52 protein-coding genes, 1 tRNA gene and 1 other RNA gene (1 of these 54 running past the window's edge) are annotated in these 56,852 nt (G+C 67.1%); 26 read left to right on the top strand and 28 right to left on the bottom strand.

The features are described 5' to 3' along the window. On the top strand, nucleotides 1-177 hold the end of the coding sequence (locus ABZ789_RS20705; protein WP_358427851.1) for a YceI family protein. It extends 510 nt beyond the left edge of the window; only the last 177 of its 687 coding nucleotides appear in the window; its start codon lies off the left edge, out of view; the stop codon is at nucleotides 175-177. Here the strand turns inward: ABZ789_RS20705 and ABZ789_RS20700 are convergent. Continuing rightward, complete coding sequence (locus ABZ789_RS20700; protein ID WP_358427848.1) at nucleotides 158-1,129, bottom strand: sterol desaturase family protein; 972 nt, start codon at nucleotides 1,127-1,129, stop codon at nucleotides 158-160. The two genes, ABZ789_RS20705 and ABZ789_RS20700, sit on opposite strands and share 20 nt — an antisense overlap. A gap of 159 nt (nucleotides 1,130-1,288) precedes the next feature. Between ABZ789_RS20700 and ABZ789_RS20695 the strand changes: the two genes are divergently transcribed. From ABZ789_RS20695 to ABZ789_RS20675, 5 genes are all read left to right on the top strand, one after another. After that, on the top strand, nucleotides 1,289-1,753 hold the full coding sequence (locus ABZ789_RS20695) for an Rrf2 family transcriptional regulator (RefSeq protein ID WP_358427845.1): 465 nt from the start codon (nucleotides 1,289-1,291) through the stop codon (nucleotides 1,751-1,753). Nucleotides 1,754-1,849: 96 nt separating this feature from the next. Further along, nucleotides 1,850-2,443 (top strand): TetR/AcrR family transcriptional regulator, encoded by a 594-nt coding sequence (locus tag ABZ789_RS20690; protein WP_358427842.1) that lies wholly within the window; start codon nucleotides 1,850-1,852, stop codon nucleotides 2,441-2,443. Nucleotides 2,444-2,510: 67 nt separating this feature from the next. Beyond that, nucleotides 2,511-4,847: an MMPL family transporter gene (locus tag ABZ789_RS20685; protein WP_358427839.1), complete on the top strand. Its 2,337-nt coding sequence runs from the start codon at nucleotides 2,511-2,513 to the stop codon at nucleotides 4,845-4,847. Between the two features lie 93 nt (nucleotides 4,848-4,940). Next, on the top strand, nucleotides 4,941-6,668 hold the full coding sequence (locus tag ABZ789_RS20680) for an ABC transporter ATP-binding protein (protein WP_358427836.1): 1,728 nt from the start codon (nucleotides 4,941-4,943) through the stop codon (nucleotides 6,666-6,668). Beyond that, nucleotides 6,665-8,551, top strand: coding sequence for an ABC transporter ATP-binding protein (locus tag ABZ789_RS20675; RefSeq protein WP_358427833.1), 1,887 nt, complete (start codon nucleotides 6,665-6,667; stop codon nucleotides 8,549-8,551). Before ABZ789_RS20680 ends, ABZ789_RS20675 begins: the two co-directional genes overlap by 4 nt. A 40-nt stretch (nucleotides 8,552-8,591) precedes the next feature. On the opposite strand, the gene ABZ789_RS20670 is transcribed toward ABZ789_RS20675, so the two are convergent. Beyond that, nucleotides 8,592-9,473 (bottom strand): LysR family transcriptional regulator ArgP, encoded by an 882-nt coding sequence (locus ABZ789_RS20670; RefSeq protein WP_358427830.1) that lies wholly within the window; start codon nucleotides 9,471-9,473, stop codon nucleotides 8,592-8,594. A 72-nt stretch (nucleotides 9,474-9,545) separates the two neighbouring features. Here ABZ789_RS20670 and ABZ789_RS20665 point away from each other — a divergent pair, with 72 nt between their 5' ends. Beyond that, complete coding sequence (locus ABZ789_RS20665) at nucleotides 9,546-10,148, top strand: LysE/ArgO family amino acid transporter (protein WP_358427827.1); 603 nt, start codon at nucleotides 9,546-9,548, stop codon at nucleotides 10,146-10,148. Here the strand turns inward: ABZ789_RS20665 and ABZ789_RS20660 are convergent. Together ABZ789_RS20660 and ABZ789_RS20655 are read right to left on the bottom strand one after the other, a co-directional pair. Beyond that, entirely contained in the window at nucleotides 10,135-11,031 is an 897-nt protein-coding gene (locus tag ABZ789_RS20660; RefSeq protein ID WP_358427896.1) for a cation diffusion facilitator family transporter, read from the bottom strand. The two genes, ABZ789_RS20665 and ABZ789_RS20660, sit on opposite strands and share 14 nt — an antisense overlap. Nucleotides 11,032-11,067: 36 nt before the next feature. Beyond that, the gene (locus tag ABZ789_RS20655) at nucleotides 11,068-11,487 is read right to left on the bottom strand and encodes a pyridoxamine 5'-phosphate oxidase family protein (RefSeq protein ID WP_358427824.1); all 420 of its coding nucleotides are present in this window, start codon (nucleotides 11,485-11,487) and stop codon (nucleotides 11,068-11,070) included. Between the two features lie 116 nt (nucleotides 11,488-11,603). Between ABZ789_RS20655 and ABZ789_RS20650 the strand changes: the two genes are divergently transcribed. Continuing rightward, nucleotides 11,604-14,345 carry a calcium-translocating P-type ATPase, PMCA-type gene (locus ABZ789_RS20650; RefSeq protein ID WP_358427821.1) on the top strand — a complete coding sequence of 914 codons (2,742 nt, stop codon included), beginning with the start codon at nucleotides 11,604-11,606 and terminating at the stop codon, nucleotides 14,343-14,345. Nucleotides 14,346-14,420: 75 nt separating this feature from the next. After that, a complete protein-coding gene (gene tgt / locus ABZ789_RS20645) occupies nucleotides 14,421-15,680 on the top strand; it encodes a tRNA guanosine(34) transglycosylase Tgt (protein WP_358427818.1) in 1,260 nt (419 codons plus the stop codon). On the opposite strand, the gene ABZ789_RS20640 is transcribed toward tgt, so the two are convergent. The 5 genes from ABZ789_RS20640 to ABZ789_RS20620 form a co-directional block, all read right to left on the bottom strand. Then, a complete protein-coding gene (locus ABZ789_RS20640; protein ID WP_358427816.1) occupies nucleotides 15,671-16,402 on the bottom strand; it encodes a queuosine precursor transporter in 732 nt (243 codons plus the stop codon). The two genes, tgt and ABZ789_RS20640, sit on opposite strands and share 10 nt — an antisense overlap. 123 nt (nucleotides 16,403-16,525) lie before the next feature. After that, nucleotides 16,526-17,251, bottom strand: coding sequence for an RDD family protein (locus ABZ789_RS20635; RefSeq protein ID WP_358427813.1), 726 nt, complete (start codon nucleotides 17,249-17,251; stop codon nucleotides 16,526-16,528). Nucleotides 17,252-17,345: 94 nt separating this feature from the next. Further along, nucleotides 17,346-18,266 carry a hypothetical protein gene (locus ABZ789_RS20630; RefSeq protein ID WP_358427810.1) on the bottom strand — a complete coding sequence of 307 codons (921 nt, stop codon included), beginning with the start codon at nucleotides 18,264-18,266 and terminating at the stop codon, nucleotides 17,346-17,348. 88 nt (nucleotides 18,267-18,354) lie between these two features. Then, complete coding sequence (gene gluQRS / locus ABZ789_RS20625) at nucleotides 18,355-19,287, bottom strand: tRNA glutamyl-Q(34) synthetase GluQRS (protein WP_358427807.1); 933 nt, start codon at nucleotides 19,285-19,287, stop codon at nucleotides 18,355-18,357. A 9-nt stretch (nucleotides 19,288-19,296) separates the two neighbouring features. Continuing rightward, the gene (locus tag ABZ789_RS20620) at nucleotides 19,297-20,196 is read right to left on the bottom strand and encodes a LysR family transcriptional regulator (protein WP_358427804.1); all 900 of its coding nucleotides are present in this window, start codon (nucleotides 20,194-20,196) and stop codon (nucleotides 19,297-19,299) included. Nucleotides 20,197-20,320: 124 nt separating this feature from the next. Between ABZ789_RS20620 and ABZ789_RS20615 the strand changes: the two genes are divergently transcribed. Together ABZ789_RS20615 and ABZ789_RS20610 are read left to right on the top strand one after the other, a co-directional pair. Next, the gene (locus ABZ789_RS20615; RefSeq protein WP_358427801.1) at nucleotides 20,321-21,712 is read left to right on the top strand and encodes an MFS transporter; all 1,392 of its coding nucleotides are present in this window, start codon (nucleotides 20,321-20,323) and stop codon (nucleotides 21,710-21,712) included. Then, a complete protein-coding gene (locus ABZ789_RS20610) occupies nucleotides 21,709-22,446 on the top strand; it encodes a 3-hydroxybutyrate dehydrogenase (protein WP_358427798.1) in 738 nt (245 codons plus the stop codon). Before ABZ789_RS20615 ends, ABZ789_RS20610 begins: the two co-directional genes overlap by 4 nt. Nucleotides 22,447-22,495: 49 nt before the next feature. On the opposite strand, the gene ABZ789_RS20605 is transcribed toward ABZ789_RS20610, so the two are convergent. Then, entirely contained in the window at nucleotides 22,496-23,080 is a 585-nt protein-coding gene (locus ABZ789_RS20605; RefSeq protein ID WP_358427795.1) for a TetR/AcrR family transcriptional regulator, read from the bottom strand. Between the two features lie 57 nt (nucleotides 23,081-23,137). Beyond that, entirely contained in the window at nucleotides 23,138-23,797 is a 660-nt protein-coding gene (locus ABZ789_RS20600) for a YoaK family protein (protein WP_358427792.1), read from the bottom strand. Nucleotides 23,798-23,938: 141 nt separating this feature from the next. Here ABZ789_RS20600 and ABZ789_RS20595 point away from each other — a divergent pair, with 141 nt between their 5' ends. After that, nucleotides 23,939-24,982 (top strand): DUF1524 domain-containing protein, encoded by a 1,044-nt coding sequence (locus ABZ789_RS20595; protein ID WP_358427789.1) that lies wholly within the window; start codon nucleotides 23,939-23,941, stop codon nucleotides 24,980-24,982. Nucleotides 24,983-25,003: 21 nt separating this feature from the next. On the opposite strand, the gene ABZ789_RS20590 is transcribed toward ABZ789_RS20595, so the two are convergent. Both ABZ789_RS20590 and ABZ789_RS20585 read right to left on the bottom strand, forming a co-directional pair. Continuing rightward, nucleotides 25,004-25,258 carry a hypothetical protein gene (locus ABZ789_RS20590; RefSeq protein WP_358427786.1) on the bottom strand — a complete coding sequence of 85 codons (255 nt, stop codon included), beginning with the start codon at nucleotides 25,256-25,258 and terminating at the stop codon, nucleotides 25,004-25,006. Between the two features lie 103 nt (nucleotides 25,259-25,361). Next, nucleotides 25,362-25,449 (bottom strand) — tRNA-Ser (locus ABZ789_RS20585). Between the two features lie 117 nt (nucleotides 25,450-25,566). Between ABZ789_RS20585 and ffs the strand changes: the two genes are divergently transcribed. The 4 genes from ffs (at nucleotide 25,567) to ABZ789_RS20565 (ending at nucleotide 28,576) form a co-directional block, all read left to right on the top strand. Then, an RNA gene (gene ffs / locus ABZ789_RS20580) (signal recognition particle sRNA small type) lies at nucleotides 25,567-25,661 on the top strand. Nucleotides 25,662-25,708: 47 nt separating this feature from the next. Beyond that, on the top strand, nucleotides 25,709-27,001 hold the full coding sequence (locus ABZ789_RS20575; RefSeq protein ID WP_358427783.1) for an aminotransferase class I/II-fold pyridoxal phosphate-dependent enzyme: 1,293 nt from the start codon (nucleotides 25,709-25,711) through the stop codon (nucleotides 26,999-27,001). A gap of 202 nt (nucleotides 27,002-27,203) precedes the next feature. Beyond that, nucleotides 27,204-27,785: an HhH-GPD-type base excision DNA repair protein gene (locus ABZ789_RS20570; RefSeq protein ID WP_358427780.1), complete on the top strand. Its 582-nt coding sequence runs from the start codon at nucleotides 27,204-27,206 to the stop codon at nucleotides 27,783-27,785. A 2-nt stretch (nucleotides 27,786-27,787) separates the two neighbouring features. Then, entirely contained in the window at nucleotides 27,788-28,576 is a 789-nt protein-coding gene (locus ABZ789_RS20565) for a trypsin-like peptidase domain-containing protein (protein ID WP_358427778.1), read from the top strand. A 21-nt stretch (nucleotides 28,577-28,597) separates the two neighbouring features. Here ABZ789_RS20565 and ABZ789_RS20560 read toward each other — a convergent pair whose 3' ends face one another. From ABZ789_RS20560 to ABZ789_RS20550, 3 genes are read right to left on the bottom strand one after another with little or no spacing between them, the layout of a single operon-like run. Beyond that, nucleotides 28,598-29,704 (bottom strand): LLM class flavin-dependent oxidoreductase, encoded by a 1,107-nt coding sequence (locus tag ABZ789_RS20560; protein WP_358427775.1) that lies wholly within the window; start codon nucleotides 29,702-29,704, stop codon nucleotides 28,598-28,600. Further along, a complete protein-coding gene (gene thiM / locus ABZ789_RS20555; RefSeq protein WP_358427772.1) occupies nucleotides 29,704-30,549 on the bottom strand; it encodes a hydroxyethylthiazole kinase in 846 nt (281 codons plus the stop codon). The genes ABZ789_RS20560 and thiM overlap by 1 nt, the downstream gene beginning before the upstream one ends. Nucleotides 30,550-30,607: 58 nt before the next feature. Beyond that, nucleotides 30,608-31,504 carry a rhodanese-like domain-containing protein gene (locus tag ABZ789_RS20550; RefSeq protein ID WP_358427769.1) on the bottom strand — a complete coding sequence of 299 codons (897 nt, stop codon included), beginning with the start codon at nucleotides 31,502-31,504 and terminating at the stop codon, nucleotides 30,608-30,610. Nucleotides 31,505-31,630: 126 nt separating this feature from the next. Here ABZ789_RS20550 and ABZ789_RS20545 point away from each other — a divergent pair, with 126 nt between their 5' ends. Further along, nucleotides 31,631-32,320 (top strand): GntR family transcriptional regulator, encoded by a 690-nt coding sequence (locus ABZ789_RS20545; protein WP_358427767.1) that lies wholly within the window; start codon nucleotides 31,631-31,633, stop codon nucleotides 32,318-32,320. Between the two features lie 3 nt (nucleotides 32,321-32,323). Here ABZ789_RS20545 and ABZ789_RS20540 read toward each other — a convergent pair whose 3' ends face one another. Next, a complete protein-coding gene (locus tag ABZ789_RS20540) occupies nucleotides 32,324-32,989 on the bottom strand; it encodes a PadR family transcriptional regulator (RefSeq protein ID WP_358427764.1) in 666 nt (221 codons plus the stop codon). 175 nt (nucleotides 32,990-33,164) lie between these two features. Between ABZ789_RS20540 and ABZ789_RS20535 the strand changes: the two genes are divergently transcribed. After that, entirely contained in the window at nucleotides 33,165-35,369 is a 2,205-nt protein-coding gene (locus tag ABZ789_RS20535; RefSeq protein WP_358427761.1) for a DNA polymerase III subunit gamma and tau, read from the top strand. A 244-nt stretch (nucleotides 35,370-35,613) separates the two neighbouring features. Beyond that, a complete protein-coding gene (locus ABZ789_RS20530) occupies nucleotides 35,614-36,189 on the top strand; it encodes a DUF2231 domain-containing protein (protein WP_358427758.1) in 576 nt (191 codons plus the stop codon). Nucleotides 36,190-36,208: 19 nt separating this feature from the next. On the opposite strand, the gene ABZ789_RS20525 is transcribed toward ABZ789_RS20530, so the two are convergent. The 8 genes from ABZ789_RS20525 to ABZ789_RS20490 form a co-directional block, all read right to left on the bottom strand. Beyond that, entirely contained in the window at nucleotides 36,209-36,646 is a 438-nt protein-coding gene (locus ABZ789_RS20525) for a RidA family protein (RefSeq protein WP_358427755.1), read from the bottom strand. Then, nucleotides 36,636-38,234, bottom strand: a complete 1,599-nt coding sequence (locus ABZ789_RS20520) for a gamma-glutamyltransferase (RefSeq protein WP_358427752.1) — start codon at nucleotides 38,232-38,234, stop codon at nucleotides 36,636-36,638. Before ABZ789_RS20520 ends, ABZ789_RS20525 begins: the two co-directional genes overlap by 11 nt. Then, complete coding sequence (locus ABZ789_RS20515; protein WP_241387279.1) at nucleotides 38,231-38,587, bottom strand: non-heme iron oxygenase ferredoxin subunit; 357 nt, start codon at nucleotides 38,585-38,587, stop codon at nucleotides 38,231-38,233. The genes ABZ789_RS20520 and ABZ789_RS20515 overlap by 4 nt, the downstream gene beginning before the upstream one ends. 36 nt (nucleotides 38,588-38,623) lie before the next feature. Further along, on the bottom strand, nucleotides 38,624-40,078 hold the full coding sequence (locus ABZ789_RS20510) for an aldehyde dehydrogenase family protein (RefSeq protein WP_358427749.1): 1,455 nt from the start codon (nucleotides 40,076-40,078) through the stop codon (nucleotides 38,624-38,626). Continuing rightward, nucleotides 40,075-41,298: an FAD-dependent oxidoreductase gene (locus ABZ789_RS20505; RefSeq protein ID WP_358427746.1), complete on the bottom strand. Its 1,224-nt coding sequence runs from the start codon at nucleotides 41,296-41,298 to the stop codon at nucleotides 40,075-40,077. The genes ABZ789_RS20510 and ABZ789_RS20505 overlap by 4 nt, the downstream gene beginning before the upstream one ends. Beyond that, nucleotides 41,295-41,696, bottom strand: coding sequence for a Rieske 2Fe-2S domain-containing protein (locus ABZ789_RS20500; protein WP_358427743.1), 402 nt, complete (start codon nucleotides 41,694-41,696; stop codon nucleotides 41,295-41,297). The genes ABZ789_RS20505 and ABZ789_RS20500 overlap by 4 nt, the downstream gene beginning before the upstream one ends. 67 nt (nucleotides 41,697-41,763) lie before the next feature. Next, a complete protein-coding gene (locus ABZ789_RS20495) occupies nucleotides 41,764-42,483 on the bottom strand; it encodes an iron-containing redox enzyme family protein (protein ID WP_358427740.1) in 720 nt (239 codons plus the stop codon). Between the two features lie 39 nt (nucleotides 42,484-42,522). Continuing rightward, nucleotides 42,523-42,972: a heme-binding protein gene (locus ABZ789_RS20490; protein ID WP_358427737.1), complete on the bottom strand. Its 450-nt coding sequence runs from the start codon at nucleotides 42,970-42,972 to the stop codon at nucleotides 42,523-42,525. A 328-nt stretch (nucleotides 42,973-43,300) separates the two neighbouring features. On the opposite strand from ABZ789_RS20490, the gene ABZ789_RS20485 reads away from it, so the two are divergent. Continuing rightward, complete coding sequence (locus tag ABZ789_RS20485) at nucleotides 43,301-44,953, top strand: helix-turn-helix domain-containing protein (RefSeq protein WP_358427734.1); 1,653 nt, start codon at nucleotides 43,301-43,303, stop codon at nucleotides 44,951-44,953. Here the strand turns inward: ABZ789_RS20485 and ABZ789_RS20480 are convergent. Further along, nucleotides 44,940-46,412, bottom strand: a complete 1,473-nt coding sequence (locus ABZ789_RS20480; RefSeq protein ID WP_358427731.1) for an MFS transporter — start codon at nucleotides 46,410-46,412, stop codon at nucleotides 44,940-44,942. The two genes, ABZ789_RS20485 and ABZ789_RS20480, sit on opposite strands and share 14 nt — an antisense overlap. 324 nt (nucleotides 46,413-46,736) lie before the next feature. Here ABZ789_RS20480 and ABZ789_RS20475 point away from each other — a divergent pair, with 324 nt between their 5' ends. Next, entirely contained in the window at nucleotides 46,737-48,320 is a 1,584-nt protein-coding gene (locus ABZ789_RS20475; RefSeq protein WP_358427728.1) for a hypothetical protein, read from the top strand. A 40-nt stretch (nucleotides 48,321-48,360) separates the two neighbouring features. Here the strand turns inward: ABZ789_RS20475 and ABZ789_RS20470 are convergent, their stop codons facing one another. Then, a complete protein-coding gene (locus ABZ789_RS20470) occupies nucleotides 48,361-48,495 on the bottom strand; it encodes a hypothetical protein (RefSeq protein ID WP_358427725.1) in 135 nt (44 codons plus the stop codon). Between the two features lie 172 nt (nucleotides 48,496-48,667). Between ABZ789_RS20470 and ABZ789_RS20465 the strand changes: the two genes are divergently transcribed. From ABZ789_RS20465 to ABZ789_RS20455, 3 genes are read left to right on the top strand one after another with little or no spacing between them, the layout of a single operon-like run. Then, on the top strand, nucleotides 48,668-49,363 hold the full coding sequence (locus ABZ789_RS20465; RefSeq protein ID WP_358427722.1) for a hypothetical protein: 696 nt from the start codon (nucleotides 48,668-48,670) through the stop codon (nucleotides 49,361-49,363). A 40-nt stretch (nucleotides 49,364-49,403) separates the two neighbouring features. Continuing rightward, nucleotides 49,404-51,335, top strand: a complete 1,932-nt coding sequence (locus ABZ789_RS20460; protein ID WP_358427721.1) for a histidine kinase — start codon at nucleotides 49,404-49,406, stop codon at nucleotides 51,333-51,335. Next, nucleotides 51,332-51,982 carry a response regulator transcription factor gene (locus tag ABZ789_RS20455; protein WP_358427719.1) on the top strand — a complete coding sequence of 217 codons (651 nt, stop codon included), beginning with the start codon at nucleotides 51,332-51,334 and terminating at the stop codon, nucleotides 51,980-51,982. Before ABZ789_RS20460 ends, ABZ789_RS20455 begins: the two co-directional genes overlap by 4 nt. Before the next feature lie 8 nt (nucleotides 51,983-51,990). On the opposite strand, the gene ABZ789_RS20450 is transcribed toward ABZ789_RS20455, so the two are convergent. Beyond that, the gene (locus ABZ789_RS20450; protein ID WP_358427717.1) at nucleotides 51,991-52,707 is read right to left on the bottom strand and encodes a GntR family transcriptional regulator; all 717 of its coding nucleotides are present in this window, start codon (nucleotides 52,705-52,707) and stop codon (nucleotides 51,991-51,993) included. A gap of 586 nt (nucleotides 52,708-53,293) precedes the next feature. On the opposite strand from ABZ789_RS20450, the gene ABZ789_RS20445 reads away from it, so the two are divergent. Both ABZ789_RS20445 and ABZ789_RS20440 read left to right on the top strand, forming a co-directional pair. Beyond that, entirely contained in the window at nucleotides 53,294-54,508 is a 1,215-nt protein-coding gene (locus ABZ789_RS20445; protein WP_358427715.1) for an acetyl-CoA C-acetyltransferase, read from the top strand. A 23-nt stretch (nucleotides 54,509-54,531) separates the two neighbouring features. After that, nucleotides 54,532-56,679, top strand: a complete 2,148-nt coding sequence (locus ABZ789_RS20440; protein ID WP_358427713.1) for a 3-hydroxyacyl-CoA dehydrogenase NAD-binding domain-containing protein — start codon at nucleotides 54,532-54,534, stop codon at nucleotides 56,677-56,679. The last annotated feature ends 173 nt before the right edge of the window (nucleotides 56,680-56,852 follow it).

Here is a 56,852-nt window from a genome sequence, read left to right as displayed (position 1 = left end):
CAAGAACGACCCGTGACCGTCGACGTCGAGGTACTCCGCACCGGGGAGCGTCTCGTCGCCTCGGGCAACATCCCCGCGACATGGTCGGACTACGGCGTCGAGCCGCCGAACCTCGGATTCGTGACGGTCGACGAGGCGGGCAGCGTCGACTTCCTCGTCACCCTCGAGCAGAGCTGACGGTTTCGGGACCGGTTTCCTCCGCAGCGCCGGTCTCTTGCGCAGCAGCCGGTCGCGGCGACCAGCCGGGCGGACCGAAGGCGTAGCCGAGCTTGTCGCGGAGTCGGTCCGCCGTGCGCCAGTCCCGGGCGATCGCGCGATACTCGTGCGTCTGCAGATCCCAGATGTTGTACGTACCGACCGGCTTGGTCAGTCCGTAGGTCGGGCGGTGTTCCTCGGCCTTGAACGTGCCGAACATTCGGTCCCAGACGATCAGGATGCCGGCATAGTTGCGGTCGAGATAATCGGCGTCGGAACCGTGGTGAACCCGATGATGCGACGGGGTGTTGAACACGAATTCGATCGGTCGAGGCAGCCTTCCGACCCGTTCGGTGTGGACGAAGAACTGATAGACGAGGCTGACGGAGAACCCGACGAAGACCATCCACGGTGGGATCCCGATCAGGGGAAGCGGGAGCCACATGATGATCTCGCCGCTGTTGTTCCACTTCTGGCGCAGTGCCGTCGCGTAGTTGAAGTATTCGCTCGAATGGTGCGCTTGATGGGTCGCCCACACCAGCCGGACCCGGTGGGCCATCCGGTGGTACCAGTACCAGAGGAAGTCGATGCCGAGCAGCAGGATCACCCAGGTGTACCAGGCGTCGGCCGGAAGATGCCATGGTGCGACATAGACCCACAGCGCCGAATACCCGACGAGCGCGAGCACCTTCCAGGCGGCACTCGTGGCGATCGAGATCAGACCCATCGAGATGCTTGCGCGTGCGTCCCTCTTCTCGTAGCCCCCGCGCGGGGGGCGAGTACGTCCGTCCGGTCCCGGTTCGACGTGTTCGAGGGTGCGTGCCGCGACCCATTCGAGGATCAGGAAGGTAAGGAAGGCCGGAATCGCCAGAGTCACCGGATCGTGTAGGGGTTCGAGCAGCGACCCCCAGGACTCCTGCAGGGTTTCCCACATCGCAACGACCTCCGATATCTGTGAACAATCGTCACGTTACCTGCGGTGTGGCATGCATCACCAGGGGCGCCCGGGTCCGGTCCGCTGCACGATTCCGGACGAGTCGGTGTTGCTGGTAGGAATTGAGCGTTCCGTCGGCAGCGTCGCGAGAGGCATGACATGCACATCACCGCGAGGGTCGATTATGCGGTGCGGACCCTACTCGAACTCGCGGCGATCGACGACGGTCGCCTGACGAAGGCGGAGACTCTCGCTACGGCGCAGGCCATCCCGCACAAGTTCCTGGAAGCCGTGCTCGCCGACCTCCGACGTGGCGGGCTGGTGCACAGCAGGCGAGGGCCCGAGGGGGGATACTGGCTTGCACGACCGGCGGCGGAGATCTCGATCGCCGACATCATCCGCACGGTGGAAGGCCCGCTGGCGTCGGTGCGTGGTGAACGACCCGAGGATGTCGTCTACAGCGGAGTGGCCGAGCAGTTGCAGACCGTGTGGATCGCGGTGCGCGTGAACCTGCGAGCGGTGCTCGAAGAGGTCTCGCTCGCGGACGTCGTCTCGGGAGAGCTTCCGGGTTTCGTGGAGCAACTCACAAAGGATCCCGGGGCCTGGGAGCGTCGGAGGGCGTGAAGCCTGCAATCGGGACCCGTCGATTGTGGGCCTTGTCATAATTTTGCACGACTCTGCAAAGTTACAGAGGTCTGCAATTTCGGTACTTTGGGTGAAGTGACGACTCTTCCTGGCCTGCGCGACCGCAAGAAGGCAGCCACCCGTGCGGCCCTTGCGGCCGCTACCGCCGAGTTGGCACGCGAGCACGGTCTGCACGGTGTGACCGCGGATGCGATCGCCTCACGTGCCGGCGTTTCGACCCGCACCTTCCACAACTACTTCGCGAGCAAGGAAGACGCACTCCTCGCATATCTGGAGACCAGGGTCGGCGAGTGGATCGATCTGCTGCGCAATCGTCCCGCCGGCGAAGACATCATGGATTCGCTGCTCGCGGTGGCTCTGGAGATCGTGCGCAATGCCGATTGGCCGTTCGACGAGATCGTCGCATGCATCACCTTGCTCGAAGAGGGCAACGTGCTGTTGTCCCGGCACATCGAGGTCGAGCGACGCTCGTCGCAGTTGCTCATCGAGATCATCGCCGAGCGCACCGGCACCGATCCGGCCTCGGACATCTACCCGTCGGTGCTCAACTACGCGGCCATGGGCGCCGTACGCGCGGCGATGGAGGCCCGCATGTGCGGCACGACCGGACGATCGGCGGAGGACCTCATCCGTGACGCCTTCGACCGGTTGCGGCGTGGCTTCCCGTAGCGCCTCGTGATCCGGCCTCTCCCGATTCGTTCCCCGAAGACAGTTTCCGAAAGAGAAAGGGTGCCTCGTGGCGACCTACCTGTACCGGTTGGGCAAGTTCGCCCACAGACGCAAGGGCGCGGTGCTGTCCTTCTGGATCGCGCTGCTCGTCCTCTTCGGGGTCGGTGCGGCGACGCTCTCCGGTCCCACCACGGACGCCTTCACGCTTCCGGGCACCCCCGCGCAGCAGACCCAGGACCTGATGGCCGAGCGCTTCCCGTCGGCCGAGGATCCGATGAACGGGCTCAGCGCGCGCTACGTCTTCGCGGCGCCCGAAGGACAGACACTCGACGAACCAGCCAATCTGGCCGCCGTCGACGAGGTCCTCGCCGCGATCCGCGGCATCGACCGTGTCTCACCGCCCGCCAAGGTCGACCCCGCCACCGCGGCGCCGGAGGAACAGGCCGGTGCGCTGGTCAACCCGGTCCTCGCCGATGCCGGACTCGTCGAACAGATGAAGGCCGTCGCTTCGCAGCAGGGCACGCCCGAAGAGACCGCACTTGCGGATGCCCAGGCTCTGTCACCGTTGAGCGAAGACCGCACCGTCGGTTTCGTCACCGTCCCGTTCGAGGGTGAGATCACCGACGTCGACCAGGCGCTCCGGGACCAGATCCGCGCCGCAGCCGAGATCGGCCGCGACGCCGGCCTGACCGTGGAGATCAGCGGCACGGCAGCAGCCGAGATGACCATGCCCGGCGGTACCGCCGAACTCATCGGCATCGGTATCGCAGCGATCGTGCTCACCCTGACATTCGGGTCGCTCGTCGCCGCCGGACTTCCGCTGATCACCGCGCTCGTCGGCGTCGGGATCGGCAGCCTCGGCATCACCATCGCCACCGGTTTCGCCGACCTCAGTTCGATGACTCCGACGCTGGCGATCATGATCGGTCTGGCCGTGGCCATCGACTACTCGCTCTTCATCGTCTCCCGCTTCCGGCACGAACTCACCGTCACCTCGGACCGCGCCGAAGCCGCCGCGCGGGCCGTGGGCACCGCTGGTTCCGCGGTCGTGTTCGCGGGCCTGACGGTCATCATCGCCCTTCTGGCATTGAGCGTCGTCGGCATCCCGTTCCTGTCGGTGATGGGTTATGCCGCCGCCTTCACCGTGCTCATGGCTGTGCTCATCGCCGTGTCGCTGCTGCCGGCCGTGCTCGGTCTGTTCGGCGAGAAGGTGTTCGCCGGCCGTATCCCGTTCCTGACCAAGCGTGATTCGGGTGAGGACACTCCCAAGGCCGGTGCCAAGTTCGTCGGCCTGATCACCCGCCGTCCGGCCATCCCGCTGGTCGCCGGTGTCGTTCTGCTCGGAGCTCTCGCGCTGCCCGCGACCGGGCTGCAACTCGCCCTGCCGTCGGAGGCCACGTCGGATCCGGCCACCAGTGCCCGCAAGGCCTACGAGCTCGTCGACGACGGGTTCGGGCCGGGACGTAACGGTCCGCTGGTCGTCGTCGTGGATGCCCGGGGTGCCGAGGCAGAGGCACCGGCTGCCTTCGGTGCCGTCGTGAGCTCACTGTACGAGCACGACGAGGTCGTCAACGCCCAGGTCGTCGCTGTGAACGAGGAGGGTGACACCGCCCAGATCCTTGTCACACCGCGCAGCGGCCCGACCGATTCCGCGACGATGGATCTGGTCCAGAACATCCGCGACGACGAAGAGCGGTTGAACGAGGAATACGGTCTGTCCTACGGCGTGACGGGTCAGACCGCGCTCGAAGGGGATGTCTCGGACAGCCTCCAGAGTGCTCTCGCTCCGTACCTCGCGGTCGTCGTCGGCCTGGCCTTCATCCTGCTGATGCTTGTATTCCGCTCGATTCTGGTTCCGCTCACCGCGACGCTCGGCTTCCTGCTCAGCGTCCTGGCGACCTTCGGCGCGACCGTGGCCGTGTTCCAGGAAGGCTGGGGCGGTCTGATCTCCAATCCGCAGCCCATCGTGAGTTTCATGCCGATCATCCTTATCGGTGTCGTCTTCGGTCTGGCGATGGACTACCAGGTCTTCCTCGTGACCCGGATGCGCGAGGACTACGTGCACGGCGCAAGCGCGCTGGACGCTGTCCGCAGTGGCTTCGCGCACGGCGCCCGCGTGGTGAGTGCAGCCGCCGTCATCATGATCTCGGTCTTCGCGGCCTTCATCGCCGAACCGGACTCGTTGATCAAGTCGATCGGTTTCGCGCTCGCCGCCGCGGTCTTCTTCGATGCCTTCATCGTCCGCATGGTCATCATTCCGTCGGTGATGGCGCTGCTCGGCGACAAGGCGTGGTGGCTGCCCAAGTGGCTCGACAAGATCCTTCCGAATGTCGATGTGGAGGGGGAGAAGCTCACCCGGGAGCTCGGCACGGACGAGAGCACCCACGCGTCGGTGCGAGTGTGACGATCCGTCCGGCGGCCACGGGCCCGAGAGGGCACGTGGCCGCCCGCCCGTCCTCGAACGTCGCATTTCGGAGGCGCAGGTAGCGTTATGCCCATGTTGCTACGGCTGTTGCGCCGCTTCCTGGCGCCCTACCGGGGTGCCCTCGCGGGGGTCGTGCTCCTGCAGCTGGTCGCGACCGGGGGCATGCTCCTGCTTCCGAGCCTCAACGCCGACATCATCGACAACGGTGTGGCGACCGGCGACATCGACTACATCGTGCGAACCGGCCTGTTGATGCTCGCCATCACCGCTGTCGAGGTCGCCGCGGCGGTCGGCGCGGTCTATTTCGCGGCGCGCGCCGCGATGGGCTTCGGCCGCGACGTGCGGCTGGCGCTGGTCCGCAATGTCGGTCGATTCTCGGCGCGTGAGTTCGGAACCTTCGGTGCCCCCTCCCTGATCACCCGTAACACCAACGACGTGCAGCAGGTCCAGATGCTCGTACTGGTGACCTGCACCATCGTGGTGACTTCCCCGATCATGGGAATCGGTGGCGTGATCATGGCGCTGAGGGAGGACCCCGGAACGTCACTCGTGCTGGTCGTCGCAGTTCCGGTGCTGATCCTGACGATGGTCGCCCTGATCGCCCTGATGCTCCCGGGCTTCCGGGTCATGCAGAAGCGCATCGACTCGGTCAACCGGGTGCTGCGTGAGCAGATCACGGGTATTCGGGTGATCAGGGCCTTCGTTCGAGACGAGACGGAGAAGGCCCGCTTCGATCAGGCCAACGACGACCTCACCGCGACCGCCCTGCGAGTCGGGCGCGTGAACTCCGTGCTCTACCCCGCGGTGCTCCTGATCTCGAACGTGAGCACTGTGGCGGTGCTGTGGGTGGGCGGCCACCGCATCGACGCGGGAGCCATGCAGGTCGGCTCCATCACCGCGATGATCACCTACATCGCTCAGATCCTCATGGCGGTGCTCATGACGTCGTTCGTCGCCATCATGGCGCCGCGTGCCGCAGTGTGCGCCGAACGTATCCTCGCCGTCCTCGACACCGAACCGACGGTGGCTACACCCGCCCGAGCCGTACGCGACCTCCCTCCGCGCGTCACCCTCGAGCTGCGCGACGCCGGATTCTCCTATCCGGGTGCCGACGCCCCCGTGCTGAGCGGGGTGTCGTTCCGTGCCGCTCCCGGCTCCACCACCGCGATCATCGGCGGTACCGGATCGGGCAAGAGCACCTTGATGCGACTCGTACCGCGTCTGATCGACGTCACCGCCGGCCAGGTGCTCGTTGCCGGCGTCGATGTCCGGGCCCTCGATACCGCCGTGCTCAGGTCGCGGATCGCCGTGGTGCCCCAGAAGGCGTACCTGTTCTCCGGCACCATCGCCGACAACCTCCGTTACGGGCGCGCCGACGCCACCGACGACGAACTGTGGCACGCTCTCGAGATCGCGCAGGCCGCGGACTTCGTCAGCAAGAGCGAGGACGGGCTGAACACGGTTCTGTCGCAGGGTGGCACGACCGTGTCCGGCGGACAGCGGCAGCGACTCGCGATCGCCCGGGCCCTGGTCCGCCGCCCCGCGATCTATCTGTTCGACGACGCCTTCTCCGCGCTCGACCCGGCGACCGATGCCCGCCTGCGTGCCGCCCTCGAGCCCGAGACCCGCGACGCGTGCGTACTCATAGTCGCCCAGCGGGTGTCCACTGTGCAGGACGCCGATCGCATCGTCGTCCTCGACAACGGCATCATGGTCGACTCCGGGACGCATCTGGGACTGCTCGGCCGCTGCCGGACCTACTCGGAGATCGTCGAGTCGCAGAGGATGGCCACCGTATGACGACTCCGGAAGCGGCAGCGCCGTCACGTCTGCGCACCATCCGCCGAGTGCTCGGTCTGCTCCATCCGCACCGCTTCGCCGTCTACTCGGTCATACTCGCCGCCTTCCTCGGTGTCGTGAGCATGTCGGTGGCGCCCTTCGTGCTCGGTCGCGGTACCGACGTCATCTTCGACGGGGTCGTGGGCATGCAACTTCCCGCCGGCGTCTCCAAGGAGGAAGCCGTCGCCGGACTGCGCGCAAAGGGACGCGATCAGTTCGCCGACATGGTCTCCGGGATGGACGTGGTGCCGGGGATGGGCATCGATTTCCCGGCGCTGGGCCGGATCCTGGTCATCGTCCTCGCGCTGTACCTGCTCTCGTCCGGCCTGATCTGGGTAGCTGCCTACGGACTCAACGAGATCGTGCAGCGCGTCGTGCGCGACATGCGGTCGCGGGTCGAACGCAAGATCCATCGGCTGCCGCTGCGGTACTTCGACACCCACTCGCGTGGTGATCTGCTCAGCCGGGTCACCAACGACATCGACAACGTCTCCGCAGGCATGCAGGAGTCCATCTCCCAGCTCGTCCTCGCAGTGCTGACGCTGCTCGGTCTCGTGGTGATGATGCTGTTCATCTCGCCCCTGCTCGCCCTCGTGGCGATCCTGACCATCCCGGCGTCGGTGGTGGCGACAATGCTGATCGCGCGGCGCTCGCGCAAGCACTTCGCCGCGCAATGGGAGACGACCGGCAAGCTCAACGGGCAGATCGAGGAAGCCTTCACCGGGCACGAACTCATCACCGCCTACGGACGGACGGAAGAGGTGCAGCGGCGTTTCACCGAGACCAACGAGTCGCTGTACCAGGCCTCCTATCGGGCGCAGTTCGTCTCGGGCCTGGTCATGCCGTCCGTGACCTTCCTCGGCAACCTCGGGTACGTCGTGATCGCGGTGCTCGGCGGTCTGCGGATCGCGTCCGGAACTGCGACCCTCGGTGAGATCCAGGCGATGATCCAGTACTCGCGCCAGCTCGTGCAGCCCCTCGCGCAGATCGGGGCGATGGTCAACCTCCTGCAGTCGGCGTCGGTGTCGGCCGAGCGGGTGTTCGCGGTCTTCGACGAGCTGGAGGAGGAACCGGAGGTCCCCGCGCCGACGATGCCGTGGAGCCGGCACGGGCTCGTCGAGTTCGAGAACGTCGCCTTCTCCTACACACCGGATCGTCCGCTCATCGAGAACCTGTCGTTGCGGGCCGAACCGGGACAGATGGTCGCGATCGTCGGGCCCACCGGTGCCGGCAAGACCACCCTCATCAATCTGATCCTGCGGTTCTACGAAGTCGATGCGGGCCGGATCCTCGTGGACGGGGTGGACATCCGATCGATGTCCCGCGACGAACTGCGCTCACGCATCGGCATCGTCCTGCAGGACACGTGGTTGTTCGGCGGCACCATCCGCGAGAACATCGCGTACGGCAATCCGTATGCCACGGAGAACCAGATCATGTCCGCGGCCCGCATGAGCTATGTCGACCGTTTCGTGCGCGCCCTGCCGGACGGTTACGACACCGTCATCGATGAGGAGAACGGCAGTCTCAGTGCCGGTGAGCGTCAGCTCATCACGATCGCGCGGGCGTTCGTGTCCAAGCCGTCGATCCTGATCCTCGACGAGGCCACGAGTTCCGTCGACACTCGTACCGAGCTTCTCGTCCAGCAGGCCACTGCGCGGTTGCGCGACGATCGCACGAGTTTCGTCATCGCGCACCGTCTGTCCACCATCCGCAATGCGGACCGCATCGTCGTGATGGAGGACGGACGGATCGTCGAGCAGGGCACGCACGAAGGTCTGCTCGAAGCGGGGGGCGCGTACGCGCGGCTGTACGACGCGCAGTTCAAGGCACTCGTGGACTGAACGGGGGGCTGCGCGGTCGGTAGCGCGGGTGACCCGGCGGTCAGTGCAGCACTTCGCGGGCGGTGCGCCGTACCGCGTCGCTCAGGGCGTCGAGCACGGGTGAGTCCAGGCGCCACCGCTGCCAGTACAGCGGTACGTCGAGCGGGTCGTCCGGTGCCAGGGACACGAGATCGGTGGTGTCGGCGATGATCGCATCCGGCAGCATCGCCCAGCCCAGGCCCAGCCTGGCCGCGTCGACGAACTCGAGAGCGCCCGGAACGTAGTTGCGCGGTGGATTCGTCCGCCGGCGGGTCCGTCTGCGGACGAACCGGTCCTGCATGTCGTCCTTGCGGTCGAAGGCGAGCATCGGCGCTTCTCTCAGTTCGGTGGGAGTCATGCCCTCGGGGAACCACCGCTCGGCGAAGTCCACACTCGCCATGGCGTGATAGCGCATCGCGCCGAGCTTCTCGGATGTGCATCCTTGCACCGGTTCGGGGACGGAGGTCACCGCGGCCATCGCGGTGCCGTCGCGCAGGAGCTCCGTCGAGTGGAATTCGTCCTCGCGGTGCAGTTCGAACAGGGCGCGGTGCCGCACCGGCATTCGCGCCAGGGCGCGCAGCATCCAGGTGGACATCGAATCTGCATTGACGACAAGGGGAATCGTGGCGTAGTTACCCGTGTCGGCCCCGAGCCCGAGTTCTTCGGAAGCATCCTGTTCGAGCCTCGCGACCTGGCGTGCGAGTCGCATCACGACTTCTCCTGCCGGGGTCGCGCTGACGGGCCGTGCCCGCCGCAGCAGCACCTGACCGACATGCTGCTCGAGCGACTTGATGCGCTGACTCACCGCCGATGGTGTGATGCGGAGGACAGCAGCCGCGCCCTCGAAAGTGCCCTCGTCCAATACCGTTGAGAAAGTGCGGAGTTGAGCGAAGTCGAGATCCATATTAAGAAACTCTAATGTAGATTCAGCAAAATCAACTGTTCTTATCGCGGTCGCGTTCCTACCTTGGGTGTCATGTCACTCGTCGCCGCCGGATTCGTCACAGGTCTGTCCCTCATCGTCGCCATCGGCGCGCAGAACGCCTTCGTGCTGCGCATGGCCATCGCGCGACGACATGTGCTGCCCGTGATCGCGGTGTGCGCGGTGTCGGATGCGGTGCTCATCACGGCCGGCATCGCGGGTATCGCGACGATCCTCGACCTCGCGCCCGGTGCCATCGACGTCATCCGTTGGGCAGGAGCGGCTTTCCTCATCTGCTACGGACTCCTTGCGGCACGCCGGGCCTTGAAGCCGTCGGCATTGTCCGCCGCGCCGGGCGGAGCCGTCACCGTCGGTGCGGCGTTGCTGACCTGTCTCGCGTTGACCTGGCTCAACCCTCACACCTATCTCGACACCGTGCTCATGCTCGGATCGGTGGCCAATCACCACGGCGACCCCGGCCGATGGTGGTTCGGAGCCGGGGCGATCATCGCGAGCGTCGTGTGGTTCGTGGCGCTCGGCTACGGTGCCCGCTATCTGCGCGCGTGGTTCGCCGAGCCGCGCTCGTGGCGCATTCTCGACGGAGGCGTGGCAGTACTCATGCTCGGTCTCGGGGCCGGACTGGTCACCTCTGCTTGATCCTGCGGCCGCGCCTGCGTTCACGCTCGTCCGGGGTGCGCATGGGTTCGAGATGGCTGAACACCACGACACCGGGTAACGCCTCGGCGAGGTCATCCTCGATGGAGTCGAGCAGGTCGTGCCCTTCGCGCACCGTCCGGTCCCCCGGCACCTGCACGGTGAGGTAGACGAATCGCTGGCGTCCCGACTCCCGTGTGCGCGGCGGCATGATCGTCACCCGGCCCGGTTCCCGATAGCGATCGAGGACGGCGTTCACCGCGAGTACGTCCTCCTCGGGAAGGACGGCGTCGAGCATCCCGACGACCGCCTGCCGTACCAGTCCGAACCCGATCCGCAGGATGTTCAGCGCCACGAGGATGGCGACGATCGGGTCGAGAACGTTCCACCCCGACAGGGCGACCAGTGCGACACCGAGGAGGACGCCTGCCGATGTCCACACGTCGGTCAACAGATGCTTGCCGTCGGCGACCAGCGTGATCGACCGGTTCTTGCGCCCCTGCCGGATCAAGAACAGGCCCACCGCGAGATTGATCAGCGACGATCCGGCCGACAGCAGGAGACCGATCCCGGCCTCGGTCACCGGTTGAGGTGAGATCAGACGTTCGACCGACGTCCACAGGATCGCCGCCGCAGCGGCGAAGACCATCGTGCCCTCGACCGCGGCGGAGAGATACTCGGCTTTCCCGTGCCCGAAGTCGTGATTCTCGTCGGGGGGCTTCGCGGCCACTCGCAGTGCTGCTAAGCCGACGAGTGCCGCCACGAGATTGACCCCGGACTCGAGCGCGTCGGACAGCAGGCCCACCGATCCGGTGATCCAGGCCGCCACAGCCTTCAGGAACATCGTCGAGAGCGCGGCCGCCACCGACAGCAGCATGAACCGCATCAGCATGCGGTGCTGCCGCGCAGATGTCGTCACTGCTCAGTGTTCGACGAGAATGAGCCGCATCCCTGTGATCTCGTTGGCCGTCAGTTCGACATAGTCGAATTTCGGAGTGGGCACCCAGGGCATGAGTCCCAGCGCGTCGATCCTCGCCGCCTCCTCGAAACTCCGCAGGATCCGGGCGTAACCGTGCAGCACCACGCTCCAAGCGGAGTCCTCGCGGATCTCGTCGACCTGCAATGCGACCTCCGGATGCACTGCCATCTCGGAGAGCTTGCTACCCGCTCCACTGCGGAAGTACACCCTGCGCTCGTCGGTGACGAAGTTGACGGGGTAGATCTCCGGTCGCCCCTCCGCGACGGTGACCAGGCGACCGAGATTGCTCTTACCGAGCAGATCCCAGCACTGGTCCTCGTCGAGAGGGACGATGGGATCGTCGGTGTTCGGGTTCTCGCTCATCGCGCTCACTCCTCCGGGTCAGGGGCGCATCAAGCACATCACGAACCGGCTTCCCGCGCAGTGGAACGCTCCGGCGGCTACGGTGAAAACGGCTGATCGCCGAGTGAGGAGTATCGATGTCCGCACAGGCTCCCGCGACCACCTCGAGTTGGCACACCCGCGACGCGGTCGACGTGGCCGAGGCCTTCGCGGTCGATCCGGAACGAGGGTTGAGCGCGGAGGAGGTGGAGCGCCGCCGCAGCGAGTACGGCCCGAACCTGCTCGACGAGGCGAAACGGGTGCCGGCCTGGCGGCGGGTGCTCTCGTTGCTCGCCGACAGGATGACCCTCGTGCTCGTCGTGGCAGCGGTGGTCAGCGCCACCGTCTCGCGTGAATGGGAGACTCCGGTCGTCATCTTCGCGGTGATCGCGCTCAACACCGTGCTGAACTATGTGCAGGAATCCCGGGCCGAGAGCAGTCTGGCCGCCCTGAAGAAGATGTCGGTGTCCACCAGTCGGGTCCTGCGTGACGGACAGGGAACCGAGGTGCCGCGCGCCGACATCGTCCCGGGCGATGTCGTGCTCATGGAAGCCGGCGACACCGTCCCTGCCGACGGGCGCCTCGTCACCGCAGTCCGACTGCAGGTCGCCGAGGCCGCGCTCACCGGCGAATCCCAGCCGGTCGATAAACAGGTCGATGTGGTCGACGACCCGGATGCCCCGCTCGGTGACCGCTCCGACATGCTGTTCATGAACACCGAGATCACCCGCGGACGCGCCGCGATGATCGTCACCGGCACGGGCATGCGCACCGAGATGGGCGCCATTGCGACACTTCTCGGCTCGGCCGGCACCGAGCAGACACCACTGCAGCGACGTATCGGACAGCTCGCCCAGGCGCTGACGATCGTCGCGATCGTCACGGTCGCGGTGGTGTTCGTTCTCGGTCTGCTGCGGGGGCAGTCATGGTCCGAACTGCTCATCACCGCGGTATCGCTCGCCGTGGCGACGATTCCGGAGGGCCTGACGGCCGTGGTCGCCTTCACCCTCGCGATGGGAGCCTCCCGCCTCGCCGCTCGCGGCGCGATCGTCAAACGGCTTGCGGCGGTGGAGACCCTGGGCAGCACCACACACATATGTACAGACAAGACCGGCACCCTGACGCTCAACGAGATGACCGTGCAGCGACTGCTCGTGGCCGGTCGCGCCTTCCGCGTCACCGGCACCGGGTACGTCACCGACGGCAAGATTCTCGTCGGTGACGGTCTGCCGGCACCGGATTTCACGGACGCGCTGCTCGGGATGGGGCTGTGCAACGACGCGACCGTGCGGAACGGAGTACTCGTCGGAGATCCCACCGAGGGCGCCCTCGTGGTGCTCGCGGAGAAGGGTGGGATCGACGTCGAGGGCGCGCGTGCCGCGTTGAGCAGGATCGCGGAGGTGCCGTTCGACTCGGCTTACAAGTACATGGCCACCTTCCACACCCTTCCGGGCGGCGGCTACCGCTGCTTCGTGAAGGGTGCACCGGGTGTGCTCCTCGAGCGGGCCTCGTCGGTTGCGAGCCCCGAAGGCCCGGTGCCGCTCGACGAGGACACCAGGGCGCGGGCGCGGCGAGCCGTGGAGGAGCTGGCGTCGGAGGGTCTGCGCACACTCATGATCGCCGGCCGCGACCTCGATGCCGTTCCCCGCGGCGACACGGATGCGCTGCAGGAGAAGGTATCCGATCTGACGATCCACGCGATCGTCGGCATCGTGGATCCACCTCGGACCGAAGCGGAGGACGCCATCGCGGTCGCCCACGAGGCGGGGATCGCGGTGCACATGATCACCGGCGATCATCTGGTGACGGCCTCCGCGATTGCGAAAGAACTCGGAATCCGGGGGTCGGCGGCCTCCGGTGCGGATCTCGACGCGCTTTCCGATGCCGAACTGCGAGACCGTGCAAAGGAGTTCGGGGTGCTCGCTCGCGTGGCACCCGAACACAAGATCAGGTTCGTCGAAGCGCTGCAGGCCGACGGGCAGATCGTCGCGATGACGGGAGACGGCGTCAACGACGCCCCGGCTCTCGAACAATCGGATATCGGTGTCGCCATGGGCATCACCGGTACGGACGTCTCCAAGGGCGCCGCGGACATGATCCTCACGGACGACAACTTCGCCACCATCGTCGCCGCTGTCGCCGAGGGGCGCGGGATCTACGACAACATCATCAAGTTCGTGAAGTTCCAGCTGACGACCGCATGGGGCTTCGTCCTGATCTTCCTGGCGGCGGGTGTGTTCGGACTCGCCGGCGGTGCGCCTTTCAGTGCGCTGCAGATCCTGTGGGTGAACATCATCATGGACGGGCCGCCGGCGCTCGCACTCGGTGTCGATCCGGCCGCCCCCGACACGATGAAACGGCGGCCCCGCCCGGCGAACGAAGCCCTGCTCCAGCGCACGCGGGTGCAGCGCATCCTCGGACTCGGCATCGTGATGACGGTGGGCACCATCATGGTTCTGCGCTTCGGACCGGATCTGTTCCCCGAGAGCGCGTCGGACCCGCTGTTCGCCACCACGCTGGCGTTCACGACGTTCGTCTTCTACCAGGTGTTCAACCTGTTCAACGTGCGCTCGGAACTCGGCTCGGTGTTCTCCGCACAGACGTTCACCAACCACACGATCTGGATCGCGATCGGCGCTGTCGTCATCCTGCAGATCTGCGTGGTGCAACTCGGAGCCCTGCAGGGGCTCATGGACACGACCTCCCTCACGTCGGAGCAGTGGTTGCTCGCGGTCGCCGTCGGCTCGTCGGTGCTCTGGGTGGACGAGGCCGGCAAATTCGTGGCCAGGAGGCGCGAGGCGCGCAGAGCCGAACGGGCGGACACGACCCACCTCACCTGACGACCGGAGCGGTCGGTGTGCGGTCGCCGCCGCTGTGTTCGCGGTCTCTGTATACCGACGTGATTGGATACGCAGGTGACCGATCCCAGCATTCCGACCCCGCCCGACCCCTTCTTCACGGTCGACGCGCGCCTCGACAACGGACTCGGCCGCACAGGCACGATCCACACCCCCCACGGCGACATCCGTACCCCGGCCTTCATCCCGGTAGGGACGAAGGCGACCGTCAAGGCCGTGCTGCCCGAGACGATGGCCGAACTCGGCGCGCAGGCCCTGCTCGCCAATGCCTACCACCTGTACCTGCAGCCGGGCTCCGACATCGTCGACGAAGCCGGTGGGCTGGGGAAGTTCATGAACTGGCCCGGCCCGACCTTCACCGACAGCGGCGGATTCCAGGTCATGTCGCTCGGGGCGGGCTTCAAGAAGGTCATCGCGATGGAGTCCGTCGGCGTCCAGAACGACGACGTCATCGCCAAGGGCAAGGAACGGCTCGCCCACGTCGACGACGACGGGGTGACGTTCAAATCACATCTCGACGGATCGCGGCACCGATTCACTCCCGAGGTGTCGATGCGCATCCAGCACGAGCTGGGCGCCGACATCATGTTCGCCTTCGACGAGCTCACGACCCTGATGAACACCCGCGGTTACCAGGAACGCTCCCTCGAACGGACACAGGCGTGGGCGGTGCGGTGTATCGCCGAGCACGAGAAGCTCACCGCCGCGCGTGCCCACCGGCCCTACCAGGCGCTGTTCGGAGTCGTGCAGGGCGCCCAGTACGAGGATCTGCGTCGACAGGCCTGTCGCGGCCTCGAGTCCATCGTCGGTGAGACCGGCCGGGGATTCGACGGCTACGGCATCGGTGGTGCGCTCGAGAAGCACAACCTCGGCACGATCGTGCGGTGGTGCACCGAAGAGCTGCCCGAGCACAAGCCGCGGCACCTGCTGGGTATCAGCGAACCCGACGACGTCTTCGTCGCCGTCGAGCACGGCGTCGACACCTTCGACTGCGTCAACCCGTCGCGTGTCGCGCGCAACGCCGCCATCTACCGCCCGGACGGCCGGTTCAACATCAACACGAGCCGCTATCGTCGCGACTTCACACCGATCGACGAGAACTGCGACTGCTACACCTGTGCGAACTACACACGGGCGTACATCCATCACCTGTTCAAGGCGAAGGAGATGCTCGCCTCGACGTTGTGCACGATCCACAACGAGCGGTTCACCGTTCGGCTCGTCGACGACATCCGGACGAGCATCGAGAACGGCACCTTCGCCGAGTTCAAGGCCGAGACCCTGGGCAGGTTCTATGCGAGCCGCCGTCAGGCGTAGGACGGTTCGCGCTTCTTGACGTATGCGATCACGCGGTAGGTCACCGGGAGCACCACGATCTCGACCAGCGTCTTCCACAGGAATCCGACGAGCACGAAGTTGACGAACTCGGCCCACGTCGTGATCCCGATGACGCCCGCCGCGATCGAGCAGAAGATGAGGGTGTCGGCGAACTCACCGACGACGGTCGATCCGATCAGGCGCGCCCACAGGTACTTCTCCCGGGTGCGTTCCTTGATGCGGACGAGAACATACGAGTTGAGCAGCTGCCCGACCGCATATCCGGCGAGCCCTGCGAGCAACATCCGGGGCACCACCCCGAGCACGTTCTCGAAGGATTCCTGGCCGGTGTAGAAATCGGCCGGGGGAAGCTGCTGCGTGAGCCAGAAGCACAGCGCCGAAAGCGCGACCGCGCCGAACCCGTAGAGGACCGCCCGACGGGTGGCCGCGAAGCCGTAGACCTCGCTGAGCACGTCGCCGAGGATGTAGGCGAGAGGGAACAGGAAGAATCCGCCGTCGGTGATGATCGGCAGGATCTGCAGCGGACCGAAGCCGAGCTCCGCGTCGGTGAAGAAGGCGATGCCCTTCGTCGCGGAGATATTGGAGATCATCAGTACCGCGGTGAACAGGACGACGATCCCCGTGTACGGGCTGCGGCTCACGCGCGCGAAGGCTGCGTGGTCGAAGCGGGCGGGGGAGATGTTCGGTCCGTGCTCGGTCACCCGGCCATCCAAACATCACCACGCGGCGATCACGAAGTCGTGAACGCCCTCTACGACGCGAATCACCCCATATGCGACGAACGGGCTCCGCCCTGGAGGCGGAGCCCGCGAACGCTCGGGATATCAGGACTTGCGGACCCGGGTGCCACCGGCGAACTTGTCGTGGAAACCCTGCTTGTCGGCATCCTGCTCGATGGTGACCGCGATACCGACGTATGCGGCGAGCGACAGCAGAGTGGTGAGCAGGCCCAGCAGCGGGATGCCGGAGAAGATCTGCAGCGCGACGAATGCGTTGCGCTTGGCGGCCTGCTCGAGGGTGGGGTTGCCGCCGCCGGGAGCGACGACCGACAGCCCGAGGATCTTCTTGCCGATGGTCGCGCCCTGGGTGGACTCCATGTACGTCCAGTAACCGAAGGCGACGACACCGCTGACGACCGTCATGAAGAACTCCACGAAGCCGCTTCCGCCGCTCGCGAGGAGCATGATGCCGGTCAGGATCCCCATCGGGATGCCGACGATCAGGCCGTCGATGAGGCGGGCACCGAGGCGCGGCAGCAACTGGCCGGGTGTCCCGGCGCCGAAGTTCGGATCCGGGCCGGGGAATCCCGGAGGGCCGCCGAAGGGCGCGCCGTACTGATTCCCCTGCGGTGCCCCGTACTGGGGTGCGCCGTACTGCGGTGCCCCGTACTGGGGTGCGCCGTTCTCCGGTGCTCCGTACTGGGGTGTGCCGTACTGCGGGAACTGCTGGGTGTAGTCGGGCGGGTTGGTGCCGTACGAGGGGGCACCGCCCGGGTAGCCGCCCGGCGTCCGGGGGTCCTGTTGCGGGGGTGGATAGCCACCAGTGGTCACTTATGTCTCCCTTGTCACGATCGGCATGGCAACGCGCCACGGTACAGCCTTCCGTGGCGCGTCGGTACATGCCGCCGCGGGGGCGGGCATCCGATCAGGCGGCTACGGGACCGCCTGTGGTGACGCGATACGCATAAGTGACAGCGATGATCGAGACCGGCACGGTGACCAGCAGACCGACCAGGCACAGGAGGAAGCCGACGATGTTGATGCCCAGCAGTGCGAGAGCGAGCAGGAACAAGGTGCCTGCATTCGACCGGACGGCGTTGATACTCGACTTGATCGCGGTGATCGCATCCTGATTGCGGTCGATGACGAATTGCATCGTCCACCAGGTGAAGAAGGCGAAAGCCAGGCCGGGCAGGATGCACAGAACCAGACCGATCGAGGTACCGATGGCCACGAGAAGGCCGGCGAGGATGATTGCCCCGATCGGACCGAGTTGGAGGAAGGTGCCGAAAGCGGGCCGCTGCCCGTCGATCTCGCTCAGGGCGCCACGCACGAAGGCCGCCTGGATCAGATAGCCCACGATTGCCGAGACGATGCTCCCGATGAAGCTCAGCAGGGTGAAGTCTGTCGTCTCGGTCGTGATCTCGAATCCGTTGAAGATGCCGCTGATCAGAGCCTGCACGACCAATGCGATGAGCATGAAGACGATCCACACGCCCGCATTCCCGCTGAATTTCGACCAGCCGTAGGAGATCGCGTCGCCCACACTCAACCGGTAAGGGGCCGGGCCGCCGAAACTGCCGGTGTCGTCGATACCGGGCGGTGGTGGATAACCACCCGAAGGTGGCGGCGGGTAGCTGCCGGGGGGTGGATAGCTGCCGGGCGGTGGGTAGTTTCCGCCCGTCGGCGGGTAATCGCCGCTGGGCGGGGGATAGCTACCCGGTGGCGGGGGATAGCTGCCCGGCGGGGGAGTACTACCACCCGAGGGCGGCGGATGGCCGCCGGGCGGCGGAGTGCCGCCCGGGCTCTTCGGATCCTGGTTCGGGTCGTAACCACCGGTGGTCATGGCTGGCCTCTCGTCTCCGGGACCGGGCACCTTCCGAGACAGTACGTGCAGCACGCCGGATCCGTAGGCGCTATGTCTGCATCGTGTCCTATCGGATGCTTTCCGGCGTGGTCGCGAACACCCACGGATCGCGCGGCAGGCGCGTGGGGTCCCAGCGGTCCAGCAGCAGTTCCATCGATACGGGCTCACCGGGGTCCGCGAGCCGCAGCGACACCGCGATCGTGCCGAGCACGTCCGCCGCTGTGTGACCGAGCGCGAGTTGATCGGCCAGCGTCACCGCGCCGTCCCTCTTGGCCAGCCGCTTTCCCTCGTGATTGAGGGCGAGCGACACGTGCGCGTACACGGGCTCCGGGAGTCCGAGGAGATGGGCGAGGTAGGCCTGCCGCGGGGCGGATGTGAGCAGATCGTCGCCGCGTACCACCTGGTCGATGCCCTGCTCGGCATCGTCCACGACGACGGCGAGGTTGTACGCCGGCGTTCCGTCGTTACGGCGCAACACGAGATCGTCGACGATGCCCGTGAAATCGCCGTGCAGCAGGTCGTGGACGGTGAACCACTCCTCGTCGGCCCGAAGTCGGATCGCAGGGGTGCGGCCGGAGGCCAGACGTTCGGCTCGCTGCTCGTCGGTGAGGTTCCGGCAGGTACCCGGATACGCGCCCGCAGGAGCGTGGGGGGCGGAGGTGGCCTCGAGAATTTCCCGGCGGGTGCAGAAGCACTCGTACGTCAGGCCGGCGTGCTCCAGACGAGCGATCGCCTCGTCGTACAGGCGGCGACGCCGGGACTGGTGGACTACTCGACCGTCCCAATCGAGGCCGATCGCTGCGAGATCGGCGAGCTGGCGCTGCTCCGCGCCGGGGCGCACTCGGTCGAGATCCTCGACGCGCACCACGAAGCGACGGTTCGTCGACCGCGCGAACAGCCACGCCAGCACAGCGGTCCGCAGATTGCCGAGATGCAGATCGCCGGAAGGGCTCGGTGCGAATCGCCCCGCTCCTGCTCCCTCCTCGCCCGAAAGTGACACCCGTGCACTCTATCGAGCGAACCCGAGGAGCATCGCCCGCTGGGCGTGGACGACCTCCCGTAGAGCTGAGACCACGGCGGCGACCTCGGGGCGCCGCAAAGTCTCGGGGCGGGAGACCAGCCAGTAGGACAGACGCGCCTGGACGTCGTCGGGCAGCACCCGGACGAGGTCGGGGTGACGGTCGGCCATGAAACACGGCAGCAGCCCGAGTCCTCCGGCTGCGCGGGTCGCCTCGACGTGCACGAACACGTTCGTCGAACTGATCGAGTCCTGCATGTCGGGGGCGATGCGGCGCGCGACGTCGAGCTCGTCGACCTGCAGCATCGAGTCGATGAAGTACACGAGTGCGTGATCGCGCAGGTCGCGAACCGACGACGGGGAGGCATGCGCGGCGAGATAGTCGCGCGAGCCATACAGACCCAGGTGGTAATCGGCCAGGCGGTGCGCTTCGGCCCGATGCACCTGTGGTCTTCCCACAACCACCTCGATGTCCATGCCGGACCGTTGCTGTGAGGCGCGTCGTGTGGTGGCGACGATCTCGACGGAGATGCCCGGATGACGTTGCCGGACGAGGGCGCCTGCGGGCGCAGCGATATAGGCGCTGAAGCCGTCGGTGGCCGAGACCCGCACGACGCCCTCGAGTCGGTGCTCCCCGTGCGGGTTCCTCAACCGTCCGACGGCGGCTTCGATGTGTTCGGCAGCGCTCAGGGCTTCGCGCCCGAGATCGGTCAGCTCCCATCCACCGGCCGACCGTGTGAGCACGCGTCCGCCGAGGCTTTGTTCGAGCGCGGAGATTCTCCGGGAGACGGTGGTGTGGTTGACGCCGAGGTCGTCCGCTGCGCTGGTGAACCTGCCGCTGCGCCCGACCGCGAGCAGGATGAGCAGGTCGTCGGCCGACGGCACGTTCATGTGTGCATTCTTGCAGATCGAATGTGCGAATCGCGTCATTGTGGTCGCATATGTGCGCATCCATACTTCGGCATATGCGTTTGCAAGTGTTCCCCGTCACACATCGTCCCGGGAGGTTGCAGCAATGAGCGTCGAACAGGCACGAACAGACGAGCCGGAGAGTTCACCGTCGGCGTTGCGGAGGGTCGTCGGCGCGTCCATGGCAGGCACCGTCGTCGAGTGGTACGAGTTCTTCCTCTACGGAACGGCCGCCACCCTCGTCTTCGCCAAGGTCTTCTTCCCCGAAGGGGGCAACGAGCTCGACGCGATCATCGCGGCCTTCGTCACCTACGCGGTGGGCTTCGTTGCCCGTCCGCTCGGCGGTATCGTCTTCGGCCACTTCGGTGACCGGTTCGGACGCAAGCAACTGCTGCAGACCAGCCTCATCATGGTCGGAGTCGCGACCTTCCTCATGGGTTGCCTTCCGACCTTCGGTTCGATCGGGTACTGGGCACCGGCCCTGCTCGTGACCCTCCGGTTCATCCAGGGTTTCGCGGTCGGCGGGGAGTGGGGCGGTGCTGTGCTGCTGGTCGCCGAGCACAGCCCCAACCGGTCGCGCGCGTTCTGGGCGTCGTGGCCGCAGGCCGGCGTGCCGATGGGCAATCTCCTCGCGACGATCGTGCTGCTCGTCCTCACCACGACACTGCCCGAATCCGCCTTCCTGTCGTGGGGCTGGCGCGTCGCTTTCTGGCTCTCCGCGGTCATCGTGCTGATCGGTTACTACATCCGTACCAAGGTCACCGATGCCCCGATCTTCCTCGAGGCGCAGAAGGAGGCCGACAAGCTGAAGGAGACCTCGTTCAACGTCTTCGAGGTGCTCAAGCGTTATCCGCGCGGCGTGTTCACCGCCATGGGCCTGCGGTTCGCAGAGAACGTCATGTACTACCTCGTCGTCACCTTCTCGATCACCTATCTGAAGGTCGTCGTCGGTGCCGACACCAGCCACATCCTGTGGTGGATGCTCGTCGCGCACGCCGTGCACTTCGCAGCCATCCCCGTGGTCGGTCGGCTCTCGGACACATTGGGTCGCAAGCCCGTCTACGCGGTCGGTGCCGTCACCGCCGGTGCCTGGGGCTTCTTTGCCTTCCCTCTGATGGATACCGGCAACAGCGCGCTGATCGTCTCGGCGATCGTGATCGGCCTCGTCTTCCACTCGTTCATGTACGCCGGTCAGCCCGCGATCATGGCGGAGATGTTCCCGACCCGCATGCGGTACTCGGGCGTCTCTCTTGGCTACCAGGTGACGTCGATCGTCGCCGGCTCGCTGGCCCCGATCATCGCGACGAGTCTGCTCAGCCGCTTCGACTCGTCGGTTCCGATCTCCTTCTACCTGCTCGCCTCGTCTCTGATCACCATCGTTGCGGTCGTCGTGGCCCGCGAGACGAAAGGCATCTCGCTGCGCGACGTCGATGCGGCGGACGCGGCGGCCGTGGCACAGGAGAAGGCCGGCGGCGAGGGCACAAGGGTCTCGGCATGAGGGCGCGCACCGCACTCGTGACGGGTGGTGCCGGCGGCATCGGCGCCGCCTGTGCCCGGGCGCTGGCCCGGCAGGGAGTCCACGTGACCGTCGCGGATGTCGACGAAGCTTCCGCGAAGGCCGTCGCCCACGAGATCGGAGGAGTCGCCTGGGGGGTGGACCTGCTCGACACCGACGGGCTCGACGGACTCCGGTTCGATGTCGACATCCTTGTCAACAACGCCGGCATCCAGGTGGTGCGGCCGGTGGAGGACTTCGCCCTGGCCGACTTCCGCCGCATCCAGACCCTGATGGTCGAAGCGCCCTTCCTGCTCGTGAAGGCCGCCCTGCCCGGCATGTACGACCGGGGCTTCGGCCGGATCGTGAACATCTCGTCGGTTCACGGACTACGGGCGTCGGCCTTCAAAGCCGGCTACGTCACCGCCAAGCACGGACTCGAAGGGCTCTCGAAGGTCGTCGCTCTCGAGGGCGGTCCGCAGGGTGTGACGAGCAACTGCATCAATCCCGGTTACGTGCGCACGCCGCTCGTGGAACGGCAGATCGCGGAACAGGCACGCGCTCATGCCGTTCCGGAAGATCGTGTGCTGTCCGACGTGCTTCTCACCGAGCAGGCCGTCGCCCGGCTCGTCGAGCCCGAAGAGGTGGCCTCCCTCGTATCCTGGCTCGCCTCGGACGAGGCGGGGATGGTCACCGGAGCGTCCTACACGATGGACGGAGGATGGTCCGCCCGCTGATCATCGGCGTCCTCCTGACCCGCGTCCCGAATGCTGTACGGGGCGCGGGTCAGTGTGCGTCCGCGCCGTCGAGAGCGAGCTGGACCTGGGTGTGCAGAGCGTGGGTGAGATATTCGCGCGGGTAGAGCTCGGGGCCGGCCGCCGCATCGAGCGCGAGCCCGTTGGCCGCCGAGAGCAGCAGCGCGGCGCGGGTCTCCGCGTCGGGCGTCCCCGCACGGATCAATACGCGTGCTATGCCCGTGCGGATCGTGAACGACGTCGCGGTTCGGATGGCGCTCAGGGAGGGGGAGGTGATGGCCCGCACGGTGAACGCCGACATCACGTGGACCTCGCTGCCCCGCTCCTCGTCGAGCGGGAGCAGTTGACTGAGCGCGGAGAACAAGGTGCGTGCCGGATCGATGTCCGGATCGACGTTGGTCAGGCGGGTCAGCACACGGTCCGAGAGGGTGCGGAAGGAATACGCGAGCATCTCGTCCTTCGTGGGGAAATGATGCTGTACCGCCCCGATCGAGACACCCGCCTCGTTCGCGACCTCACGCACGCTCGCGGCGTCGAGACCGTTTCGCGCAGCCACCTCGAGCAGTGCTGCAGCAAGCCTGGTGGGGCTGGTGGTGACATAGGGGCGCGTGCGCATGGATGCACCGTAACCGAGCCCTCGACCGTACGAATGTACGGGAGTTGTGAATCACACTCAGTCGGAAAGTTCGTGTTCGGAGAGGAACCGCACGGCCACGGTCATCGCAGCGGCGAACACCGCAGCGATCCACAGCGCATGCAGGCCGAACACGTGGTGGGCGAGCGCGCCGAGAACGGCGCCGGTCACCAGCCCGCTCCACAAGCCCAGAAACGGCAGCCAACTCCACCGCGGGCCTCCGAAGAATGCCGCCACGAGTCGCTGCCCGATCTTGACCAGAGCTCCTGTCATGTAGGTGAGCGCGACGGTCGTTTCGCCCTGCCGCTGGAACACCGCGTTCTCGGTTCCCATCGCCGCAGTCATCGCGGCCACTGCGATCGGTGTCCAACCCGCGAGGGTGGCAGCGGCGCCGATCGTCAGCAGTGCCGTCACCGTCGCAAGGACCGCGGTCTTGCGGGTGCGCCGGTCGCGGCCGGTCAGTTCCGTCACCACGCTGCCGAGCATCACCCCGAGTACGAACAGGGCTGTCACGCCGCCGATCAAGGCCACCGTTTCCCACGCACCGTCGGCGGCTCCGACCGAAAGGCGAGTGGAGTTTCCGCTCATGAACGAGACGAAGACCCCGCCGAGCGTGATGAAGCCCAGCGCGTCGACGAACCCTGCGAGAGAGGACAGGGCGATCGCGAGACCTTGCAACTGCCTGCCGTAACCGACCACAGGACGATAGTAGGAATCGTCCCCGTCACCGTGGGCCGACTGCGACAGCGCAGGGTGGTTACCTCCTGTAACGACAGGATGCCGGAGTCGCGATGAACAAGCGGAGCCGACCGGCACCCGACGTTCTCAGGAGTTCTCTCGATGTCCTTGCCCCGCTTGTCCTCCCGGCTGTCCACGCTTGTCGTCGCGACGGTCGCGGGCCTGACCCTCGCCGGATGTGATGCGGCCGTCGAGGACACGCCGCCCGCACCGGCGGTGAGCGCCGAACGATCCCCGGCGCCCCGGCCGGAGTCCTCCCCGACGACCGCCTCGCCCACCACGACGTCGCCCGCCTCCGCAGGCGCGCCGAACCCTGCGGGACAGACCGCATCGGCGGCTTCGTCGGAGGCTCTGGCCCGGCTCGCGACGCTGCCGATCAAGGGACGGGCACCGAAGACCGGATACGACCGCGATCTGTTCGGCCAGGCCTGGAGCGACGACGTGTCCGTGGAGTTCGGGGGCAACGGCTGCGACACCCGCAACGACATCCTGCGGCGCGACCTCGTCGACATCGTCTACAAGCCGGGTACTCGCGACTGCGTCGTGGCTTCGGGCACCCTCGACGACCGGTACACCGGGACGACGATTGCCTTCACGCGCGGCCAGGACACTTCGTCGGCAGTCCAGATCGACCATGTGGTGGCACTGTCGGACGCGTGGCAGAAGGGCGCTCAGCAACTCGACGCCGGAACCCGCGCCGATTTCGCCAACGACCCGCGCAACCTCCAAGCGGTGGACGGTCCGGCGAATCAGCAGAAGGGTGACGGAGACGCTGCTACCTGGCTGCCGCCGAATCGCGCCTATCGCTGCACCTATGTCGCCCGGCAGATCGAGGTCAAGGCGATCTACGGGCTGTGGGTGACGCAGGCCGAGCACGACGCGATGGCCCGGGTCCTCACCGAATGCGGCGGCGGGATTCCTGCTGCCGCGACCACCACGAATACGCCGGCTCCTGCCCCCGAGCCCGCTCCGGCACCTGCTCCGGCGCAGCCGGAACCCCTGGCACCGGCACCATCCGCCCCGGCCGAGGTGTACTTCGAGAACTGTGCGGCGGCCCGGGCCGCCGGGGCGGCGCCGCTGTATGCCGGACAGCCCGGTTATCGCCCGAAGATGGACGGCGACGGGGACGGCGTCGCCTGCGAGTAGTGCTTCGCCGTGATCGTTCGGTCAACCGAAACGGTCGGTGAGATTGCGGCGCATCCGATGGAGATCGCGGAGTTGGGCGGCCAGTCGTTCGCCTTCCGCATCGAACCGCCGCGCCCGGTCCACGGCTCCCACCCGATGCTCGGCCCGAGCCTTCTGCCCGACCTTGTCGATGGCCGCAGAGACGTCGTCGATCTCCCGGTCGAGCATGTCCACCCAGACCGAAGCCTGTTCGTGATCGGCCTTGCCGGCGAGCGTGAAATCGTCGTCCGCGGTCACGAGGAAATCGTGCCCGAGATCGGCCGGGCGCGCGCACGGTCGGGGCCTCGAGGGCCGAAAAAGCAGGAAACCCGTGGGACGTTGCTGCGTCCCACGGGTTCCGTGGCGGAGGATAGGGGATTTGAACCCCTGAGGGCGTTAACCCAACCCGCGTTCCAGGCGAGCGCCATAGGCCACTAGGCGAATCCTCCGTGGGGAAGCATACCGAATGGCTGCCCGAAGTTACCAAACGGGCAGGTCGCCCCGGGATTCCGCGCGCTACTCGGGGGTGGGTTCGCCGCTGCGGGGTGTGGTCCTCTACACTTGCCGATGGATCCCGCGCGGCGCGCATCCTGTGAACTCCCCCAGGGCCGGAAGGCAGCAAGGGTCAACGGGCTCTGCCGGGTGCGCGGGGTCCTCTTATATTCCGCCGATGCCCGTGTCGCCGTGCACGGTGAAAGGTCCCTCCGCATGCCTACGCAGACCCAATACGGGTTGATGAGCCATGAGGAACTCGTTGCAGAGCACGAGCGCCGCTCCGCCGACTACGAGCGTCTGAAGTCGGAGAAGCTGACGCTGGACCTGACCCGCGGCAAGCCCTCGCCCGAACAGCTCGACCTCTCCGCGGAGTTGCTGTCGCTGCCGGGACGCGACGATTTCCGCGACGGTAACGGCACCGACACGCGCAACTACGGTGGTCTGACCGGACTGCCCGAGCTCCGCGCGATCTTCGCCGAGCTGTTGAACATTCCCGCCGCGAATCTCCTCGCCGGCAACAACGCGAGCCTCGAGATCATGCACGATCTCGTCGTGTGGTCGCTCCTGCACGGCACCGTCGACTCGCCGCGCCCCTGGTCCCAGGAACAGGTCGTCAAGTTCCTGTGCCCCGCACCCGGTTACGACCGGCACTTCGCGATCACCGAGTCGCTCGGAATCGAGATGATCCCCGTCCCGCTGCGTGAGGACGGTCCCGACGTACGGCTGATCGCCGACCTCGTCGCGAACGACCCGCAGATCAAGGGCATGTGGACGGTTCCCACCTACTCGAATCCGACCGGTTCGGTCTACTCCGAGGAGGTCGCCCGCGAGCTGGTGTCGATGCCGACAGCCGCTCCGGACTTCCGCATCATCTGGGACAACGCCTATGCGGTCCACCCGCTGACCGAAGGCCTCGCTCCTGCGATCGACATCCTGGGTCTGGCCGAGCAGGCAGGTCATCCCAACCGGGTGTTCGTCCTCGCTTCCACCTCGAAGATCACCTTCGCCGGTTCGGGTGTGAGCTTCTTCGGCAGTTCCGCCGAGAATCTCGCCTGGTACCAGAAGCACCTGAGCATCAAGACGATCGGCCCGGACAAGGTCAATCAGCTGCGGCACCTGCGCTTCTTCGGCGACGCCGACGGGGTGCGGGCGCACATGGCGAAGCACCGCGAGATCCTCGCACCGAAGTTCGCCCTGGTCCGCCGGATCCTCGAGGACCGTCTCGGCGACTCGAAGGTCGCATCGTGGACCGACCCCGAGGGCGGCTACTTCATCAGTCTCGACGTCGTCGAGGGCACGGCGGCTCGCGTCATCGCGCTCGCGAAGGACGCCGGCATCGCGCTGACGGGCGCCGGCTCGGCTTTCCCGTACAAGAAGGACCCCGAGGACAAGAACATCCGCCTCGCGCCGAGCTTCCCCTCGCTCGGCGAACTCGAGAAGGCGATGGATGGCGTCGCGACCTGCGTGCTGCTCGCCGCAGCGGAGAAGGCACTCGCCGAGCGTTAGTGTTCGGCGGCACCACCCGCGCTCGGTGTGAGTTTGTTCCCAGCTTGTGGATAAAGCTGTGCACAACACGTGGATGGGCGGTGGACAAAGCTCGATCGCCCAGTTCAGGGGTTCCCCTCACGATTCGTGCGCTCGCCGCTCGGAGTCGCCCTGACGGTCGTGCTGTGGCGTCGGCCCTGCCGCGCAGGGCATGATCGTTTTCATGTCATCGACGTTGAACCTGGTCGGGGATCCCGCCGCCGACGCCCTGCTGGCCGACGACCCGCTGGCGCTTCTCATCGGCATGTTGCTCGATCAGCAGGTGCCGATGGAGGTGGCGTTCGCGGGACCGAAGAAGCTGGCCGACCGGCTCGGTGGTCTCGATGTGCACCGGATCGCGACAGCGGACCCCGACGAGTTCGTCGCGGTGTGTGCGCAGCAGCCGGCCGTCCACCGGTTCCCCAAGTCGATGGGGCAGCGGATCCAGGCACTGTGTTCGGCGATCGTCGAGGACTACGACGGCGACGCGGCAGCCGTGTGGACATCCGGAGATCCGGACGGCAAGGAAGTGCTGCGCAGACTGAAGAAGCTGCCCGGTTACGGTGATCAGAAGGCGCGAATCTTCCTGGCACTGCTCGGCAAGCAGATCGGTGTGCAGCCTGCCGGGTGGCGAGAGGCTGCCGGGGCCTACGGTGACGACGGTGCGCGCCGGTCCATCGCCGACGTCGTCGACGATCAGTCGCTGCACGAAGTACGCGAGTTCAAGAAGTCGATGAAGGCCGCGGCCAGAGCCGCGAAGAAGTAGACATGCGCCGCGTACTCGCAGTGTGCTGCGCTTCCGTCGCATTCGTCTCCTGCGCCGCAGGAGTGGCCTCGGCGGGCGGAGGAGACGACCGGGTGGTTCTGCGTCCCGGCGACGGGATCACGTTCTCGGCGGAGCCGACGCCCGGGTGGTGTTCCGTCGCGGCGATCGGGCACGACGATGCGGGCCGGCTCGTCGCGATCACGGCCGGCCATTGCTACCGGACCGGGACATCTCCGATCTGGAAGGTGGACGAGCAGCACCGGGGAGCGATCGGTACCGAAACGGATGTCGCGAGTACGGGTTCGGTCGATCCGCTCGGATTTCCCACCGACGAGGTCGCCGACTACGCAGTGGTTCTTCTCGACGAGACACGCGTACGGGGTTCGAACACCTCGTCGCCGAACGATCGTGGTGAGAGGGTGGTCCTCGAGTCGGTTGCGGTATTCGGTGCAGGGGAGCAACCGGTCGGGACGCACTGTGCGGCGGGACGCAGCACGTCGGTGGCCTGCGCACAGGGCGACGTTCGGATGGACGAGAACCTGATGTCCTCGCCGCTGCTCATGCGGCCGGGCGACTCCGGAGGTCCGCTGGTGCGCGCCGAGACGGGCGAGTGGATGGGCCTGTCGGTGGGTTACCGACTCCCGGAGACCCCGGTCTCGGACGATCCAGCTCTGTGGACTCAGATCCCCGATACCCGCTTCGCTGCCTACCAGCGGGCCGACCGGATCCTCACCGAGATCGACGCCCGCGGCGGGATCGGCTCGGGGTTCCGTCTCGTCGACACCCCGTGACCGACCCCACCGCCGGAGTCGTCAGAGTTCGCGGAAGCGCGGAATCAAGTGTTCGGCAACGTTCTTCGCCTCGTCGATGAGCGGCCATCCCGCGAGGATCAACGAGGTCAGTCCGGTCGCGTCGCGCAGGCTACGGACATGTCCGGTGATCTCGTCGGGGTTGCCGACGTAGTAGACGGCCGACGATCCCGTCGCGAAGATGTCCAGCGGTGACCACGCTGTGATCCCCGCATACAATCCGTCGCCGAGGTAGAGATCCTCCGGTTCGGGCAGCTTGCCCGCGTTGATCGTGTCGACCCAGCCCTGCCGCTGCGCGTCACGCGCGGTGAAAGTCTTCAGATCCTGCTTCCCGTGGGTGCGGCGGCGGACGGCCTTGTCGAGGACGTCCTGGATCTGCTCGATCCCGGCCTTCTCGAACAGCGACCGGAACCGCTCGAGTGCTTCACCCCGGTCCGGGCGCACGATCACGCCGGACAGTGCGCCGAAGTCGGTGTACTCACGTCCCTGTTCTGCAGCCGATTCTCTTGCGGCGGTGAACTTCTCCGTGACGAACGACGTCTCGCGCAGCATGATCAGGTAGGCGTCGAGGATCTTGCCGGCGTTCTGCAGACCGGCCGGGGAGTCGCCGGTGCCCCACAGTGGCACCGTGTGGTCGGCGGGCGCGTCGATGCGTAACGGCGTGTTGGGGAAGTTCGACTCGGTGCCCGCGGCGTAGATCCGGCGGAAGTCGTCCCAGTACTGCTCGCCGAGTTCGTATCGGCGGTCGTGCTCGACGTTCATGTCGTACTTGGTGAGAATGTTCTCCCGGCCGTTGACCGAGTTGATCATCAGGCGGCCACCGCTGAACGCGTCGAAGGTCAGTGCCTTCTCCGCCAACAGCCGTGCGGGCGTCATGTTGGCGTAGATCGCGACGAGGAACTTCATCCGGGTCGTGTGGGCTGCGGCCCAGGTCGCCGAGATGAACGGGTCGTTCGGCCAGGTGGCGACGAGCGCGCCCTCGAACCCACCGTCGTCGATGGTCTTCGCGAGTTCGATCTGCCGCTGTCCGTCGACCGGGTACAACCCGCCCGGGCTCCAGGGATAGTCGCCGTCGGCCTGGGTGAGATACCAGAAGGTCTTGATGGGCATTACTTGGTGTCCTCTGTCGGAAGGTCGAGCGGTTCGATCCGGGCGCGGGCGCGCAGGGTGTCGGCGTCCACGGCGTAGAGCGCGTCGAGGTAGGCGACGGCGAAGGAGCCCGGCCCGGTGGAATTCTCCTCGGCGATCTCGGAGGCCGCAGCGACATGCGCGTGGGCGGCGGCGAGTCCGGTGAGCGGGGTTTCGGCGACCGCGAGGTACGCGGCGACGAGTCCGCCGAGAGAGCATCCGGTGGACGTCACACGCGGCAGCATCGCGCTTCCGCCGGCGATACGCAGGCCGACGATCGTACCGTCGCGGTCGCGTCCGATGAGATGGTCGACGGGACCGGAAGCCGAGACGGCTTCGGCGTGATCGAGCAGGGCAACTGCGGCGGGAACAGCGGCGGCGGCCTCGTCGGCGCTGTCGACGCCGCGCGTGTCACCGCCGAGCCCGGCGAGCGCGATGATCTCGGAGGCATTGCCACGGATCGCGGTGGGGCGGAACTTCAGCAGATCGGCGGCCAGCGAGGTACGCCACGCCAGTCCACCTACGCCGACCGGGTCGAGGACCCACGGGGTGCCGGCCTCGTGCGCTGCCTCGGCAGCGAGAGTGAAGGCTGTCGCGGTCTCGTCGGAGGGCGTGCCGAGGTTCACGAGCACCCCGCCGGCTACGCGTGCGAAATCGGCTGCCTCATGGGCATTGTCGATGTGTGCGTTGCTCGCGCCGGCGGCGAGGAGCACGTTGGTGAGGAAGTTGGCGGAAACGATGTTGGTCAGCGAGTGCACGAGGGGTACTCGGCTGCGGAGCACGTCGAGGGTGGCGGCGAGATCGTCGACGGTGGGAGTCGTGGTCACGGTGGATCCTGTCGGGGGAGGGGCCGGGCGAAGCGGGGTCAGGCTCGCGGACATCGCATCATGCGCCGCCGCTCCTTTCCTCGAGCGTGCGCATCGGGAGCGCCGGGTCGGCCGTCCACTCCTCGAGGGAACCGTCGTAGACGGCGAGGTCGGTGTGTCCCGCACGCACCAGTGCCAAGGCGAGCAGGCATGCCGAGACGCCACCGCCGCAGTACAGGATCAGCGGACGGCCCGATCCGGCGAGTGCGGCCTCGGCCAGTTCGTCCACTCGGTCGGTGCTGTGCAGGACGCCGTCGGCGAGCACGCTCTTGGCGGGCAGATTCCGGCTTCCGCTGATATGGCCGCGCCGCGCGTAGCGGGTCGTGGCGGTTCCGGCGAACTGCTCGGCATCGAGTGCGCAGACCAGGGTGCCCGGTGCGTCCCCGGACACCACGGCGAGCACGTCCTCGCGGTCGCGCCACAGTCCCCGGTCCGTCAGACCGGTTCGAGGGGTGGCGGCACGAAATCCGGCGATGTCACCGCTGTCGACGGGCAGTCGCAGCGCCGTCCACCGCGCGAGACCCCCGTCGAGCACACGTGCCGGAATGCCGACATTGCGCAGCATCCACCACAATCGGGACGCCCAGGTCATGCTGCCGTCGTCGTAGATCACCAGATCGGCGTCGGGGGCGACGCCGAGTTCGGCCAGGGCCGAGGCGAGGTCGTCCGGCGCGGGCCGGGAGAAGTGCAGCCGGGTGTCCCGCGCGCTGAAGCCGTCGAGCAGGTCGGCGTGCAGAGATCCCGGAATGCGGGCGTCGCACCAGGTGGCATAGCCGGACTCGGGTCGGTAGTCGCCGTCGAAACGAGGCTTCGGGAAGGACACCGTGGCGTGCAGGATCGTGTACGCCATGGGGTCGACCGAGAGTTCTTCGGCGCTGATCAGCACCTGTTCGTCTCGGAAAGCCGCCTCGGCCACGCGTTCGGTCCTCTCGTCGGGGTTCGCTGGACGACGCTAAACGACGAATAACGTATACGCAAGTATGCGAACGTGGACAGTGGCATAATCGCCACACGTAACCGGCGCGTCTACGGAGGGGTATGGATGACCGAGCAGGATGCTGCGGCCGAGCTGGAGAGCTCGCTCCTCGTCGAATCACCCACCGGTCGCGACGACCAAACCTCCAAGCAGTACTTGCGCCTGCGTTCGGACATCCTCGCCGGGAAGTTCCCTCGCGGTGCCGCCTTGCACGAGACCCAGCTCAGTGAGACCTACGGAGCCTCACGCACCCCGATTCGCGAGGCACTCAACTGGCTCGCGCACGACGGCCTGCTCGAACGCGCCAGTCGCGGCTTCCGGGTCCGCTCGGGCACCCCGGAGGACGTGATCGAGATCTACGCGGCGCGAGTCGCGCTCGAATCCGAGGCGGCCGGTGCCGCAGCGATCCGGCACACCGATCTCGACATGGCCCGCCTCGAGCGACTGCACGATTCGTGTTGTTCCGCGACGGACGACGCCGCGGTGCGCATCGGGAACTTCCGGTTCCACGAGGCGTTGTGGCAGGCCGCGCACAACGCGACGATCACCAGACTGCTGGTGCGGCTGACCACCCAGCTGCGGATATACGATTCCGGCCCCCCGTCCAACTACGGCGAGCCCGACCTGCTCAACGAGGAACACGCGCAGATCCTCGACGCTCTCCGGCAACGGGACGAGACTGCGGCCCGCGAGCACATGCGGGCGCATCTCGAACGCAGCCGCGAGCAGCGCATCCGTCTGTTCGCTCGCGGCTGAGCATCATTTCCCGCCGTGCGCCTCGGTATCGCCGGCGAGGATGCGATAGAGGGACTTCTTGGCTTCGGTCAGGACCGCGTGCGCGGCGGCGATCTCGGCGTCGGAACCGCTCATGGCGACCGATCGCGCCGCGCCTTGTAGGTCGCGGAGCGCGAGCCGAAGGTCGGGTACTCCCGAGTCGCCCTGGTGGACGACGAACGGATCTATGACCTCGTTCTGCGGGTCGTCGAGATAGCTGCGCCCCTCGTCGGTCAACGAGACGAGCTTCCGTCCACCCTCCTTCTCGACCGTGACGAGTCCTTCGTCCTCGAGTTGCGAGATCGTCGGGTAGATCGCTCCAGGGCTCGGGCGCCAGGCGCCGCCGGTTCGTTCGGCGATCGCCTCCATCAGTTGGTAGCCGTGCATCGGCTCGGTGCCGAGCAACCGCAGGACCGCGGCGCGGACGTCGCCGCGTTGCGCTCGGCCGCGTCGGCCTCCTCTCGGTCCGCCACCGCCCCGCCCGAAGGCACCGCCCGGACCACCGGCACCGCGAAGCGGGTGATGGCCGAGTTCGTCGTCCTGGGGGAGATGTCCTCTGCGGCGCGGTCCGTCCGCTCCGAACGGGCCGCCGGGAAAGTTTCGATCCTGCATGGCGCGACGTGGGCCGCGGCGATGTTCATGGTGTCGCATGATTGCCCTCCTCATTTGTCGATACAATCACGATAGAACGCGATATATCGTTAACGCAAGGGTGTGGCCGGTCGAATGCAGAATCGAAACCGGTCCGATCACCGCAGTGGGGCCGACGAACCGACGGGGTGGACCGACGTCCGTGTATGTCGGCCCTCGCCGGTACGCTCGGCCCGTGGCTCTGTACCGGAAGTATCGACCTGCGACCTTCGCGGAGGTGGTGGGGCAGGAGCACGTCACCGTGCCTCTCAGCACGGCGCTCGACACGGGCCGTATCAACCACGCATACCTGTTCTCGGGGCCCCGTGGGTGCGGCAAGACGTCTTCGGCCCGCATCCTCGCCCGCTCGCTCAACTGCGAGAGCGGGCCGACGTCGACGCCCTGTGGCACGTGCCGGTCGTGCGTGTCCCTCGGGCCGGGCGGCGGCGGCAACCTCGACGTCACCGAACTCGACGCCGCGAGCCACGGCGGTGTGGACGACACCCGCGAACTCCGCGACCGCGCGTTCTACGCTCCCGCCGAGTCGCGCTATCGCATCTTCATCATCGACGAGGCACACATGGTCACGACTCAGGGCTTCAACGCCCTGCTCAAGATCGTGGAGGAGCCTCCGGAACACCTGATCTTCGTCTTCGCGACCACCGAGCCCGAGAAGGTGCTGCCGACCATTCGGTCGCGTACACACCACTATCCGTTCCGGCTCCTCGCTCCCACGGCGATGCGGGGTCTGCTGGAACAGATCTGCGGGCAGGAGAACGTGCAGGTCGAGGACGCGGTCTATCCGCTCGTCATCCGCTCCGGCGGCGGGTCTCCGCGCGACTCTCTGTCGGTGATGGACCAGCTTCTGGCCGGTGCCGGGCCCGAGGGCGTCACCTACGACCGTGCTCTGTCGCTGCTCGGCGTCACCGACGTCGCGCTCATCGACGAGGCCGTCGATTCGCTCGCAGCCGGCGACGGCGCGGCGCTGTTCGGCACCGTCGAAAAGGTGATGGACGCCGGCCACGACCCGCGTCGCTTCGCCGTCGATCTCCTCGAGCGCTTCCGCGACCTCATCCTCATGAAATCGGTCCCCGATGCTGCGGAGCGTGGTCTCGTCGATGCCCCCGGTGATGTCCTCGAACGGATGCGCGACGAGGCGAGCCGCCTCGGACCGGCCGGTCTCACCCGCTACGCCGAGATCGTGCACGCCGGCCTGGGGGAGATGCGCGGCGCGACGTCACCGCGTCTGCTGCTCGAGGTGATGTGCGCGCGGATGCTGCTCCCGGCGGCGTCCGACGCGGAAACCGCAGTGCTGCAACGGCTCGAGCGCCTCGAACAGGGTGTCGTCGTCGCTCCGGGCGGAAGCGCCGCCACGCGGCCGGTGGCGGCGCCTGCCGCACCCCCCATCTCGCCCGACGAACCCGCGGCACGCTTCCAGCGGCCCTCCCAACGCCGGGCGAGCGACGCACCGCCTGCTACGCCGTCTCGTGAGGTTGCCCCACCACAACCGGAATCACCTGCACCGCAGGCTCCGGAGCAGCAGGTGCCGGCCCCGACGCCGCCCCCACCGGCGCAACCTCCCGGCGCGCCGGACGCTCCGCAACAGCAGACAACGCCCGACGAGGTTGTCGCGCAGGAGGTTCCGTCGCCCGCGCCCGAGATCGAGGAGCAGGCCGCGCCTGCTCCCGAGCCCGAGCCCGAGCCCGAACCGGCCCGTCCGGCAGGCGGTCCCGACGCCGCCCAGATGCGGGGCGTGTGGTCGGAGGTGCGTGCGAAGGTCCGCGAACGGAGCCGCACCGTCGAGGTCATGCTCTCGGGTGCCACCGTGCGCTCGGTCGACGGCACTCGCGTCGTGCTCGTGCACGACTCGGCCCCGCTCGCGAAGCGACTCGCCGATTCACGTAACGCCGCGGTCATCGCTGATGCCCTGCAGGCGCTCTTCGGTGGAGAGTTCGAGGTCACCTGTGTACACGGATCGGCCGCCGAGACGCCGGTGAAAACTCAGGTGCTGGAAAAGAACTCGCGTCCTTCGGGTCAACCGCGCTTCTCCCGGCCGAGTCAGGCGAAGAACGCCCCGCCGGCTGCGCCCGTGGAGACTCCCGCAGCGCCGCAGCGGCCGGTGGTCACAGCTTCCCCTTCCGTCGCCCCGACCTTTACACGTCCGTCCGTCGAGAATGTGGACGACATCCCGCCGCCCGAAGCCCCCGATCTCCCCGACGATCCGGGGCCGGGCTATGACGCGCCGCCGCCCGACCCGTCACAGATGACGGAGGCGGATGTCGAGGAGATGTTCGCCGAGGCCGCCACCCCGGGAGATCCGTCGACGCGCCGCGATCCCGAGGAAGTCGCGATCGAACTGCTCAAGGACGTGCTGGGAGCGAAGCCGCTCGACGAGAAGTAACCGTACGGGCCTGGGGCTCCCGACGAACAGCGTCAGGTCTGGGGTATCTCCGTCGGTGTGGGGTGTCGCGAGCTCGAACCGGCCGATCTTCAACTCGACCACCACAAAGCGCGACTGAATCCAGTTGAAGCAGAGTGGGAGGTGTCGAGGAAGTTCGAGGGATCAGCGCCGATTCTGCGGTGAAATTGCCCCGTCGATCTGATGGACGCGATTCGTATATATGGCAGACGGGTATCGCCTCCTCATGAACCTGCACGAACTCCTGCGCGCAGTCGAATCCTTCGACGTGGTGGATCGACCCGCCGAGCGCGTCGCGCAGCGCATACGGCGAGTCCTCGACGGCTCTGCCGTCGACAATCTGCTCCGAGGTTCCTGGCTCGGGCACCCCGTCCATCCTCTGCTCGTGACGATTCCGATCGGATCGTGGGTGTCGGCGGCGGTGCTGGACGCGATGCCCGGGCAGCGGGACGCATCCCGGAAACTCGTCGCCCTCGGACTGGCCGCAACCGTCCCGACCGTGATCACCGGCTACGCCGACTTCTCCGTCCTTGATGTCCCTCGGCGCCGGGTCGGTGCGGTGCACGCCGTGTCGAACGCGATCGGGGCGATCTGTATGGCCATGTCCTATCGCAAGCGCCGTGCCGGTCGCGCGCGAGGTGGGACGGCCTGGACTCTGATCGGTCTCGGTGCCGTCGGTATCGGTGGCGCTCTCGGCGGACATCTCTCCTACGCGCAGGGCGCGGGAGTCCATCAATGGCAGCGACCGTACGAGAGTGTCGATCTGGCAGCAGAACTCGAGGACATCGCGTCGAGGAACTGAGGGGGTTGCCGCTGCCCTGTCAGATGGTGACGGCGGTCAGCGCGATCTCGAGCGGCGCTCCACCGGGCAGGGTGTGGACGCCGACAGCGGTGCGTGCCGGGAGCGCGTTCACACCGAGTTCGCGTTCGATCACGTCCGACGCACCGTCCGCGACCACCGACAGATCGGTGAAGCCGGGCGCGCTCGCGACATAGACGATCATCTCGACCGGCCGGAAGGATGTGCCCTCCGGTAGGATCGCGCGGATCGCTGCCAGCGCGTTGCCCACTGCGACGGCCGCAGCGGTACGGGCCTCGTCGAGGCCGACCTCCGCACCGATCCGCCCGGTGAGGATCAGTTCACCTTCGCGTCGCGGCGTCATTCCCGCCGTGCGGACGGTGCCGCCGGCGAGCACGGCCGGGACGTACCGCCCTTGCGGTCGTGGTGCAACGGATTGCGCACCTACATCATTCGACACCGAGAGCCACCCCTTCCTGTCGCGGATCACTACCCCCGTGCAGCACTCCGCGGTCGTCGATCGAGATCACCTGCGCGCTGCCCTCGGCGCCCAGCGGTTCGAGCACCTCCACCTGGTGGCCGAGTTCGCGCAGTTCGTCGCACACGCCGTCGGCAACGTCGCCTTCGATCCGCAACGCGGTCGGCTCGCCGAGCACGTTCGCATCCGAGCCCGGGAAGACGGTGAAGCGAGGTGCCGACACCGCCTCCTGGGGATCGAGATCGTGGTCGAGCAGATGGGACAGCAACTGCATGTTCCACTGCACCTGACCGTCCCCGCCGGGAGTGTTGCCCACATGCCGTAACTCGCCTGCCGAGTCGGTGACGATCCACGCGTTGAGTGTGTGCAGGGGTTTGCGGCGCGGCGCTATCTCGTTCGGATGACCGTCGATCAGGTAGGCGCCACGTCCGAGCCGGTTGTTGAGGACGATGCCTGTCCCGGGCACTGTGAGCTTCGCTCCGAAGGTGAACGCCAGGGAATGGATGAACGACACCGCTCGCCCGTCGGCGTCGACGGAAACGAACGAGGTCGTGTCCCCGGCGGCGACGGCGAACGCGGCGGCCGGTGCACGCCTGTCGAGCCGCGCGCGACCCGCTGCGATGTTCGCGGGGTCGAGCACCCGGGAGACACCGTCGTTGTCGGACGAGGACCAGCGGAGCCTGTCTTCGAAGGCGACCGTGGCCGCGCGGGCCATCCGGTCGATCGCCGCCGCACCGAGCACGGGATGCGTGCCGAGCGCGCCTTCGCACAGGGCGGCCTGGTGCAGCATCATCCACCCCGGCGTCGGGAGCGGGGTCTGGTGCACGACGTGACCTGCATAGGTGCCGGTGAGCGCTGCCTCCGCGTCCACCGTTGCCGCGGCCTGCCATTCGTCGCCGCTGAACGGTGCTCCGCCTTCCTGCAGCGTAGCCACGCAGTGTTCGGCGAGCGTGCCGGTGTAGAACGATCCCGGGTCGTCGGCAAGGGTCCGGATCGTGTGGGCCAGATCGGGTTGGGGAAGGACGTCACCCACGCATGGGATCCGGTCGTGCGGGGTGTAGACCGAGGCAAGTCCTGCATCTTTGCGGACCGCATGCGCTGCGGTTTGCACATCTGCCCGGGTCTTCGCCGAGCACGGCAGCCCTCGTTCGGCGATGCGCGCAGCCGGTGCCCACAATTCGGGCAGCGGCCGACTGGCCCCTCGACGATGCAATTGGGCAAGCGCAGCGGGCGCACCGGGCACGGCGACCGCGAGGGCACCGTCGAGCGGGATCGCGTCCAGTCCCCGTTCCCGGTAGAAATCCGGAGTGCCGCCGTCGGGACCGTATCCGCTGCCGTTTACGGTCCATACGGATCCGTCCGGTTCGCGTACCACCGCGAAGGCATCGCCGCCGATGCCACACTGCCCGGGCAGGGTCAGCCACGTGATCGCAGCCATCGCCAGGGCAGCATCGACCGCGTTGCCGCCTTCGGCGAGGACACGGGCCCCGGCCTGGCTTGCGAGCGGATGACTCGACGCGACCATGCCCCCGGTCGCGAGCGTCGCCGCTCGTGTCGCGTGCCGGGTCATGCCGACCGCATCCGGCGTCGACGGGGTCCTTCCGGGGGCTCGGCGGGGTCGATCCCGACGAAGATCTCCCCGTCGCGTTCCTCGCACGGATAGGTCTTGATGGGCTCGGTGGCCGGCGGGCAGATCGGCTCCCCGGTCTCGAGGTCGAATGCGCTTCCGTGGCAAGAGCATCCGATTCCGTCCTGGACGAGCTTGCCGGACGACAGCAGGCAGTCGAGGTGTGAGCAGTAGTTGGATGTCGCGTACGCTTTTCCGTCCAGGCGGGAGATGGCGAATTCGTAGTCGTCGGCGTAGAACCGGCGGACGATGCCTTCGGGCACCTGCCCGGATCGGGCCACTCGCTTGAACTCCATGGTCTTTCCTCCAGGCATGTGTGGGGTCTTCGCCGATCAGGCGTCGGGGGACAGGTAGACGGTCTTCTCGGACTGGTAGAACTGCATGAGCGTGGGGCCGGCCTGTTCCTTGAAGGTCTGCGTGCTCGACTGCTTGTAGCCGCCGAACGGCGCGTTCATGGCCATTCCCGTGGTGGGCTGGTTCACCTTGACGAGTCCGGTCCGCGACCCGGCGATGAAACGCTGTGCGTCCGAGAGGCTCCGGGTGACGACGGAGGCGCTGAGTCCGAAGGTGGTGTCGTTCGCCAGGGTCAGGGCATCGTCGAAGGAGCCCGCGCGCTGGAAAGCCAGGATCGGGCCGAAGATCTCGTCGGTGAGCAGGCGCATCCCCGGGGCGGTGTCCGCGAAGACGGTGGGTCGCACGAAAAATCCGTCTCGCAGCGATTCCCCGTCGCACCGCACGCCGCCGCACACGAGACGTGCGCCTTCGTCCGTGCCGATGGATACGTACTCGAGGAACTTGTCGAGCTGGCCGCTACTTGCGAGCGGGCCGACATCGACGGCGGCACCCGAACCGGGTCCTACCCGCAGTGCGCGGGTGCGCTCGGCGACCTTCTCGAGCAGCTCGTCGTGGATCGCTTCGACGGCGATGACACGGCTCGTGCCGGTGCACGCCTGGCCCGATAATCCGAAAGCTCCCTTGACGATCAGTGCGGCCGCCGCGTCGAGGTCCGCGTCGGCCAGGACGACGACGGGATTCTTGCCGCCCATCTCCAGTTGCACACGTCGGTCGGGACCGACGTTGCGGTGGATGGCGCGTCCGACCTCGGTGGACCCGGTGAAGGTCACCGCCGCGATCCGCTCGTCGGCGGACACCGCCGCACCGGCCTTCCCGTTGCCCTGGACGAGGGCGATCGCGCCCGGTGGCAGACCACCGGCCAACAGGGCCTCGACGAGTCGCTGTCCCATCAGCGGGGTGATCTCGGACGGCTTGAACAGCACCGTGTTGCCGGCGGCGAGTGCGGGCCCGAGTTTGCGGGAGGGGATGTTGAGCGGAAAGTTCCAGGGCGTGATCGCACCGACGATACCGATCGGTTCGCGCACGGTGTAGATCGTCGTGGAGCCCGGCGCCGGGAAAGTCGCACCGGTGGCGCGCAGTGCTTCACCCGCGTAGAACCGCAGGTTCGTGGGGGTGCGGCTGACCTCCATCGACGCCTCGGCCCGGGTCTTGCCCTCCTCGCGGATGAGTTCGTCGACGAGTTCGGCCGAGCGTGCGGTGAGATGGTCGGCGGCCGCTTCGAGGATCGCGGCGCGACGCTCCGGCGGCGTCGCGGCCCATTGGGGCGCGGCCTTGTCGAGTGCGTCCACGGCGTTGCGGACGTCGATGGCGTCGGAGTCCGGGAAGGTGCCGATCAGGTCGGTCTCGTCGGCGGGATTGCGACGTTCGAAGACTGCACCGGAGACCGCCGGTACCCAGTTGCCGTCGATGTGGTTCAGGCCGGTGATCGTCATGCGGGCTCGACCTCCTCGTACATCTCCCACAGATCGGTGTCCTCGTCGGCGAGCAGCGCTGCGTCGACCCGGCGGCCGACGAGTTCGCGGGCGGCCATGATGTCCTCACCGCGGTCCATCGCGAACGCGGCGGTAAGGATATCGCCGGCGAGGTAGAAGACCGAGAACTCTCCACTGTCGATATCGCCACGGACGACGAGTTCGGTTGTTCCGGACGTTGATCCGGCAAACTGGATGTTGGTGTCGTATTGATCGGACCAGAACCAGTGCGGGTCGTCGGAGAGCGACTGCCGTCCGACGATCGTGTCGGCGACGACCGCGGCCTGGCGGTTCGCGTTGTCGAAGTGCTCGACGCGGATGTGGCGGCCTTCGCGAGGGGAGAACCGCTTCGCGACATCACCTGCTGCGTAGATGTTCTCGACCGTGGTGCGTCCGGTGACGTCCACTACGATCCCACCGTCGACAGCGAGTCCGCTCACCGCCGCGACGCCGGTGTTGGGGACGATCCCGATACCGATGACCACGGCGTCGGCCTCGACGATTCCGCCGGTGGTCTCGATCCGCACACCGCGATCGGAGGTGGTCACCGAGGCGACACCCGTGCCGGTGCGCAGGTCTACACCGTTGCGGCGGTGCAAATCCGCGCAGTGCCGGCCGACCTGCTCGCCGAGGATGCTTCCGAGCAGATGTCCGGCCTGTTCGAGAACCGTCACCGTCACACCGAGAGAGCGTGCGGTCGAGGCGATCTCGAGTCCGATGAAACCGCCGCCGACGATCGCGAGACTGGATCCAGGGGTCAGGCGGGCGGCGAGGGCGGTCGCGTCGTCGAGCGTGCGCAGGTAGTGGACGAGATCAGGCCGGGATCCGGTGGTGGCGAGTGTACGGGGACGTCCACCCGTGGCGAGGACGATCGCATCGGCAGCGATCTCGCCGCCGTCGAACTCGACGGTGCGACGCGCGGTGTCGATGCGCTGCACCGATACACCCGTGCGGATGTCGATGCTGTTGGCGTCGAGCCATTTCCGGGTCAGCAGTGCGAGGGAGTCGACTCCTTCGCGACCCGCGAGGAATTCCTTGGACAAGGGCGGGCGCTGGTAAGGGGCGTGTTGCTCGTCGCCGAGCAGCACGATGCGCCCGTCGAAGCCGCGGCGACGCAGGGTCCGTGCGGTGACGGCGGCGACCTGACCGGCGCCCACTGTGACTACGGTGCGAACGGTCATGCAGTGCAATCCTTTCCGGATTCGGCCGGTGCCGGACGCGGGGTGGGGTCGACGAGGACGGTTTCGTCGCGCACGAGGACGGGATAGACCGGCTGACAGAGGTCCTGGTCCTCTTCGTATCCGGTCTCGAGATCGAAGCGCCACTGGTGGCCGGGGCAGATGACCCGGCCGTGCAGGAGGGTGCCCTTCGTGAGCGAACGGTCCTGATGGATACACAGGTCGGCGAAGGCGTAGATGCGGTCGTTCGCACGGAACAGTGCGATCGCGAGACCGTCGACCTCCACGCGGAGTTTGCGGCGACGCGTCATCTCTTCGACCGTGGCGACGGCGACCCAGGCAGGGGACTCCGCTGCGGCGCCGGTGCCGGTGGTCCCGCTGCCTCTGATTTCGGTGGACATGCTTCTCCTTCGCTCGTGTGCAACGGGGAGCGGAAGCCGCGAGCGACCTCCGCTCCCGCGCATCGCATCAGGCGGATGCCGGCTCCAGGTCGGGGGCGACGTAGGTGTCGTACAGGCCCTTCGTGTACGAGAAGCGCATCTCCGCTCCCCAGCGGACGAGCTGCAGGCAGCGCTGCTGCAGCTGCGGGGTGTCGGCGCAGTCGAGGACGATCTGATAGCCGCGCTCACCGTGCACCACATCCGAGGTGATGTGCAGGTCGAAGAACTCGATCTCGTCCTCGGTGAAGCCGTACACCTCGCGCAGCGGGACGATCTGCTTCTTGTAGATGCTCGGCACCTGCGATTCGAGGCCCACGACCAGCGCCGCAGTGGCGACGACGAAGTGCTCACGCTGGGATACCGCGTAGCACCACGCCTGCAGACCGCGCGTGACCGCGCTCATGTTGTTCGGATCCTCGACGCGTTCCTTCGTGGTGCCGCACGCCTCGGCGAACTTGATGAGCAGGTCGGTGTGCCGGATGTCGGCCAGTTCCTCCTCGTACATGTTCTGGAGGGTGAAGTCCTTGGCGTCGGTGTAGTGATCGGGGGTGTTGGAGTAGATGTTCGCCAGGTAGTCGGCGAAGGGGCCGACGTAGTGGTAGTGGTTCTCGGCCCACCGGGCGAAATGGTGCTTCTCGAGCTTGCCCTCGGCCCACGCCTTGCTGAAGGATGCGTCCTTCGCTTCGCGTCCCTTGATGGCGTCTTCGAGTGCGGTGCGGAACTCGTCGCGTCCGAGCAATGCGGTCATGATGATGCCTTTCGAGGAGAAGTTTCGTGCGGACTGCGATCAAGCGTTGAGTGCCGAGGTGAGGGCTTCGAATTCGGCGATCATGGCGGCTCCGACCGCCTTGTCCTGTTCACCGTTGCCGCCACTGATGCCGACGGCACCGACGATCTGCCCGTCGTAGACGAGGGGGAAGCCGCCGACGAAGATGGCGAACTTGCCGGGGAGCATGTGGCTGATGCCGAACGCTTCGTTTCCGGGGAGGGCAGGTCCGTTGGGCCCTTCGTTGAACAGGTGGGTGGCTCGCTCGTGGCCGGCGGCGGTGAACGCCTTCGCCATGGCGATCTCGACGCCGGTGAGACGGGCGCCAGGAAGTCGGTGCAGAGCAATGACATTCGCGCTCTCGTCGCAGACGCACAGGGTCTGCTTCACGCCGATCTCCTCGGCCTTCGCGCGGCCGGCGGCGAGCAGGGGGAGCGCGTCGTCGAGGGTGATGCGGTGGATTCGATGCATTGGTCTCCACTTTCGAAGTCGGGTCGGAGAGTCGGACGATTCCCGGTCCGCGTCGGGATCCGTGTGCCTCCCGCCGATGCCGCGTCGCTGAAGTGTCGGCGGGTGCCGGAGTGGTGAAGCGGTGCGTCCGGCGTGGCTCATTTCTAACAGGGCCGGGCGCCGATGGGGACGGTCAAGATCACCGTCATTTTCGGGATCCGGTGTACACAGTGCATGTGTGTCCGGGCCCTACGACTCTGGTAACTGGTGTAGAAAGTGCACACCGCCACGGTGCCGGGCGACTCGTCTCGTGCGGGCAGTCCGACACTCCCGAGGGAAGCAGGTCCATATGGAATCGAGTCCGCGCCTGACTGTCCGAGGCCTGCTCGACGAACCGCTCATGACGGGCGCCCGGGTCGTCGAGCGGGGAGCCGATCTCGACCGGGCGCTCATCTGGGTGTTGCCGTTCGGTGAGGTCGTAGGCCGATTCGACGATCTCACCGGTGTCGCCGTGTACATGCGGCCGGAGTCGCTTGCCGACAGCGCACACGCCCTGTCCGCGCTCGCGGCTCGGGACATCGCGGCGTTCGTCGTCGACGGCGCGGTACCGGCCGACGTGTCCTGGCCCTCGGGGCCGGTGGTGATCGAACTCGACCTGCCCGTGGGATTCGCGGCGCTCAACCGGTTGCTCGCCGAGCGGTCGCTGATGCAGGAAGTGCACGTCATGCGCTATTCCGCGCACGTGCATTCGACCCTCGCTGGTCTGCTGCACCGCGGCGCGGGGCTGACCTTGCTCGTCAAGGAGGTCTCCGCCCTCGCGCAGCATCCGGCGATCGCACTCGACGCGCGCGGTCAGGCCGTCGCCTTCCACGGGATCGATGCTGCTCGGGCGGAAGAGATCTCGGAGATCCTGCACAAGCAGTTGTCGACGGTGACGGCCGCGGATCGTCATGCGCACCACGACACCCGTGTGCTGGAGGAGGTCGTCGGAGGCGCGCGCTGGACGTGCACGGCGAGCACCATCCGGCTCGGCAAACGGTTCGAGGGATGGGTGGTGGTTCTCGCCACGGGGACGTCGCCGGGACCGCACGAGTTGGCCCAGCATGCGGTCGTCACCGAACAGGCGACCGCGATCATCGGTTCCGAGATGCTGCGGCAACGCAGCGTCGACGAGGCCGAGGAACGGGCCCGCGGCGATTTCGTGCAGGCGCTGGTGCACGGCAGTTTCACCAGTCAGCACGACATGCAGGCCCGAGCCGAGTACCACGACATCGACCTTGTCTCTACGTTCGCGGTCTTCGTCGCACCCGGCTACGGGAAGAACCCGGCAGGTTCGGGCGGCGACGAATCCGGCGGACTGCTGCGGTTGGCCCGGTACGCGGCCAGCGTCCTGCCCCATCCCTCGGTGCGCTCCTACGTCACGGTGATCGGCGACGTCCTGGTGGTGGTGCGGTCGCTCCGCTACCGCGACCCGCGCGACATCGAACTCGAGATGGCCGAGTACGCCGACGCGGTATCGCAGGATCTGTCCCGCCGGCGTGTACGTCCGGTGCCGGTCGCGCACGGTGCTCCGGCCGTCGGCGCGGACCAGATCCGGGAGAGCTACCGGCAGGCCCGCGTGGCGCTCGGCATCGGGCAGCGGCTCGGGATGTCGGGCTCGGTGGCGTACCGCGATCTGCGGGGTTACGGCGTGCTCGAGCCGGTTGCGGAGACCGACCGCAGCCGCAGGTTCGTCGGCGACGTGTTCGGGGCGCTCAAACCGGGTACCGACCTCTACGACACCTTGCTGGCCTATCTCGCTGCCGGTGGGAACGTCAACGCGGCGGCGCGGGAGTTGTCGGTACACCGCAACACGATGCTGTCGAAGCTCGACCGGATCTCCCGCGCGATGGCGATGGACGTCCGTCTACCGGAGAACCAGTTCACGGCCTGGCTCGCCGTCCGTCTCGAGCTTCTCGACCGATTGAGTACCTCGGTCGAGAACGAGATCAACTACCGCTGAGAACGGTCGAATCCGGGTCGGTCGCTGCGTGCTCTTCGGGGTCCGTCCCCAGGAACGACGCTGCGAGCCCCGCGCACACGACCGAGGCGCACACTGCGAAGAGTGGCCCCACCGTCCACGAACCGAGCGCGATGGTCACCCACGCCGCCCCGACGGCCGATCCGCCGAAACGGATCAGGTTGAACACCCCCAGCCCCGTCCCGCGCTCACCCGCAGGGGAGCGGGTCGATCCGGCCGCCGCCGGGGTCTGCACCGCGGCGATGCCGGCACCGGTGATCGCCAGGACGGTCGCCACGAGCCACAGTCGCGGTTCGTCCGCCGAAAGGATGACGGCGAGCGCGATCTGCCCGACCAGCAGCACTACCAGTCCCGCCCGCAACATCCGCCGCCCGCCGACACGATCGACGGTGCGGCCGACGACCGGTGCGAGGGCCGCCATGACCGCGGGCAGCGCGAACAGGATCGCCCCGGCCGTGGCTGTCGACGCACCCGTCGCGTGCAACCGCAGCGGCACCGCCAGCAGGGCCGCGCCCAGGCAGAACATCTGCGCGAATGCGGCGGCCGCACTCCGCGCGAACCTGCTCTCGACCAGCAACCGGACGTCGACGAAGGGCCCGGACACGCGCAGGCAGTGCGCAACGAAACCGGCGAGTACGACGATCGAGATCCCCACCGTGATTCCCGCAATGGACGTGGGAACACCTGCCTGCCCGAACATGCTCAGCCCCAGCACGACTCCGGCGGAACCGAGTGTCAGTGCGATCGCACCGGGCACGTCGAGGACCATCCTTCGTCCGGGGAAGATCGGGATCCAGCGCAACGTCCCGGCGAGCCCGATCAATGCAATCGGAATCATAGGGACGAAAACCCATCGCCAACCCCAATGTCCCGCAACGAAACCGCCGAGGGTGGGGCCGATGGCCTGGCCGAGTCCGTTCACGGTGGCCCATGCGCTCACCGCACGTGCGCGTCGGTGCGCGCCGAACAGCCAGGCGATCAGGCCCATGACGGCCGGCGCGAAAGCCGCGGCCGCAACTCCGCCGAGGGCGCGCCAGACCACGAGGATCTCCAGGTTCGGCGCCGTTGCCGCTCCGGCAGCGCAGATCGCGGTGCCGAGCAGGGCGCCGCAATAGACGCGCCGCCGACCGTATCGGTCACCGATATACCCCGCAAGGGGCATTGCCGCAGCAAAAGTGAGAAGGAAGCCGACGGCCAGGAGTGCGCCGTCTTCGAGACTTGCGTCGAAGTCGGAAAGTATCTGTGGCAGTGGGACATTGATGATGTTGTTGCTCAATGTCCCGACGAGGGTTCCGGCGAGCAGTGCGGACAGGGCCAGGGGAGTGCCCGTATCCGTCTCGGATACCGGCGCTGCCGGTGTATCGGTGCGAGTGGTCATCGAACTCTCCGGAACCTCGAGGAACTGCACGGCACGGTTCGTACCGTCGAACCACTTTCGCACTGGGCTGCCGTCGGACGCATCGCCATCGCGGTGTCGAGGTGCACATCGGATCCGGACGAGCCGGTGCAGAGTGCACATTCGGCGGCATCGTGAAGGTGGCGGCGAGCGCGCGACACATGTGCGTAGCAATTTTTCACATCCGATCCCCTCGTGGACACGAAATCGCAAAAGTGGAACACAGTGCACAGCCGGCGTCGCGGGCGCTGTGCAGCGTTCTCGTTGACCGAGTGCGGGCCGTAGCGGAAAGTTCCCCCAATACATCGAATTCCCATTCACTCTCCACGAACACAGCCCGACTCGTTCAGCCCTGTCGAAGGAATCGCCTTGGACGCACAACTCACCGCCGCGCACTGGGTCTACCTGGCCGGCATCCTCGTCATCCTGGCCACCATGGCCCTGCGGAAGAACATCGTCGTTCCTGCAGTCGTCGCAACCTTCCTCACCGCACTGACGTTCTCGGGCAGCATCGTCACGGGACTGTCTTCCATCTTCAACGCGAGCCTCGTCGCGGCGAAGGAACTGTTCAACATCTTTCTCATCATCGCGATGGTCACGGCGATGCTCGGGGCGTTGCGGCACCTCGGTGCCGACCGGATGATGGTCGCGCCGTTCCGACGCGTCATGCGTGCGGGCACCAGCAGCTTCCTCGTCCTCGCCGCCGTGACGTATGTAATCTCGCTGTTCTTCTGGCCGACTCCGGCGGTGCCTCTCGTCGGCGCGGTTCTCATCCCCGTTGCGATCCGCGCAGGCATGTCCCCGCTCTCGGTGGGGATGGTCATTGCGATCTGCGGTCAGGGCATGGCGCTGTCCTCGGACTACATCATCAAGGTGGCGCCCGGCATCTCCGCATCGGCTGCCGGCGTCGAGGCCGACGCCGTCGCGGACAAGGCCATGGTTCTGTCCCTGATCGTCGGCGGCACGGCTCTGCTGATCACCTACTTCGTGCAGAAGCGTCACTGGCGCGCGCCGTCCCCCGACCTCCTCGTCGAGTGGGAGGCCGAAGCCGACCGCGGCATCGGCGACACCCGTGGCGACGACTCCTCGGGCGACGGGGGCGGTTCCCGTCCTCCGCGTCGGCCGGAACCTGCCGGTGGCCCCAGCGACAGCGGTGGAGAGCAGGCGGCGACGGCGACGGCGGTGCTCGTGGCGCCGTCCGAACCGGTCGACGACCAGCGCCACACCGCCGCCGAGAAGGAGCGCCGTGGTACCGCGAAGGCGTTCGCGATGCTTGTTCCGCTCGCCTACCTCGCCTTCATCGTCTACCTGATGCTGGGCAAGTTCACCGAGGTGGTGCCTCCACTGCAGGGCGGTGAGGCCGCTGCGATCGTCGGCGGGATCGCAGCGCTGATCCTGTTCGCCGCCGCGGCGTCGACCGATCGCGGAGGCTTCCTCGAAACGACGTCCGACCACCTCGTCGACGGTCTGGTCTTCGCGTTCAAAGCCATGGGCTGTGTCCTGCCGATCGCAGGTTTCTTCTTCATCGGTAATCCGGATTTCGCGGGTCCGATTCTCGGCCTGCCCGCCGATGCCACGGGGCCGGCCATCCTGTTCGACCTCGTAACCGCCGTGCAGGAACACCTGCCGCAGAATGCCTTCGTCACGTCCTTCGGCATCTTGCTCATCGGTGTGGTCGCGGGGCTCGACGGTTCCGGATTCAGCGGACTGCCCCTCACCGGCGCCCTGTCGGGCGCACTCGGTCCGGCCGTCGACGTCGACCCGTCGACGCTCGCGGCGATCGGTCAGATGGGCAACATCTGGTCGGGTGGCGGCGTCATCATCGCCTGGTCCTCGCTGGTCGCGGTGGCCGGTTTCGCCCGGGTGCCCGTTCTGGATCTCGCCCGCAAGTGTTTCCTGCCGGTGATGGCGGGACTGATCCTGTCCACCGTGTTCGCGGTCCTGGTGTTCTGACGAAGGCGAGTGTTCCGACGGAAGCGACCGGGTCCCTCCTTCAGAGGCCCGGTCGTTCCGGCAGGGTCAGGATCCGGTAGCCGAGTTCGTGGAGCCGACGATGCTCGGTCCAGCGGACGAGCGCCGCACCCGCCATCCCTGAGCGAATTGTCGACGACGCGGACTCGTCCGCCACGGAATATCCGCGTCCGCACTCTCGTTCGTCGTCGGCTCACGACGCGTGCCCGGGAGAGCGCGAACTGTGGTCCCGGCAGGACGGGACAGTCGTCCCTTCAATCCGGGACACCGGGCGCCGGATCGTTCGTTCCACGACGCGCAGGGCGTCGCAACGATCCGAAGGGACCACCATGAACACTCTCGGCACCGAGACCGAACCACTCACGCCGATCACCCCCGACCCTCGTGGTCCCGGTTCGATCTGGGCGTGGACGGGCGCGGTCGCCGGACTCGCCGGCGTCGTGGGCATCCAGGCGAGTATGGCGATGAGTGCCGCGTACAACGAGCGCACCGCCGGCAACGCCGTGGCGATCATGACCGCGTTCGCCGGGGAGCGCACGGCCATGCTCGTCATGCACCTGACGCTGATGGTGTCGACGACATTGCTGCTCGTCTTCGCCGCGGGACTGCAGCGCCGACTGCGCCCGGGCACTCCGGAGTTCAGCCTCGTGCCGACGGTCGCGGCCTTCGGGCTCGTGCTCACCTCGGTCGCGACACTCATGGGTACCGGCCTCGACACCGAGCTGCTGTTCGGCCTCGGGGACACCGATCGGATGGTGCCCGAGGTTGCGGTCTTCGCCTCGCACTGGATGGGCACCATCCCGTGGCTGTGGGTCGGTGCCGGAGTGAGCGGCGTCGCGGTCGCGGTGGCGGCACTGCGCCACCGCGCGGCACCTCGCTGGATCGGTTGGGCAAGCGTCGTTCTCGGTGGGCTCACGCTGCTCCTCGGTATCTCCCCGCTGCAGTACATGGCGGGATTCACCGGTCCGCTCTGGGTCCTGGTCGCAGGGGTGGGATTCGCCCTCGCGGATCGGCGCTCGCGTTAGCGCCACTCCGGACGGTCCGGCGGTGCATACTCACCGCACCATGAAGGAAACAGTCACGGCGAACGGATCGGCGGGTACCGGAGCTCCGGTACCCGCCGCCGTCGTGGCTGTCGCCTCCTGGCTGCTCGCCGTCGCGGCCGTCGTCGTGTTCGTCGCGGCCCGTCCCGTGCTCGACTCCGACCAGTTGTTCTTCCTCGTGGACGTGGTCGGTGCCGCCGTCTACGGGACGGTCGCCGGCGTGATCCTCGCCCGCCGGGTCCATGCGGTTCCGATCCTGCTGGCCGTCGCGTCGATCGGGGTGGGCCTGGCCGCGCTGTCGTACAGCTGGACCGAGCTCGCTCTCGTACGCCCCGAACTGCCCGTCGGCTTCCTCGGGCCGTTGCAGAACACGGCCTGGATTCCGGGGACGCTCGCGTTGTTCCTGGTGGTGCCGTGGCTCGTCCGCGATCGTCCCGCCGGCACCCTCGTCCGAACAGGGGTGTCTGCCGGCGCGGTGACGATCGCCTGGTTCTTCTGGGCGCGCACGTTCACGGAGATCACCGACGCCTGGTTCGTCGGACCCGTTGTGGCCGTGGGTTTCCTCACCGCCGGACACGTCGAGTGGCGCCGTCGTCACGCCCCTGTGGCCGAACGATCCGGGATGGGATGGCTCGCTCTCGGCAGTGCGCTCATGACCGCCTCGTACATCCCGCTGGCGGTGCCGGATGTGCCGTGGATGCTCACACCTCTGCTCCACCTCGCGACGCAGGCCTTCTATCCGGTCGCGATCCTCGCCGTCGTGTTGCGCCAACGACTCTGGGGAATCGATCTCGCGGTCGGACGCGCCGCGCTCGCGGGCAGTCTCACCGCTGTGCTCGTCACCGGCTATCTCGCGGTGACCGTCGCGGTCTCGTTGGTGCTCCCGAACGAATCGGTTTTCGCCCAGGCCGTCGCAGCGACCACCGTGGCCCTCGCTGTGCAACCCGTGCGGGTGTGGCTCGGTCGGCGAGTGCATCGTCTCGTCCACGGCGACGGAGTCGATCCGGTGCGTGCGGTGCGGATCCTCGGTCGGCACTTCGCCGGTGCCGATTCTCCCGACCTGCTGTTGGGTGAACTCGCGGCCGGCATCGGTACCGCGCTGCGTCTCGAATCGGTCGAGGTGCGGCGCGGGAGCGAGGTGCTCGCACGCTGGGGGAATGCCTCGGGGTCCGTCGAAGAGGTGCCGGTCGGATCCGGTGCGGCCACCCTTGCCGTCACGGCCCCTCCGGGAGAAGCCCTCGGTGCACGCAGCAGGCGGGCACTCGCCGAACTCGCGACCGTCGTGGACGCCGGGCTCGTGGTGTTGCGGTCGGCCGAGGATCTCGAAGAGGCCCGCCGCCGCCTCATCGAGGTCCGGCTCGAGGAACGCCGTACCATCCGCCGCGAACTGCACGACGGGCTCGGGCCGTCACTCGCCGGGGTGCGGCTCGGTTTGCAGGGCGCGCGCAACCTCGTCATCACCGACCCGCAAGCTGCGGCCGAACTCGTGGACGAACTGCTTCGTGAACTGGAAAGGCAGGTCGACGGTGTCCGTGAGCTGTCGCGCAGTCTTCTGCCTCCGGTACTCGACGAACTCGGTCTCACCGCAGCGCTCGACGAACTCGTGACAACGCACGCCCGCGCGGGATTCCGTGTCGATCTGCAGACCGACCTTCCCGCGGGGATGTCCGGCCCGATCGCATGGGCCGCCTACGGCATCGTGTCCGAGGCGATCATCAACGCGCGGCGGCATTCCGGCACCGGTGAATGCACGGTGCGGGCCGCAGCGGAAGGTGACGTGCTCGTTCTAGATATTGCCGACAACGGGCAGGGACTCGCGCGCGACGCTCGTGTCGGCGTGGGCACACAGAGCATGCGCGAACGGGCCGGTGAGGTGGGCGGAACGGTGGTCATAGAATCCGGCGACCCGCGCGGTGTCGTGGTACGAGCACGACTTCCCTGGTGCGAATCATGAGCAATGTCAAGGTTGTACGCGTTGCCGTGGTCGACGACCATCCCGTCTTCCGTCTCGGCATGATCGCACTGCTCGGCACCCTCGACGGAATCGAGGTGGTGTGTCAGGCCAGTTCGGTCGGCGAGGCGCTCGACGTGGTGACCGCCGAGGTCGACGTCGTGCTCATGGATATCGAGCTCGGTGACGGCTCGGGGATCGACGCGACACGCAGCATCCTCCGGCGGGTGCCGGGTACGCGGATTCTGATGGTCACCATGCACGAGGACGAGGACATTCTGGTCGCATCCCTGCGGGCCGGGGCGTCCGGCTTTCTCGTCAAGGGAGCGGATCCGTCGGGGGTCGAACGGGCGATTCGGGCGGTGGCCGAGGGGGAGATGATCGTCGGCGCATCCGTCGCTGCGAAAGCGCTTGCCGCGATCGCGACATCCCGCCATACCGCGGCAGCTTTCCCGGAGCTGACCGAACGTGAACGAGAGATCCTCGATCTCGTGGCGCGCGGACTCGACAACGCGGCGATCTCCCGCCGCCTGGTGCTCAGTCAGAAGACTGTACGCAACCACGTGTCGAACGTCCTGGGGAAGATCGGTGCGTCCGACCGGGCGGCGGCGATCGTGCGTGCGCGGGATGCGGGGCTGGGGACCGGTTGAAGCCGCGCTCAAGGCGTCATCGTCGTGACGAAGGACATCCGGTCGCCGCGATAGAGCGAGCGACGATGCTCGATCGGCGCGTCGTTCTCGTCGTACGAGATCCGCTCCAGCAGCAACATGGGTGTGCGGGTGTCGGCATCGAGCAGTGCCGCCTCGCGGGCATCGGGCAGCGTGGTCTCGATTCTCTCCACCGCACGCGTGAAGGTGACTCCGCAGGCGCGGATCGCAGAGTACGGAGACGATGCCGGATCCAACGTTCGGAGAAGATACGGAAAGCGTTGTGCGGGAAGGTGGGTACGTTCGAGACCGACGTGCACTCCGTCGGTGACCAGGACGCATTCGAGTTCCAGGACGGGGTCTCCGGCCTCGAGTCCGAGCCGGCCGGCGAGCTCGTGGTCGGCGACGAGATCGGTCCACGTCACCGGCACCCGCTCAGCGGTCCGTCCCTCGAGGTGGGCCGCCTCTGCGTAGGAACCGATCATCAGTCGCTGGACGATCTTCGGCCCGGCGACGATGGTGCTGCGCCCACGCCGTTCGATCCGTCCGTCGACGAGCAACTCGCGCAACGCCTGGCGGACGGTCTCGCGAGCGACGTCGAATCGGGTTGCGAGGTGGCGTTCGGAGGGCACATGATCTCCCACGGCGAGCAGGTCGAGGAGATCCTCGACCTGGCGACGGACGATCTGGTGCTTGAGGGTCCGCCCTTCGCGAACGACTGCCGACACCCACTCAGCGTAACCGAATTCCGGCCTGTACCAACTGTTCACCGTAGATTCTCCTGGCCGCTTCGTTGCTGGTCTAGACCATCGGTGCCGTTGCATGGGTGGTGATCGATCCGCCGTAGTCGGCGTTGTTCGGGCGCCGGTGCCGGCGGGGTGGGATTCCTTCTCTTCGAAGCGGTCCGGAGCTCACGTGGAGGTACGGCCGAGTGCCGGCGGTGTCACATCGCCCTGCCTCGTGGGCTCGGCGAGCGCACGGAGTAGTGGTTCACGGTCAGCGGGTGCCCGGCCGCCAGACGCATGCCTGCGAGATGGTGGGGTCCCCGGCCCGCGGCACCCGCATCCGGGGACGCGGCCGTCCCACTCTTCTCCCTCGATGCGCCGGAGAGGGCTGTGTCCGGCACCGGGCCTGTGGGCGGCGGACACGCCGCGGGCGTGCCCACGCAGGTTCGGTTCGGTCACGGACACCGATCGCTTCGGTCCTTACCGCTGCGGCCCCCCGCTCCTAACGTAGGGGAGGTTGGGCACGGCGGCCCTCTTGCAGGGCCGTGGGTGCCGTCGCTCCGCAAGCACGGGAAGGAACCTGCGCACTGTGACCACCGAGGCATTCATCTATGAAGCCATCCGAACACCACGCGGCCGAGGCAAGAAGACGGGCTCGCTGCACTCCGTCAAGCCGATCTCCCTGGTTACGGGCCTGATCGAGGAGTTGCGTGTCCGCTTCCCCGATCTCGACGAGAACCGCATCTCCGACCTGATCCTCGGTGTCGTCGGCCCCGTCGGCGATCAGGGCGCCGACATCGCCCGCACCGCTGTCACCATCGCGAACCTGCCGGTCACCACGGGTGGCGTCCAGATCAACCGCTTCTGTGCGTCGGGCCTCGAGGCCGTCAACATGGCTGCGCAGAAGGTCCGCTCCGGCTGGGACGAGCTCGTGCTCGCCGGTGGTGTCGAGTCCATGTCGCGTGTCCCCATGGGCTCCGACGGTGGCGCGTGGATGCTCGATCCCGCCACCAACTACGACAGCTACCTGGTGCCCCAGGGCATCTCTGCCGACCTCATCGCGACCATCGAGGGCTTCACCCGCGAGGACGTCGACGCCTACGCTCTGCGCTCGCAGCAGCTCGCGGCGGCAGCCTGGTCGGGCGGCTACTTCTCCAAGTCGGTCGTCCCGGTCAAGGACCAGAACGGCCTGACCATCCTCGATCACGACGAGCACATGCGTCCCGACTCCACCCTCGAGGGTCTGGCGAAGCTGCAGCCGTCGTTCGCGGGTGTCGGCGAGATGGGCGGCTTCGACGCCGTGGCACTGCAGAAGTACCACTTCGTCGAGAAGATCAACCACGTCCACCACGGCGGCAACAGCTCGGGCATCGTCGACGGCGCGGCACTCGTGCTCGTCGGTTCCGAGCAGGCCGGTAGGGATCTGGGTCTGACCCCGCGTGCCCGCATCGTCGCGACCGCCACTTCCGGCGCCGACTCGACGATCATGCTCACCGGCCCCACTCCGGCAGCGCACAAGGTTCTCGCCGCGGCGGGCCTGACGGTCGACGACATCGACCTGTTCGAGATCAACGAGGCGTTCGCCTCCGTCGTCCTGAAGTTCCAGAAGGACCTGAACATTCCGGACGAGAAGCTCAACGTCAACGGCGGCGCCATCGCGATGGGTCACCCGCTCGGCGCCACCGGCGCCATGATCACCGGCACCATGGTCGACGAGCTCGAGCGTCGCGGAGCCAAGCGCGCCCTCGTCACCCTGTGCATCGGTGGCGGCATGGGTGTGGCCACCATCATCGAGCGCGTCTGACACCGGAAGGAATTCGAAAAACAGTGAGCGACAACATGATTTCCTGGGAGAAGGACGCCGACGGCATCGTCGTGCTGACCCTCGACGATCCCAACCAGGGCGCCAACACGATGAACGAGCTGTACAAGGCGTCGATGAAGGCCACCGTCGACCGCCTGTACGAGGAGCAGGACTCCATCACCGGTGTGGTGATCACCTCCGCGAAGAAGACCTTCTTCGCCGGCGGCGACCTGCGCAACATCATCGAGATCGGCCCGGACGACGCGCAGGCCGCGTTCGACGAGGTCCAGGGCATCAAGGCCGACCTGCGTCGCCTCGAGACCCTCGGCAAGCCGGTCGTCGCAGCCATCAACGGTGCCGCCCTCGGCGGTGGCCTCGAGATCGCTCTCGCGACCCATCACCGCATCGCTGCCGACGTCAAGGGTGTCCAGATCGGACTGCCCGAGGCCAGCCTCGGCCTGCTTCCCGGTGGGGGTGGCATCACCCGCACCGTGCGACTGCTCGGCATCCAGACCGCCCTGCTCTCGGTTCTGCTGCAGGGCAACAAGTACAACGCCGTCAAGGCCAAGGAGATCGGCCTGATCCACGAGGTCGTGGGCAGCGTCGAGGAGCTCGTCCCGGCCGCCAAGGCATGGATCAAGGCCAACCCCGAGGGCGGCGTCCAGCCGTGGGATGTCAAGGGCTACAAGATCCCCGGTGGCACCCCCTCCAACCCGTCCTTTGCCGCGAACCTCCCGGCCTTCCCCGCGAACCTGCGCAAGCAGATCAAGGGCGCTCCGATGCCGGCTCCGCGTGCCATCATGGCTGCCGCGGTCGAGGGCTCGCAGGTGGACTTCGACAACGCCTCGACCATCGAGTCGCGGTACTTCGTCGAGCTCGCCACCGGCCAGGTCGCGAAGAACATGATCCAGGCGTTCTTCTTCGACATGCAGTCCATCAACTCGGGTGCCTCGCGTCCGAAGGACGTGCCGAAGCGTGAGATCAAGAAGGTCGGCGTTCTCGGTGCAGGCATGATGGGTGCCGGAATCGCCTACGTCTCCGCCAAGGCCGGTTACGAGGTCGTCCTCAAGGACGTCACCCTCGAGGCTGCCGAACGTGGCAAGAACTACTCGGAGAAGATCGAGGCCAAGGCGCTCTCGCGTGGCAAGACCACCGAGGAGAAGTCGAAGGCTCTGCTCGACCGCATCAAGCCGACCGCCGACGCCGCCGACTTCGCGGGTGTCGACTTCGTCATCGAGGCTGTCTTCGAGAACACCGAGCTCAAGCACAAGGTGTTCCAGGAGATCGAGGACATCGTCGATCCCGACGCGCTGCTCGGTTCGAACACCTCGACGCTGCCGATCACCGGTCTCGCGGCCGGGGTCAAGCGTCCCGAGGACTTCATCGGTATCCACTTCTTCTCGCCGGTCGACAAGATGCCGCTCGTCGAGATCATCAAGGGTGAGAAGACCTCCGACGAGGCTCTGGCCCGCGTGTTCGACTACACGCTCGCGATCCGCAAGACCCCGATCGTCGTCAACGACAGCCGCGGATTCTTCACCTCGCGCGTGATCGGCACCTTCGTGAACGAGGCCATCGCCATGCTCGGTGAGGGCATCGAGCCCGCGACGATCGAGCAGGCCGGTTCGCAGGCCGGGTACCCGGCGCCGCCGCTGCAGCTGACCGACGAGCTGAACATGAAGCTCATGCAGAAGATCGCGAAGGAGACCGAGGAGGCCGCCAAGCAGGGCGACACCAAGCTCGGTACCACGCGGCATCCCGCGCTCGACGTGGTCGACTGGATGATCGAGCAGGGCCGTCCGGGTCGTCTCGAGAAGGCAGGCTTCTACGAGTACGACGAGAACGGCAAGCGGCTCGGCATCTGGCAGGGCGTGCGCGATCACTACAAGACCGAGGCGACGCTCGATGTGCCGCTGCAGGATCTGATCGACCGCATGCTCTTCGCCGAGGCGATCGAGACCCAGAAGTGCTTCGACGAGGGTGTTCTCGAGACCACGGCCGACGCCAACATCGGCTCGATCTTCGGTATCGGCTTCCCGGCCTGGACCGGTGGTGTCGCGCAGTACATCGTCGGCTACCCGGGTGGCAAGGAAGGCTTCGTCAAGCGCGCCGAGGAGCTCGCCGCCAAGTACGGCGAGCGTTTCAACCCGCCGGCGTCGCTGCGTAGCTGACGCTGCCCGTGCGTGGTTCCGGTGGTTCCCACCGCCGGAACCGAGCACGAGTCGTCCACAGGAAAGGCCCCCGACCTCTGGGCGGTTTCAAGGGGTCGACGCAACACCGCTGTTAGTTGGTGGTGATTAGATCACGCAGACGCTCGGCTGGGGTATCCCAGCCGAGCGTTTTG

This window comes from Rhodococcus sp. NPDC047139 (assembly GCF_040643435.1).
GTDB lineage: Bacteria > Actinomycetota > Actinomycetes > Mycobacteriales > Mycobacteriaceae > Rhodococcus.
Note: the sequence above shows the minus strand (reverse complement) of the source record. Positions and strands in the feature narration are given on the sequence as shown.

Coding starts and splice junctions, on each gene's coding strand:
- ABZ789_RS20680 (WP_358427836.1), top strand. CDS start 4,941: ATGTTGCTACGGCTGTTGCGCCGCTTCCTGGCGCCCTACCGGGGTGCC.
- ABZ789_RS20610 (WP_358427798.1), top strand. CDS start 21,709: ATGAGGGCGCGCACCGCACTCGTGACGGGTGGTGCCGGCGGCATCGGC.
- ABZ789_RS20650 (WP_358427821.1), top strand. CDS start 11,604: ATGTCCGCACAGGCTCCCGCGACCACCTCGAGTTGGCACACCCGCGAC.
- ABZ789_RS20695 (WP_358427845.1), top strand. CDS start 1,289: ATGCACATCACCGCGAGGGTCGATTATGCGGTGCGGACCCTACTCGAA.
- ABZ789_RS20520 (WP_358427752.1), bottom strand. CDS start 38,234: ATGACCCGGCACGCGACACGAGCGGCGACGCTCGCGACCGGGGGCATG.
- ABZ789_RS20505 (WP_358427746.1), bottom strand. CDS start 41,298: ATGACCGTTCGCACCGTAGTCACAGTGGGCGCCGGTCAGGTCGCCGCC.
- ABZ789_RS20605 (WP_358427795.1), bottom strand. CDS start 23,080: ATGCGCACGCGCCCCTATGTCACCACCAGCCCCACCAGGCTTGCTGCA.
- ABZ789_RS20510 (WP_358427749.1), bottom strand. CDS start 40,078: ATGACGATCACCGGCCTGAACCACATCGACGGCAACTGGGTACCGGCG.
- ABZ789_RS20560 (WP_358427775.1), bottom strand. CDS start 29,704: ATGCCCATCAAGACCTTCTGGTATCTCACCCAGGCCGACGGCGACTAT.
- ABZ789_RS20620 (WP_358427804.1), bottom strand. CDS start 20,196: ATGAACGTGCCGTCGGCCGACGACCTGCTCATCCTGCTCGCGGTCGGG.
- ABZ789_RS20490 (WP_358427737.1), bottom strand. CDS start 42,972: ATGCATCGAATCCACCGCATCACCCTCGACGACGCGCTCCCCCTGCTC.
- ABZ789_RS20565 (WP_358427778.1), top strand. CDS start 27,788: ATGCGCCGCGTACTCGCAGTGTGCTGCGCTTCCGTCGCATTCGTCTCC.
- ABZ789_RS20500 (WP_358427743.1), bottom strand. CDS start 41,696: ATGTCCACCGAAATCAGAGGCAGCGGGACCACCGGCACCGGCGCCGCA.
- ABZ789_RS20570 (WP_358427780.1), top strand. CDS start 27,204: ATGTCATCGACGTTGAACCTGGTCGGGGATCCCGCCGCCGACGCCCTG.
- ABZ789_RS20595 (WP_358427789.1), top strand. CDS start 23,939: ATGTCCTTGCCCCGCTTGTCCTCCCGGCTGTCCACGCTTGTCGTCGCG.
- ABZ789_RS20700 (WP_358427848.1), bottom strand. CDS start 1,129: ATGTGGGAAACCCTGCAGGAGTCCTGGGGGTCGCTGCTCGAACCCCTA.
- ABZ789_RS20655 (WP_358427824.1), bottom strand. CDS start 11,487: ATGAGCGAGAACCCGAACACCGACGATCCCATCGTCCCTCTCGACGAG.
- ABZ789_RS20545 (WP_358427767.1), top strand. CDS start 31,631: ATGACCGAGCAGGATGCTGCGGCCGAGCTGGAGAGCTCGCTCCTCGTC.
- ABZ789_RS20540 (WP_358427764.1), bottom strand. CDS start 32,989: ATGCGACACCATGAACATCGCCGCGGCCCACGTCGCGCCATGCAGGAT.
- ABZ789_RS20670 (WP_358427830.1), bottom strand. CDS start 9,473: ATGGATCTCGACTTCGCTCAACTCCGCACTTTCTCAACGGTATTGGAC.
- ABZ789_RS20460 (WP_358427721.1), top strand. CDS start 49,404: ATGAAGGAAACAGTCACGGCGAACGGATCGGCGGGTACCGGAGCTCCG.
- ABZ789_RS20665 (WP_358427827.1), top strand. CDS start 9,546: ATGTCACTCGTCGCCGCCGGATTCGTCACAGGTCTGTCCCTCATCGTC.
- ABZ789_RS20630 (WP_358427810.1), bottom strand. CDS start 18,266: ATGACCACCGGTGGTTACGACCCGAACCAGGATCCGAAGAGCCCGGGC.
- ABZ789_RS20660 (WP_358427896.1), bottom strand. CDS start 11,031: ATGCGGTTCATGCTGCTGTCGGTGGCGGCCGCGCTCTCGACGATGTTC.
- ABZ789_RS20485 (WP_358427734.1), top strand. CDS start 43,301: ATGGAATCGAGTCCGCGCCTGACTGTCCGAGGCCTGCTCGACGAACCG.
- ABZ789_RS20515 (WP_241387279.1), bottom strand. CDS start 38,587: ATGGAGTTCAAGCGAGTGGCCCGATCCGGGCAGGTGCCCGAAGGCATC.
- ABZ789_RS20495 (WP_358427740.1), bottom strand. CDS start 42,483: ATGACCGCATTGCTCGGACGCGACGAGTTCCGCACCGCACTCGAAGAC.
- ABZ789_RS20675 (WP_358427833.1), top strand. CDS start 6,665: ATGACGACTCCGGAAGCGGCAGCGCCGTCACGTCTGCGCACCATCCGC.
- ABZ789_RS20455 (WP_358427719.1), top strand. CDS start 51,332: ATGAGCAATGTCAAGGTTGTACGCGTTGCCGTGGTCGACGACCATCCC.
- ABZ789_RS20575 (WP_358427783.1), top strand. CDS start 25,709: ATGCCTACGCAGACCCAATACGGGTTGATGAGCCATGAGGAACTCGTT.
- ABZ789_RS20530 (WP_358427758.1), top strand. CDS start 35,614: ATGAACCTGCACGAACTCCTGCGCGCAGTCGAATCCTTCGACGTGGTG.
- ABZ789_RS20465 (WP_358427722.1), top strand. CDS start 48,668: ATGAACACTCTCGGCACCGAGACCGAACCACTCACGCCGATCACCCCC.
- ABZ789_RS20615 (WP_358427801.1), top strand. CDS start 20,321: ATGAGCGTCGAACAGGCACGAACAGACGAGCCGGAGAGTTCACCGTCG.